The sequence below is a fragment of the Janthinobacterium sp. GMG2 genome (assembly GCF_033949445.1).
GTDB lineage: Bacteria > Pseudomonadota > Gammaproteobacteria > Burkholderiales > Burkholderiaceae_D > Janthinobacterium > Janthinobacterium aestuarii.
Genome location: NZ_JAXAWA010000008.1, coordinates 1 through 57163, shown reverse-complemented (window position 1 = coordinate 57163; position 57163 = coordinate 1). Strand labels below are relative to the sequence as shown.

Sequence of the window (57163 nt, the reverse complement as noted above, 5' to 3'; positions counted from 1 at the left end):
CGGCGTGGCCGAACTGCGCGAAATCGATGAAAAGGTCAACCGCCTGGCCGGCTCCGCCGAGTCCTACACCTTCCATGGCCGCGACGTGTACGCGTATGTCGGCGCGCGCCTGGCGTCGGGCGCCATCAGCTATGAACAGGTGGGCCCGCAATTACCGAGCGAATCCGTGGTCAAGATCGCGTATCAAAAACCGGTACGCGACGGCAATACCATCCGCGGCATCGTGCCCGTGCTCGACGTCAAGTATGGCAACGTGTGGACGAATATCCCGAAATCGCTGCTCGACGAATTGCAGGTGAAACTGCACGATCCGCTGCAAGTGCGCATCCTGCACAAGGGCAAGCAAGTGGCCAAGGTCACGGCGCCGTTCGAGCACACGTTTGGCGGCGTGGCCAAGGGCAAGCCCCTCGTCTACCTGAACAGCCTGCTCGACGTGGCCGTGGCCATCAGCCAGGGTGACTTTGCCGCAAAACACCACGTCGAGTCGGGCGTGGATTGGGAAGTGGAAGTGAGCAAGATTTCTCCGTCGAAATAAGCATGGTCCACGGCCAGGGCACACAGTCCTGGCCGTTTCAAATTTTGCTACTGCAAGTTTGCGCTACGTCAAACCAAACGCTCTCCGCGCGCCCACAACGCCGCTCATTTGTAATTGTGGTGAACCTGCGCCCACCTGCCTACTCTAAATTTTGCAAACGATGCCAGCCTTGTTCCAGATGCGCGATCTGGCAAGGCATGCTTTTCCACGACAGCATTCCACTGAAAAGGAACAATCATGACGGCTCCACTCCTGACCACCAGCAAGCTCGTTCTCGGTAGCGCCATCGTCTGTGCGCTGCTGGGCGGATGCAACAAACGTAACGACACCGACACTGGCACCGGTGCCACCACCTCGCCGAACACGACGAACCCGGCAACCGCACCCGGCACCAGCGGAACAAGCGGGACCAGCGGCACATCGGGTACCACCACGCCGGATACCACGACACCCGGCATGACGCCGGGGACGACACCAGGCACGACCAACCCCGATGGCACGACCACGCCGCCAACCACGCAACCCAACGGCACCACGCCGGGCACGGGAACCGGCACCGGAGGTACGGGCACAGGCACTGGTACGGGCACAGGTACGGGTACCACCACGCCGCCGCGCAGCAGTTAAGCGAGGCAAAAAAAGAGCCTTCCGCAGAAGGCTCTTGCAATACCACGGCGCAGCGAAAGCTGCGCCTTGGCCCGGTATTACTTTTGCAGGCTGACCGATGTCGCTTTCGGTGTCCGGCGCCCCATCAGGAACAGCACGGCCTTCTTCAGCATGCGGTAGACGAAGCGCACCATCAGCAGGGTCAGCACGCACTCGAGCAAGGTCAGGATCATGGCCACGGCCACAGGCATGCGCGCGGCGCGGCGGTGGAACTTGGCCACGGCGCCATCGCGGGCGATCTCGATGCTGTCATAGAAGGTCGGCACGACCAGCAGGGTCAGAATCGTCGAGGTGATGGTGCCGCCGATGATGGCGATCGCCAGCGGACGGTAGAATTCGCCGCCCTCGCCCAAGCCCAGCGCCACGGGGAACATGCCGGCGATCAGCGCAAACGTCGTCATCAGGATCGGGCGCAGACGCATGCGGCCCGCATACATCAGCGCGTCTTCGCGGCCATGGCCCTCTTCCTCGCGCTTGCGCGCCGCATCGAGCAACAGGATGGCGTTCTTGGCGACCAGGCCCATCAGCATGATGATGCCGATAAAGCTCATCAGGTTGAGGGTGTTGTTGGTAATCACCAGCGCCACCACCACGCCGATCAAACTGAGCGGCAAGGACATCATCACGGCCACCGGCGCCGTGAAAGAACCAAACTGCATCACCAGGATCAAATACATCAGGCCGATACCCATCACCAGCGCGATCAGCATTTCCGTGAACAGCTCTTGCTGGTCCTGGCCCGCGCCACCGAGCGCCAGGCCGTAGCCGGGCGGGAAGTCGATGGAGTTGGCCAGCTTCATGGCGTCGCTCGTCACTTCGCCATTCGAGCGGCCTTGCGCATTGGCCGACACGGTGATCGTGCGCTTGCCATTCTTGTGCTCGATGCCGGACGGACCCTTGCCCATGGTAATGGTGGCGATCTGGTCGAGCGGCACCATTTGCGACGTTCCCGTCACGCTGATCGGCAGGCGCTCGATGTTTTCCGATGCCACGCGGTCGTCGGGATGCAGGCGCACGGCCACGTCGCGCGTCTCGCCCGTCGGATCGACCCAATCGCCCACTTCCACGCCGGCAAAGGCCACGCGCAACGATTGCGCCGCGTCATTAACGGAAATACCCATCGAGTTGGCCAAACCACGGTTGAGCTCGATCTGCAGCTCGTTCTTCGGATCCTGCTCGGACAAGCCCACGTCGACGGCGCCAGGAATGGCGCGCAGCTTGTCCATGTAGGCATTCGTGATTTCCATCAGTTTACGCGAATCCGGGCCCGTGAATTCCACCTGGATCGGTTTTTGCGAACCGTTGCTCAAGTCATCCTGCACCACGTATTCGGCACCCACCAGGCGCGACATCTTCTCGCGCAGTTCGACCGCGATTTCCTTGGCCGAACGCTTGCGGGTGTTGCGCTTGCCGATGTCGACATACACTCGTCCGCCGCCCGCGGTGATAGAGCTATTGGTATCCTTGGTTTCAGGCAAGGTACGCGCCAGCACGGCCGCCGCTTCCAGTTTCAGACGCGAATATTCGATGCTGCTCGACGATGGCGTGCGCACATTGATCATCAGGTTGCCCGAATCGGATGCCGGCAGGAAACTCGTGCCGCCATGCGTTGCATGCAGAACGATGGCGCCCACCAGGCTGCCGAAGGCGATGACGGCCATCCAGCGGCGGTGATGCAGGGCCCAGGCGATCACGCGGCCATAGCGGTCGGCCTGGTGGTCGAACCAGTGGTTGAATTTATCGAGCACGCGGCCGATGCCTTTTTTCGGTGCCGAGTGTTCTTCGACCGGGTCGCCCCAGTAGGCCGACAGCATCGGGTCGAGCGTAAACGAAATGCCCAGGCTGACGAGCACCGAGCACGTCACCGTCAAGGCGAACGGACGGAACCATTCGCCGGAGATACCGGGCATGAAGGCCACGGGAATGAAGACGGCGATGATGGAAAAGGTCGTGGCGGCCACGGCCATGCCGATCTCGGCCGTGCCTTCCAGCGCGGCCGTGCGGCGGTCCTTGCCCATCTGCATGTGTCGCACGATGTTTTCACGCACAACGATGGCGTCATCGATCAGCACGCCAATGGCCAGCGACAAGCCCAGCAGGGTCATGAAGTTCAGGGTAAAGCCGCACAGCCACACGGCAATGAAGGCGGCAATCACGGACGTGGGCAGGCTCAGCGCCGTGATCAGGGTCGAGCGCCACGAGTTCAGGAAAGCGTAGACAACGAAGATCGTCAGCACGGCGCCCAGCACCAGCGATTCGATCACGTTGTTCAAGCTGTGCTGGGCGTTTTCGCCACCGTCGCGCGTCACTTGCAACAAAGTGCCCTTCGGCAAGGTCTTGTTGATTTCCGCCACCATGTCGCGGATCTTGTTGGCCACGCTGACGGTGGACGCGTCGCGCACGCGGGTGATGGAAATGCCCACGTTGGGCTTGCCGCTGCGCATGCTCAGGCTGTTGACTTCGGCAAAGCCATCCTCGATGGTGGCCACTTGCGCCAGACGCACGATTTCCTCGCCGCGGCGCTTGATCACCACTTGTTCGAAATCGGACGGCGACTCGATGCGGCCCACGAGGCGGATGCTTTTCTCGTCCAGGGTGCCGCGCACCTTGCCCACGGGAGCGTTCGTGTTCTGGTTGCGCAAGGCGGTCACGACGTCGCTGACGGACACATTGTATTCACGCAATTTTTCCGCCCGCAGCAGCACGGACAGTTCGCGCTTGAGCGAACCGCCCACGTTGACCAGCGCCACGCCATCGACGGTGCGGAAACGGTCCGACAGCACGTCTTCGGCCAGGCGCGAGATTTCCGCATGGCTTTGCGAATTCGACGACAGCGCCAGTTGCATGATCGGCTCGGCAGCCGGGTCGATGCGCTGCAAGATAGGCTCGCGCATTTCCGTCGGCAACTTGTAGCGCACGGCGGCAATCGCATTGCGGATATTGTCGGACGCTTCGATCAAATTGGTATTGAAGGAAAACTTCAGGAAGATGCTGGCCGAACCTTCATTCGAATCGCTGTTGACTTCGGTTACGCCGGAAATGCTTTGCAGCGATTTTTCCAGGCGGTTCACCACTTCGCGCTCGACCGTGTCGGGCGAGGCGCCAGGGTAAGGAATGCTGACGACGATGAAGGGCACTTCGACGTCCGGGTTCTGGTTGACGCGCAGTTTCTTGAGCGCCAGCAAGCCGACGCACATCATCGCCAGGATCAGGACGATGGTGGCGGTGGGCCGCTTGATACTGAAATCGGAAAGGAACATGGCTTAGTTTCCTTTACCGGCAACGGCGGCGCTGCTGCTAGCCACGGCGGCGGCGGGCACGGCCTTGGCTGCCGTCAATTCCACTTTCTGCCCATCCTTGAAGGTCGAGCCCGGCGTGCGCAGCACGGTGTCGCCGCTGGCCAGGCCGCTTTGCACTTCCCACTGGCCCGTGCGTACGTCGCGCGCGCCGATGCGCAAATTGACTTTATGCAAGGCCTTGTCCTTGACTTTCCACGTGTAGGTGATGTCGCCCGCCTTCACCAGGGCCGAATCGGGGATCATCAGCGCGCTGACGGTTTCCGTCTCGATGCGCCCTTCCGCATACAGGCCGGCCACGCGCGGCTGTTCCTTGTCGTTGAAATCGACCAGCACGGCCACCTGGCGCGTGACGGCATTGGCGGCAGGATCGACTCGGCGCACCTTGCCCGCGAAATCCTGGCCCGGATAACCATTGATGCGGAACAGCACGGGCTGGCCCACCTTGACGACACCGATCTTGTCGGCCGACACCAGGCCTTCGAGGCGCATGCTGGTCGGATCGATGACCCTGATCAATTCCTTGCCGATTTGCGCCGTATCGCCATTCGATACCTTGCGCTCGCTCACGATGCCGTCGAACGGCGCACGCACGAGGGTGCGCTGCAGCTGCTGGCGGGCCTGGGCGGCGCGGCTCTTCGCGGCGGACAGATCGCTCTGTGCATTGTTGCGGCGGATTTCCGCATCTTCCAGCGCCTGCGTCGACGTCATGCCCGAGGCGCGCAGGGTTTTCATGCGCTGGAACATGCGTTCGGACTGTTCCAGCACCTGGCTCGAGGCGCGGCTCGCTTCTTCGGCCGAATTGAGGCTGTCGCGGATGGCCGTTTCGTCCAGGCGCACGAGCACGTCGCCGCGTTTCACGGCTTCGCCGTTTTCCTTCAGGACCTGGATCACCACGGCCGACACTTCGGCGCGCAAGTCCGCGTTGCGCTCGGGCTGCACGGAGCCGGTGATCACAGGGCCCGACGCCAGCGCATTGCTCTGGATGGTCAGCAAGTCTTCCGGCGACACGAGCAGATTGACGCTAGCGCCCGCCTGTTCCTTGCCATCCTTGCCAGCGCCTTTGCCAGGATCTTTGGACTCTTTGCCACAAGCGGCCAAGGCAGAAGCGATTGCCAGAACAAACAGGGTTTTGCGCAACATGGGTATTTCTCCGGATAGATAGCGCCACGACCGTCCCGGCGGCCCGGATAGGGCTGCAGGCGATAGCAAGCATTTATTTTTATTAAAACCACAAGCGCCAAAGTATCCATGAGCGCATCCGGGCATGTCAATCGGCCGTTTCCTGTAACGCTTTAATCAATGGATGAAACGTAGTTTTTACGCCCTGAAACGCAAAACCCCGCCTTGAAGCGGGGTTTTGCGTTTCAGGAAAAGCGAACTTAGCGGGCAAAGACGTAATTGATCAGGAAACCGATCGCCACGCCCGTGCAGAGGCCGCCGGCGATTTCCACCAGGGTATGGCCCATGCGCTCGCGCAAGGTCTTGTGCGTGGCGCTGGCCGCTTCGCCGGCCAGGCGGTTGATGGCGGCCGCCTGCTTGCCCACGTGCTGGCGCAGGCTGTTGGCGTCGATGATGACGATGAAGGCCAACGTCACGGCCACGCCGAAGGCGGGATGACCGATGCCTTCGCGCAAGGCGATCAGCGTGGCCATGCTGGACACGACGGCGCTATGGTTGCTGGGAAAGCCGCCATTGCCGACCAGGCCGAACGCCCATTGCCGCGTGCGGGCACTGTTGATCAGAAATTTGATCGGTCCGACCAGGATCCAGGCGATCAGGGGCGTGACGAGGTAAGCGATATCCACGGGGTATTCCTTCTTATATATATGTAGAGAGTGTGTCTGGGGCTGCGGCAGCCAGACAGGCGCGCCGCAATTATCGCAGATCAACCGCGTTAGCAGAACCGTCCTTCGCCATGCCATAAAAACGCCGCCAGCGACGGCGATCATATAAAATCATGGCATATACAACAATTGACGTATATCAACACTGAGTGCGGCGCGCACAGCGGCGCGGATAATCAAACGTCTTCATACTTGCAACGGGGTCCTCATGCGGCATTTCAGAATTTCCTTTTTAGTCACTTTTATCCTGATGGCGGTGTCGGGCTGGTGGGGTTACAGCCATGGCGGCATGGCCGGCATGATCCAGGCACTGTGGATCACGGGCGTGCTGGGCATCATGGAAGTGTCGCTGTCGTTCGACAATGCCGTCGTCAACGCCTCGGTCTTGCGCCACTGGAATGAGTTCTGGCAAAAACTGTTCTTGACGGTCGGTATCCTCGTGGCCGTCTTCGGCATGCGGCTGCTGTTCCCGCTCGTCATCGTATCGGTGGCCACGGGCCTGGGCCTGGTCGACGTGTGGACCATGGCCACCACGACGCCGGACGTGTATGCCAAGCACCTGACGGACAACCATGCGCAAGTGGCGGCCTTCGGCGGCGCTTTCCTGCTGCTGGTCTTCCTGAACTTCCTGTTTGACGACGAGAAAGAATTGCACTGGCTGGGCTGGGCCGAGGAAAAAGTCAACGCGCTGGGCACCGAAAGCCTGGCCGTGCTGATCACCATGGGCGCCGTGGCTGCCTGCGTGGCGATGGGCCCCGTGGACGAAAAATACAGCGTGCTCGCTTCGGGCATCGTCGGCATCGCCGTCTACATCGGCGTGAACTGGATCAGCGGCTTGCTGGAAGAAGGCGAACCGGACTTGCAGGATGAGGCGGAAGAAGGCGCCGCGCCAGCCAGAAACGGCAATGGCGACCTGGTAAAAACGGTGGCGCGCGGCAGTATCGGCGGCTTCCTGTACCTGGAAGTGCTGGACGCCTCGTTCAGCTTTGACGGCGTGATCGGCGCCTTTGCCATCACCAACGACGTTGTCATCATCATGCTGGGCCTGGCCATTGGCGCCATGTTCGTGCGCTCGATGACGGTCTTCCTCGTTCACAAGGGTACCCTGGACGAATTCGTCTACCTCGAGCACGGCGCCCATTATGCGATCGGGATTCTCGCCTTGATCATGCTGGCGTCCGTCAAGTACCATATTCCGGAGTGGTTTACCGGCCTGTCGGGCGTGGCCTTCATCCTGGTCTCGCTGTGGTCATCGCTGCGTTATCGCAAACGGCACGCGGCAGAAGCTTGAAATCGGGGGTTGCGCCCCCAGTTGAAAGAGTAATGGCACGAGCGCCCTGGCGCTCATCCCATGCAGGTCTGTTTGAGTTATTTATTAAAAAGGAGCACCACATGGCAATCAGTTTGCAAAAAGGCGGCAACGTCAACCTGAGCAAGGAAGCACCGAACCTGAAGAAGATCATCGTCGGCCTCGGCTGGGATCCTCGTTCGACGGACGGCGCCACCTTCGACCTTGACGGTAGTGCTTTCCTCCTGAAAAGCGACGGCAAAGTCCGTGGCGACTCTGACTTCATCTTCTACAACAACCTGAAGTCGACCGACGGTTCCGTCGTCCACACGGGCGACAACACCACGGGCGAAGGCGAAGGCGACGATGAGCGCATCGAAATCGACCTGTCGCGCGTGCCGGCCGACATCGACCGCATCAGCGTCACCGTCACCATTCACGACGCCGACGCGCGCCGCCAGAACTTCGGCATGGTCTCGAAAGCCTTCATCCGCTGCCTGAACGCGGAAGGCGAAAAAGAAATCGCCCGCTACGACCTGTCCGAAGACAGCTCGACGGAAACGGCGATGATCTTTGGCGAAATCTACCGCTACAACGGCGAATGGAAGTTCAAGGCCATCGGCCAGGGCTTTAACGGCGGCCTGGGCCCCCTCGCCCGTTCGTTCGGCGTCAACGCCTAATTCACGCTCGTTAAACCTACTGCGCCGCTCACTTTCGGGCCTGCGTTGCTCGCTACCTCGGCGGTCCCGTACCTCCGTACAGCTGCGCGACTTAACCCGAAATCGAGCTTGCTCGCTACGGTTTTCCGAGGTGAATTATCTTAATGTCATATCATTGCTGCCGCCTGCACAGTTCAGGCGGCTTTTTTTTGGAGATTTATCATGCCAGTATTTAGTGTCACCGGCGACGTCGATCCCTTCCTCCACGTCAGCATGAAGCAGGGCGAAACCATCTATTGCGAATCCGATGCGATGGTGATGATGGAGACGGCGCTGGACTTGAAAGGCAAGATGACGGGCGGCTTGGGCAGCGCCATCATGCGCCGCTTCGCGAATGGCGAATCGTTCTTCCAGCAGCACATCGAAGCGGTGCGCGGCAGCGGCGACTGCCTGCTCTCGCCCACCCTGCCGGGCGCCATCGAAGTGGTCGACGTGGGCGCGCGCCAGTACCTGCTCAACGACGGCGCCTTTGTCGCCGCCACTTCGGGCACGGAAATGAAGGTGCGCACGCAAAGCATCGGCAACGCCTTGTTCGCCCAGTCGGGCGGCTTCTTCGTCATGGAGACGGCCGGCACGGGACAAGTGGTGGTGTCGGGCTTCGGCTCCATGTTCCAACTCGACGTCGAGCCGGGCAAGGATGTCGTGATCGACAATTCCCACGTCGTCTGCTGGGACAGCAGCCTGAAATACGAGATTTCCGTGACCACGGGCGGCGGCGCGAGCGGCGGCGGCATCGGCGGCTTCCTCGGCAATATCGTCAACAGCGTGACCAGCGGCGAAGGCATCGTGCTGCGTTTTTCCGGCTCAGGCAAAGTGTTCATCTGCTCGCGCAACCGCGATGCGTTCCTGAAGTGGACGGCGTCGGGCAAAGCCGGCTGATTTCCTCCCTCTAAGGCCAGGTTAAGTCTGGTCGTTTAGAATCCCCGCGCGCGCACATGCGCGCGGCTTCCCTATTTCCACTCGGTCCCCGTACATGCAAAGAGTCTGGTTCAACAAAACATTTTCCTCGGTCGGCACGGCCATGCGTCTGATCCACGAGGCCGACATGGCCGCGACAAACGGCGCCCCCCGCTATCACATCGTGTGCAGCAATACGAACGCGCACGCGGCCGCCTTCCTGTCGGCCCACGAATACGCAGTCGAACCGTCGGGCCTCACAGGCCTCAATTATGTCGAGTGGTGCCTGGAGTTTTGCCGCGAGCGGGGCATCACGATTTTCTGGCCCGGCAAGGAAGCGGGCCTGATCGGCAGCGCCAGCGCGCGCTTCGCCGCCATCGGCACGCGCGTGCTCAGCGTGGCCAGCGAAGAGACCCTGACCCTGATGCACGACAAGGCGCGCTTCTGCGACGGCCTCGATCTGCCGATGGCGCGCCCGGCCGACTACCGCGCCGTGACCACCATCGCCGAATACGACGCCGCCTACGCCGAACTGCGCCCGCTGCATCGCAAGCTGTGCATCAAGCCGTCCGAATCCGTGTATGCGCTGGGCTTTGCCATTCTCGATGAAGAGCGCACCAGCGCCCAGTTGCTGCTGGCCGGCGCCGCCTACCAGATCAATGCGCAGGAGTTGCGCACAGGCCTGGCGCAGATGGCATCGTTCAAGACCCTGCTGCTGATGGAATACCTCGATGGCCACGAATACAGCGCCGACTGCGTGGCAGACCAGGGCAAGCTCGTTTGCGCCGTGCCGCGCAAGAAGCTGCACGGGGGCGGCAGCGGCCAGCTGATCGAACTGCGCGACGACCTGCTGGCGGCTTGCGAGAAACTGGCGCGCGACTACCGCTTGAATGGCGTCTTCAACATCCAGTTCCGCGAAGGCGCGAATGGCCTGGCGCTGCTGGAGATCAACCCGCGCATGTCGGGCGGCATCGGCATGGCTTGCGCGGCCGGTCCCAACCTGCCTTACCTGGCACTGGCCGGTTTCGACCAGGGCTTTGACAAGCTCACCGTGCCCGCCGTCCAGGAAGGCATGCGCGTGGGCGAAGCCGCCTACGCCGTGGAGCTGCCATGAGCATCGTCAAGCAGCAGATGCCCACGGGCGAGCTGACCTTGACAGTGGACGAGGCGCGCTTTCCGCTGGACTGGCTGATCGGCTTTGCCGCGCGCGCCAACGCCAAGCGGGGCTTCCTGTTCCTGTCCAAAGTGCTGGGCAAGCACTGGCCCGTCACGCCGCGCGCCATGCAAACCATCCACGACGACCTGGCCGCGCAGATTCCTCCCAGCCTGCCCGGTCCCGTCGTCTTCATCGCCATGGCGGAAACGGCCGTCGGCCTGGGCCAGGGCGTGTTCGAGGCATGGCTGCGCGCCAACCCGAATGGCAAAGCCCTGTTTTTGCACAGTTCGCGCTACCGCGTGGGCACGGTGCCCTTCTTCGAATTCGAGGAATCGCATAGCCACGCGCCGCGCCAGTTCCTGCATTTGTCGGACGCTGCCAGCGCCCTGTTTTCCACGGCGCGCAGCCTGGTGCTGATCGACGATGAAGCGTCGACCGGCAACACCTTCGCCAATCTGGTGCAAGTGTGCCGCGCGCGTTATCCGCAGCTGGAAAAACTGCACCTGGGCGTCATCACCAATTTCATGGGCCAGGCCGCCAACGCGGGCTTGAGCGAGCGTTTCGGCCTGCCCACCAGCATCGGCGCGGCGCTCTCCGGCCAGTATGCGTTCCAGGCCGGCGACGCGCCGGCGCCGGTGGCGGCCAGCGCGCAGCGCTTCGAGGCGAATGCGGAACGGGGCGCCAGCCCCGCGTTCGGCCGCATCGGCGTGGGCCGCGCCCTGGCGCCGCCGCAAGGCCTGGCCGTGCAGCTGGCGCAGGAAATCGGCGCCGGCGACTCCGTGCTCGTGCTGGGCACGGGCGAATTCATGCACCCGTCGTTTTTGCTGGCGCGCGAACTCGAAGCGCTGGGCAAGAACGTCGTGGTGCAGTCGACCACGCGCTCGCCGATTTTGTCGTGGGGCTCCGTCGGCCACATCGTCAACTGCGATGACAATTACGGCGAAGGCATCGCCAACTACCTGTACAACGTGGCGCCTGGCCAGTACCAGCACGTTTTCATCTGCCATGAAACCCCGGCCAGCCCGGCCCTCATGCAACTCGCCGGCCAGTTGAACGGCCGCCTGTTCCACTTTCAGTCAGAGACCAAAATTGAAGAAATTCCTGTTTGTTGATCTGGACGACACACTGTTCCAGACCCCGAAAAAATGCCCTGGCGAGACCGACCTGCAAGCGGCCGCCTATTTGAAAAATGGCGACGCCTGCTCGTTTACGACGGCGCGCCAGCGCGCATTCTTTGAATTCGCGCAAAGCGGCATGACCCTGATTCCCGCCACGGCGAGAAATGGCGACGCCTTCCGCAGAGTCGACCTGCCGTTTACCAGCTACAGCGTGCTCGATTACGGCGGCATCGTGCTGCAGCCTGGCGGAGCACTCGACTCTGGCTGGCTGGCCCTGATGCAGGACGACATGCAGACGGCCCTGCCCGGCCTGCGGGACGCCATGCGCATCATCGACGATTTCCAGGCCAAGGCGGGCATGCCTTCGCGCGCGCGCCTGATCGAAGACTACAACACGCCGTTCTACATCGTCGTCAAGGACCATGAAGCGCGCGGCGAACGCCTGGCCGACATCGAAGAGCAGGTGCTGCAGCAGTGGATCGCGAGCGAAGGTTCCGATTACTTCATCCACCGAAACGGCAACAACCTGGCCGTGTTGCCGAAGACCTTGAACAAGGCGCGCGCCGTCGCCTACCTGCGCGCGGAACTGGAAGCCGAACACGGCCCCATCGTCAGCTTCGGCATGGGCGACAGCCGTTCGGACGCCCGCTTCATGGCCGCCTGCGACTACGCCATCATCCCCAACGGCACCCAGCTGGCGGCACTCACGGTGGCGGCGCTATGACCGAAGGCACGCAGCATTTCAGCGGCAGCTACCGCCAGGAAGACGTGGAATTTCTGCTCACGCCGATGGCGCTCGAACCGATACGCGACCTGGCCGAAAAAGAGCGCTTGATCCAGTCGGGCCAGCGCCACTACAGCGAAATGCTGTCGCCCGAGTCCCTGCCTTCGCCCGCCTACCTGGCCCTGTTCCAGAGCGCGTTCGCCGCCAACCGCCTGCAGATGGCGCGCGACTGCCTGCGCCTGGCCGCGCTGATCGCGGCGCGCCGCACGGGTTCCATCACCCTGGTGTCGCTGGCGCGCGCCGGCACGCCCGTGGGCGTCATCCTGGGTCACTTGCTGCGCCAGGTATTCCAGCGCGAATGCAGCCATTATTCCGTCTCCATCATCCGCGACCGCGGCATCGACGCAAACGCCCTGCAGCACATCCTGGCGCAGGGCCATGCGGCCGACTCCCTCGTCTTCGTCGACGGCTGGACGGGCAAGGGCGTGATTTCGCGCGAGCTGCGCCAGACGGTCAATGACTTCAATGCCGCGCATGGCACGGCGATCGACGGCGGCCTGTTCGTGCTGTCCGACCTGGCCGGCACGGCCGCCTGCGCCGCCTCGGCCAGCGACTACCTGATCCCGTCGAGCATTCTGAATGCCACCGTCTCGGGGCTGGTCAGCCGCTCCGTGCTCAACGAAGCCATAGCCCCCGGCGACTTCCACGGCTGCGTGTACTACGCGCAGTTCGAGCAGCACGACCAGTCGCGCGCTTTCGCCGACGGCCTGGTGGCCGACGCCGTGGCCATTGCCGCCAGCAGCGGCGTGCCGCTGGCCGAAGCGAGCGATGCGCCAGCCATGGCGGCCCGCTCGCAAGCCTACATGGCTGCCACGCAGCAGGAATACGGCATCAGCGACATCAATCTGATCAAGCCCGGCATCGGCGAAGCGACGCGCGTGCTGCTGCGCCGCGTGCCCGAGCGCCTGATCGTGCGCGACACGAATGCGCCGGACGTGGCACATTTGCTGCTTCTGGCGCAGGAAAAAGCCATACCCGTCACAGTAGAACCGGCGCTGCCTTACCAGGCGGTCGCCCTTATCAGGAGCGCAGTCGATGGATAACAACTCCCTACACCCACAAAGCGAGCATAAAGCGGCGCTCGGCGCCTCCATGTATGTACCGACCACGCACAAGGATTTGCTGGCGATCGCCAATGGCGACAAATTCAGCCATTTGCGCTCGGTGATCCTTTGCACCGAAGACGCCATTGCGGAACGCGACCTCAGTTACGCGCTGTTCAATCTGTCGCTGGCGCTGCAAAACATGTGCGACGAATCGGATACCTTGCGCTTCGTGCGCGTGCGTAATCTCGACGTGCTGGCGCGCGTGCTGGCCATGCCGGGCGCCGACAAATTGAGCGGCTTCGTGCTGCCGAAATCCACGCGCAGCAATTTCAACGCGTATTTCGAGCTGGTGCGCCACACGCACCATCTGCTGATGCCGACCCTGGAAACGGCGGAAGTGTTCGACGACGAGGAAATGAAGCAGTTCCGCATCATCCTGTCCGCGCCGGAAGTGCGGCGCCGCATCCTGGCGCTGCGCATCGGCGGCAACGATCTGCTGGCCCTGCTGGGACTGCGCCGCCCGACCAGCGGCACCATCTACCAGACGCCGCTGGGCCAGGTCATCGGCCGCCTGGTGACGATCTTCAAGCCACACGGCTTCCAGCTGACGGCGCCTGTCTTCGAGCACCTGTCGCAGGGCAGCTGGCTCGACGCCGAAGTGGCGCAGGACATGGCGCACGGCATGATCGCCAAGACAGCCATCCACCCGGACCAGGTGCCGCAGATCGAGCGCCACTACCAGGTGGCGCAGTCGGACATCGAACTGGCGCTGCGCATCATCGACCCGGACAGCCCGGCCGTGTTCCGCATGCAGGAATCGATGTGCGAAGTGGCGACCCATTCCAGCTGGGCGCTGCGCATCATCGAGCAGGCGCGCCTGTTCGGCATCCGCCATGCGGCCGATGGCGCCGCCGCGCACCATCCGACTACCTCATTGACTCAACTCTCAAGCGACGAAGGGATTGCACGACCATGACCAATTTCACACGCGGACAAAAAGGCAAACTGGCTGACCTGGGCTTGAACGGCCCGTTTGCCGTCACGCTCGATATCGTTTCGGGTTCGATGGAAGTGGACGTCAGCTGCTTCGGCGTCGATGCGGCCGGCAAACTGTCGGACGACCGCTACATGGTGTTCTACAACCAGAAAAGCGCGCCCGACAACGCCGTCACGGTGGAGCTGAATGGTCCCCGCTCCACGTTCCAGGTCGACCTTGCCCGCCTGCCCGCCTCGATCGACAAGCTGGTATTCACGGCGGCGACGGAACAGGGCAGCATGCGCGCGCTGGGCAACTCCAGCATGGCGCTGGGCCAGGCGGCCACGTTTGCCTTCACGGGCAATGACTTCCAGGACGAGAAAGCCGTCATCATCGGCGAACTGTATCGCCGCGACGGCAGCTGGCGCTTCGGCGCCGTGGGCCAGGGTTTCGCCGGTGGCCTGTCGGCCCTGCTGAAGCACTTCGGCGGCAGCGAGGCGGGGGCATCCTCCCCTGCGCAGGCACCGGCTTCCGTGCCTGCGCCAGCGGCTCCGCCGACGGCGAATAAAATCTCGCTGTCGAAAATCCGCCTGGAAAAACGCGGCGACAAGATCTCGCTCGACAAGCGCGACAGCGGCGGCTATGGCCGCATCAAGGTCAACCTGAACTGGAACCAGAACGCGTCGCAAGGCCAGGCGCCCGCATCGAAACTGGACACGGGCTTCCTCGGCAAGCTGTTCAACAAGCCGGCCGGCCGTTCGGGCGGCATCGACCTCGATATCGGCTGCCTGTTCGAAATGAGCAATGGCAGCAAAAGCGCCGTGCAGGCACTGGGCAACAGCTGGGGCGCCTACGACCGTCCGCCGTACATCCACCTGGAAGGCGACGACCGCACGGGCAGCATCAGCAGCGGTGAAAACATCTTCATCAACGGCACTCATTTCGACCAGATCAAGCGCGTGCTCGTCTACGCCTTCATCTACGAAGGCGTGCCGAACTGGGCCGCCACCGATGGCGTCGTGACGATCGAGATTCCCGGCCAACCGACAGTGGAAGTACGCCTCGACAGCGACAGCCAGCACGCCATGTGCGCCATCGCCATGCTGGAAAACCACGGAGGCAACCTGCAGGTGACAAAATTGGTGGAATACTTCGGCGGCCAAGGTAAAATCACGGCGCACCAGGCCATGGACGAAAGATATAACTTTGGTCTTAACTGGAAAGCCGGCCGCAAGGACTGATCCTTTTACCTAGACAACCCAACCATGACCCCTACGACCAAAAAAGTCACCTTCGCCTTTGCCATCTTCCTCGTGGCCGGCTTCCTGCTGCTGGCAGCCTACACGTGGATGGCCCTCAGCTTCTCGTACTCGGAAGGCGAACGGGCGGGCTACCTGCAAAAGTTCTCTAAGCGGGGCTGGATCTGCAAGACATGGGAGGGTGAATTGCTGCTGACGGCGCTGCCGGGCACCATCCCGGAAAAATTCCAGTTCAGCGTGCGCGATGAAGACGTGGCGAAGCAATTGACGGCCGCCGCCGGCAAGCGCATCCTCGTCACCTACAGCCAGCACAAGGGCGTGCCCACGCAATGCTTCGGCGAGACGGAATATTTTGCCGATAAAGTCGTATTGAGCCAGTAACACCGTAATTTCGCAGCATCGCGCCGGCCGGCCCTTCCAGGCTGGCGCCTCCCTCCCGCCTCATCACTGGCGCGCCTCACACATTCTCACTTTCTTATACACTTGTGATGAGTTCTGGCCAGTACAGTCCATAAATGTAGCCAATGTGCAAGATGCTTGCGCAATCGCATGATGCTCCGCCAGACGACCGTTAGCGTGTATTCACCTCTGTCACTGGAAACGTCATGCGCCTGCCATACACCGTCCTGGCCCTGCTGGCCGCCGCCCTCCCCCTGTCTGCCCGGGCACAGGATATCTCCGGCATGGCCGGCGCCCTGAAAGTGCACTCGACCAATGAACGCACCTTTGTCGGCGCCATCAGCTACACGCAGCCGGTGGGCAATTACAATGCGGTGAGCCTGTCGTATATCAACGAGGGGCATCCGGAAGACCATCACCGCGACGGCATGGCGGGCCAGGTGTGGCTGCGCACGAAAAACGTGGACCAGGGACTGATGCTGGGTGCCGGCATCGGCCGCTATTTTTTCTTCGACACGGCCAAGACGGACGAAGCGCCGCACAATTTCGACAATGACCACGGCTGGGGTTCCATCGCCAGCCTGCAGGCGCGCTGGCAATTCGACAACCGCTGGTATGCCTTGGCCCAGGTCAACCGCATCCGTCCCAGCGGCAAGGACGCCACCACGCACCTGCTGGTCGGCGCCGGCTACCGCTATGACGGCGTGCCGGGCGCCAAGCTGCACTTGCAGAACTGGGCGTATGACGACGCCTTGACCCTATCGACAGGCCACACCATCGTCAACAGCTTCCGCTCCGAATCCTCGCGCCCGTTCACCCTGGAATACCGGCGAGCAGCGGGAAAATACGTGGACTGGAGCGCCACCGTCATCGACGAAGGCAGCACGGCGCTGGCGCACCGGCGCGGCGCGGCCGCCCAGCTGTGGCTGATCCGCTCGCTCAATGAAAAGGTGGAATTCGGCATGGGCGCGGGACCGTACGTGGCCTGGGACGGCCGCGACACCCAGGGCCACGACGCGCGCCTGACTGGCTTGCTGTCAGCCGTGGCCCGCTACCACGTCAACCGCCACTGGCTGGCGCAAGTGGCGTGGAACCGGGTGGTAACGGATTACCACCGCGATGCCGATGTGCTGCTGGTGGGGGTGGGCAGGAAGTTTTAAACGTTACAGCCTAGCGCGAACGCCAGACGGCACCAGCGTCATTCGGCTGCGTCAATCGCTCGATCACTTCCCGCGTCAAACTGGCCGAGCTCACCTGTTCGGCTTTCGCGCGGGCGGCGGTCAGGGAGCTGGAAAACGCGCTTTGCGGTTGCTCCAGGCTGGCGCGCAGGGCGGCCAGTTCGCGCTCCTGCTGCTGCGCGCGCTCCATCTCCCGTTCCAGCAACTGCTGCTTGGCAGCCGCCATCGCGCGCGTCGTCTCGGCCGCCTTGCGCTGCAGGGCCGCATGGGCCTGGGCGCTGGTCAGCAAGGCTTGCTGCGCGTCGAGTTTCTCGCTGGCGGCCTGCTGTGCGGCCAGTTCCAGCTGCTCGCGCTGGCGCATGGCATCGAGCGCCTGCTGTTCCATGGCGGCGCGCGCTTCGGCGGCTGCCGTCGCCTGCTTTTCCGCTTCCAGGCGGCCGGCGATGGCTTGCGAGGCGCGCTCTTCGGCGCTGCTGGTCTGGCGCTGCTGCACCAGTTTTTGCGCGATCAGGGCCAGCGACTCGCGTTCGGCCGCGACGAAATCGCGCTCGGACGCCAGCAGCGCATCGGCCGCTTGCGCCTTGTCTTCTTCCACGCGGGCGCGCTCGCTATGCACTTGTCCCAGCTCCACGGCCAGGCGTGCCTGCGCCTGCACGGCTAGCGCTGCGGCGGCCTTTTTTTCGCCTTCGACCAAGGCCTGGTCCATCAGGATGCGAATGGCGTCCGCTTCTTTTCGCGCCGCTTCCCGCAAAGCCTGTTCGGCCGCCTGCTGGCCGCGCAGCAGTTCCGCTTGCGCGCCTTCGGTGGCGATGCGTTCCTGCGCCGCGTTGAATGCCAGCGCTTCCGCTTCCAGTTTTTCTTTCAAGGCGGCGATGGCGGCTTGTTCCGCGGCCAGGCGCTCCTGCTCCGCCTGCAGCAGCTGCTCTGCCTGACGGGCTTTTTCCTGCGCCAGTTGCGACGCTTGCTCCTGCGCGGCCAATGTCGCCTTGCCGGCATCGACTTCGGCTTGCTCGGCTTCGTTCTGGCTGGCGGCCAGTTCCGACGCCTGGCGCGCCAGTTCGGCGCGTTCCTGCGCCAGACTGGCGGCGCGCTGCTGCTCTTCCAGTTCGCGGGCGGCGGCCACCGCGGCTGCCTGCTCGGCCGCTTCGCGGGCCTTGGTTTCTTCGAGGGCCGCCGTTTCCGCTTCCAGCTTGGCGTGGCCGGCGATTTCCGCATCCTGTTCGGCGGCCACGCGGGCCAGCGCCACGGCGCGCAGCTGGCGGTCCACCTCGATGCGTGCCTCGGTGGCGGCAAGGATGCGCACGTCGGCATCGCGGCGCGCCTGCGCGCTGGCCACGGCGACCATTTCCAGGCGCTCGCGGTGGATGGCCGCGTCGCGCAATTCCTTTTCCGTCTGCAGGCGCAAACGTAGCGATTGCGCCGCATGGCGTTCCGATTCCGCCTGCGCCAAGGCGATGGCTTCGCGTTCCTGTTCCAGGTGCGCCAGCGCGCGCGCTTCTTCCAAGGCGCGCACTTCGGCGGCGGCGCGGTTGAAGGCCGATTCCAGCGCGATCTGGTCGGCGCGCTCGCGCTGCACCGTCAAGTCCAGCGCTTCGCTTTCCGCTTCGGCCAGCATCTGCGCCGTCTGGCGCGCACCGTGCGCATGGCGCTCGCGTTCGCGCGCCAGCACGGCAACTCGTGCATCGGCCGAGGCGATGCCCACCATTTCTTCCTTGGCCGCCTGCACGGCGGCGACTCGCTCGACGGCCTGCAGGCGCGCCTGCTCCGTCTGCACTTGCAATTCTTCGGCGGCGCGGGCGGCCTGCTCGGCCAGTTCCGACTGCACGGCCACCTGTTCGCTGGCGCGCAAGCGGCTTTCCTGCTCGGCGCGCGAACGCTGTTCGGCGGCCAGGCGGATTTCGTTATCGGACTCCACGCGGGCACGCAGTTCGGCCGTCTCCTGCTTGACGGCTTCCAGGCGGGCCACGCTCGCTTGCGCGGCGGCGCGCATGGTATCGAGACGTTCGCGGTTGGCGGCAATCGCTTCTTCGGCTGCCTGCGCATTTTGCTGGGCGGCGGCGGCGGCGGCCGCGTCGATGGCGGCGCGGTCCTCGGCCAGCGAGCGCACGCGCGCCTCGGCCAGGGCTCGGCTTTCGGCGGCGCAGGTAGCTTTCGCTTCCGCTTCCACGCGGGCAATCGCCTCGTGGATGGCTTTCAATTCCATTTTCTGGCGTTCGACGGCGGGCGCCTTGCTGTCGGCTTCGACTGCCGCCTCGGCCTGCGGTTCGGCTTGCAGTGCGGGCGTGATGGCGGCAGCAGGCGCTTCCGCCTTGCTTTCCAGGTCCTTGAAATCATGCAGCGAGACGATGCTGTCCTGGTCGAACTCGTCGTCGGCGGAATACGCGACGGTGAGGGAGGCGGCCTGGCGCTGATTTTGCTGTGCTTGCATGATTTCTCGCTTGTTCGGGTGAATTCCGTTGCTTCTAGGAATTTATTACCACCATTATCGAACAGGCATGCACAAATCAGCGCGGCAAGAAGAGGGGCGTTTACCGCCCTTTTCCTGCGTTTAGGTCAAACAGGCCACAATGGCGCTTCGTCCATCAAGGCCACCTGCTCCCTGAGTTCCAATATCCGGTCCTGCCAATACCGCTGCGTGTTAAACCACGGGAAGGCGACGGGGAAGGCGGGGTCGTCCCAGCGGCGCGCCAGCCAGGCCGAATAATGGATCAGGCGCAGGGTGCGCAGCGCTTCGACCAGGTACAGCTGGCGCGGGTCGAAATCGCAAAAGTCTTCGTAACCGGCCAGGATGTCGCTCATCTGGCGCACCTGGTCGCTGCTCTCGCCCGACAGCATCATCCACAGGTCCTGGATGGCCGGTCCCATGCGGCTATCGTCGAAATCGACGAAATGGGGGCCGGCGTCCGTCCACAGCACATTGCCGCCATGGCAGTCGCCGTGCGTGCGCAGCATGGCCACGTCGCCCGCACGGTCATAGCAGCGCTTGACGCCGTCGAGCGCCTGCTGCGCCACGCTGGAATAGGCGGCCAGCAGTTCGGGCGGCAGGAAATTGCCTTCCAATAGAAACTCGCGCGGTTCGACGCCGAACGTCTGGTGGTCGAGCGCCGGCCGTTCCTTGTAGGTCGACAGCGCGCCGACGGCGTGGATGCGGCCGATGAAGCGCCCTATCCATTCCAGGGTGGCCGGGTCGTCCAGCTCGGGCGCGCGGCCGCCATGGCGGGGGAAGACGGCAAAGCGGAAACCCTGGTACTGGTGCAGGGTGCTGCCGTTGATTTCCAGCGCCGGCACCACTTGGATTTCGCGCTCGACCAGCTCGGACACGAATGCATGTTCTTCCAGGATGGCCGTATCGCTCCAGCGCGCGGGGCGGTAAAACTTGGCCACCAGCGGCGCGCTGTCTTCGATGCCGACCTGGTAGACGCGGTTTTCATAGCTGTTCAGGGCCAGCAGGCGGCCATCGCCGCGCAGTCCCACGCTGTCGAGGGCGTCGAGCACGCAATCGGGGCTCAGGGCGGAAAAGGGATGGACGGGCCGGTCGTCCTCGTGCGGCTGGTTTTCATTGTGCATAAGCGACATTGTAAGGCGCGCGCGGGCCGCCGGTGCAAACACTTGGGCGGCAAGCCGCAGCAAGGCGTATACTGGCGCCTTACATTCAATCAAAGAGCAAGCCATGCAACTCGAACAGCCATTATCAGAAAAAGAATTTGACGAATTAGACCAATTCCTGTTGTCGGACCGGTGCTCCGAAGACGCGATGACCATGGATATGCTGCACGGCTATCTGACGGCCGTGGCCATCGGTCCGGAACCGATCATGCCGGCCGAGTGGTTGCCGCGCGTGTGGGGCGAAGATGTCAACGACGCGCCGAAGTTCAAGAACAGCAAGGAAGAAGAGCGCATCGTCAACCTGATCATGCGCTTCATGAACGAAGTGCTGGTGACGTTCGAAGTGGCGCCGAAAGAATTCGAAGCCCTGTTCGTCGAACACGACTACGAAGGCCAGACCCTGATCGACGCCGAAGCCTGGTGCTGGGGCTTCTGGGACGGCATGGAACTGCGTCCGGGCTCGTGGAACGAGATCTGGGATTCCGAAGTGGCCGAACTGATGCAGCCTATCTACCTGCTGGGCGCCGACGAAATCAAGGAAGAAGAGCTGAAACTGGTGGAAGACCCTGTCAAGGCGCACAAGCTGGCGCAGGAACTGGAAGCGAACCTGCCGGCCATCCACCGTTTCTGGGTCCCGCGCCGCAAGGCACCGGTGCAAACCATGAAGCGCGAAGAGCCGAAAGTGGGCCGCAACGACGACTGCCCTTGCGGCAGCGGCAAGAAGTTCAAGAAATGCTGCGGCGCCGAGCCGGCAGCCGAGTAATCGCGCAGTAGCATCCCTGTTGCGCCGGCGTCCTGCCGGCGCAGCGCCGACGCTGGCCCCCGGGCTATAATCGGCGCATGAAACTCCCCGACCTGAACCTGCTCGTCGCCCTCGACATCCTGCTCGAGGAAGGCAGCGCCGTGACCGCCGCGCGGCGCATGAACTTGAGCGCGCCGGCCATGAGCCGCACCCTGGCGCGCATCCGCGACGCCATCGGCGACCCCGTCTTCGTGCGCTCCGGGCGCGGCCTGGCGCCCACCCCGCGCGCGCTGGAATTGCGCGAGCAGGTGCGCGGCGTGGTGGAGCAGGCGCACGCCATCTTCACGTCGGGCCGCGAAGTCGACTTGCGCACCCTGGAACGCACCTTCAGCCTGTGCGCCAATGACGTGTTTGTCGGCGCCTACGGCGGCAAGCTGCGCGACCTGCTGGCCGTGCACGCGCCGCACACGGTGCTGCGCTTCGTGCCCGAAGGCGACGGCGCCACGGAAAACGACGCCCTGCACGCTGGCCGCATCGACCTGTACATCAGCGCGCGGCGCGCCTTTGCGCCCGACATCAAGCTGCAGCAGCTGTTTAGCAGCGGCTTTGTCGGCATCGCCCGCAGCGACCACCCGATCTTCGACGGCCCCATCAACCTCGACAGTTTTACCGAGTACGAGCATATCAGCGTCTCGCGGCGCGGCCTGGCGCGCGGCCCGTTCGATACGGCCCTGGAGGAGCGGGGCTACACGCGCAGGGTTTCGCTGATCAGCCCCAACTTCCAGTCCGCCATCTTCGCCGTGGCCGATTCGCGCCTGCTGCTGCCCTTGATGCCCACACCGCTGCTGGCCATCGTCGAGCGCCTGGGCCTGAAGCTGCGCACGTTCGAGCTGCCCATCCCCGTCGACAGCGTGGAAGTCTTCCAGGCCTGGCACCCGCGCCTCGACCACGACCACGCGCACCGCTGGCTGCGCCGCATGATCAAGGAGCTGTGCAGCGGCACGCCGCCAGGCACCTAAGGGCTGAGCTCAACCATCATTGCGCCAGACGCAATTCACACTTCCTTAATTATCAATTTTCACAAGATTAACGGCTATCTATACTGCGTGGACTGATCCTCATCCACGGAGTTCCCTGTGTCCGCTGTACCCCTTCCCGGCGCCGTCCCCGCGGCCGCGCCGCCTGCTCCTCCCGCCTTCGGCCTGCGCCTGGCCACGGGCCTGACCGGCGTGCTGCTGGCCGTGCTGGTGGCCGGCCTGAATGAAAACATCACCAAGGTCGCCCTGGCCGACATCCGCGGCGCCATGGGCATCGCGCGCGACGACGCCAGCTGGCTCGTGGCCCTGTATGCGGCCGCCTCGGTGTCGGCCATGGCGTTCGCGCCGTGGTGTTCCGTCACGTTCTCGCTGCGCCGCCTGACGGCCGGCGCCATCATCGTCTGCATGGCCGCGGGCCTGCTATGCCCGTTTGCGCCGAACCTGTCCGTGCTGATGATACTGCGCGTGGTGCAGGGCGTGGCCGGCGGCGCCCTGCCGCCCATGCTGATGACGGTGGCGCTGCGCTTCCTGCCGCCGAACATCAAGCTGTATGGCCTGGGCGGCTATGCGCTGAGCGCCACTTTCGGTCCCAGCCTGGGCACGCCGCTGGCCGCCTTCTGGACCGAGTACCTGGGCTGGCAATGGGCGTTCTGGCAAGTCGTCCCGGGCAGCATCGTCGCCCTGCTGATGGTGTCCTGGGGCTTGCCGCAAGACCCGCTGCGCCTCGAACGCTTCCGCCAGTTCGATTGGTGCGGCCTGCTGCTTGGCCTGCCCGCCATCAGCATGCTGGTGGTGGGCATGCTGCAGGGCGAACGCCTGGCGTGGTTCGCCTCGCCCCTGATCTGCGTGCTGCTGGGCGGCGGCGCCGTGCTGCTGGTGCTGTTCTTCATCAACGAGTGGTCGCATCCGCTGCCGTTTTTCAAGCTGCAGCTGCTGTCGCGGCGTAATCTCAGCCACGCCCTGCTGACCCTGGGCGGCGTGCTGTTCGTGCTGCTGGCCGTGATCCTGATCCCCTCGTCCTACCTGGCGCAGGTGCACGCCTACCGTCCGCTGCAAACGGCGCCCGTGATGCTGATGGTGGCGCTACCCCAATTGATCGCCTTGCCGCTGGTGGCCGCTATGTGCAATCTGCGCGCCGTCGACTGCCGCTGGGTGCTGGCCATCGGCCTGGGCATGCTGGCCGTCTCCTGCGTGCTGGGCGCGCGCATGTCGCCCGACTGGATACGCACGCATTTCTACCTGCTGCAAGCGGTGCAGATCTTTGCGCAACCGATGGCCGTGATTCCATTGCTGCTGCTGGCCACCACGGGCCTGGCGCCGCAGGATGGCCCATTCGCCTCGGCCTGGTTCAACACCATCAAGGGCATGTCGGCCGTCGTCGCCACCGGCGTGCTCGATGCGCTGATCACGCGCCGCAACCATTTTCATTCGACGGTGCTCAGCGAACGCCTGGGCAACCTGCAGGTCGGCGTGGACATGGCGGGAATGGCGCAGCGCATGCATGCGCAAGTCGTCACCCTGACCTCGTCCGACCTGTACCTCTGCGTGGCCGCCATCGCGCTGGCCATGATTGTGATCATTCCCATCCTGCCGACGCGCGTCTATCCGCCGCGCGCCGCTTGAATTTTCATTTTTACGAAAGAGCATCCCCATGCAAAAACCCATACTGCGCTCGCGCGCTTTTCTCCTCGGCCTGGCCCTGCTGGCCTGCGCCCTCGCCTTTTGCGCCTGGCAACTGCTGTTTTCCCGCAGCGATGAACAAGGCACCGACGACGCCTTCATCAGCGCCGACTACACCGTGCTCTCCCCCAAGGTGGGTGGCATCGTGCGGGAAGTGCTGGTGGAAGACAACCAGGCTGTCAAGGCGGGTCAGCTGCTGGCCCGCATCGACGACCGCGATTATCAGGCCGCCGCCGCCTCGGCCCGCGCCGAAGTCGCGGGCGCCGAGGCGCAGCTGGACTATGCCCGCGCCACGGTGCAGCGCCAGCAATCGGTGATCGAACAAGCCACCACCCTGGTCGAGGCCAACCAGGCGGAAGACAAACTGGCGCAGCAGGAACTGGCCCGTTCAACGCACCTGGCCGGCCAGGGCGCGGGCAGCGTGCAGAATGCGCAGCAGGCGCAGTCGCGCTACGACGTGAGCCGCGCGCGCCTGGCGCAAAACCGCGCCGCCCTCGTCGCCACCCGCAAGCAGACGGACATTTTGCAAGCGCAGCAAGGCGCAGCCGAAGCAGCCCTGCTGCGCGCCAGCGCCAGCCTGCAACGGGCCGAACTGGATCTGTCGCATACGCAGCTGCGCGCCCCCATCGACGGCATCGTGGGACGCCGCGCCGTGCGCGTCGGCGCCCTCGTGGCGCCCGGCGCCAGCCTGATGGCCGTGGTGCCCCTGAACCGCAGCTTCGTTGTCGCCAACCTGCAGGAAACCCAGCTCACGCACGTGCGCCAGGGCCAGCGCGCCAGTATCGCCGTCGATGCCTATCCGGGCGTGCTCCTGCACGGCACCGTGCACAGCATCGCGCCGGCCACGGGCGTAACGTTTGCCGCCATCGCGCCGGAAAACGCCACCGGCAACTTCACCAAGGTGGTGCAGCGCATCCCCGTCAGGATCGCGCTCGACCCGGCGCAGGATGGCGAACATCGCCTGCGCGTGGGCATGTCGGCCGAAGTGCGCATCGATACGGCCGCGCGCCGTCAACAGCTGCAACAGGTGAGCGCGCGATGAAAGCACTGATCTTGATCACGGCCCTGGGCCTGGCCGGCTGCGGCAGCGTCGGCACCGACTTCCAGCGCCCGCCCCATGACCTGGGTCAGCAATGGCGTCAGGCGGAAGATGTCCGATTCGCGGCGGCACAGGATGGCGCCATCGAGCAGCACTGGTGGGACAGCTTTGGCGACGCGACCTTGTCGTCCCTGCTGCGGCGCGCCGCCGGCGCCAACCTCGACGTGCTGGCGGCCGCCAGCCGGCTGGAGCAAAGCCGCGCCGCGCGTGGCGTCATCGGTGCCGCGCAAGGCCCGTCGCTGGGCGCGAATGGCGGCTACAGCCGCGCGCGCAACAGCGAACAAGGCTTGAGCGACCCGTCGCGTCTGAACGGAAAATCCGCCTACAGCCTGTGGCAAGGCAACCTCGATGCAGCCTGGGAGCTGGACCTGTGGGGCCGCGTGCGGCGCGAAGTCGAAGCGGCCGACGCGCGGGTCGACGTGGCGATGGAGACGCAGCGCGGCGTGCTGTTGGCCGTGCTGGCCGAGACGGCGCGCGACTACATCGAGCTGCGCGGCGCGCAGCAAACCCTGGCCATCACGCAGCAGCTGCTCGACATCGCCCGCCATACGCTGGAGCTGACCCGCATCCGCCTGCGCGAAGGCGCGGCGACGCAGCTCGACGAGTCCGAGGCGGCGACCCACGTGGCCACCATCGAAGCGCGTTTGCCGCCGCTGCAGCAGCGCGTAGCGCGCCTGGGCAATGCCCTCGCCCTCTTGCTGGCGCTGCCGCCGCAGTCGCTGCAGGCGGAACTGGGGGCCAGCAAGGATATCCCTATTGTGGCCATGCAGGTGCAGCGGGGCGTGCCCAGCAGACTGGCCGAGCGGCGTCCCGACATCCGCCGCGCCGAAGCGCAGCTGCACGCGGCCACGGCCGCCATCGGCGTGGCGCAAGGTGATTTTTATCCGCGCATCACGCTCTCGGGCAGCGTCGGCCTGCAAGCGATGCAGCTGTCCGATATCGGCTGGGACGCCAAACGCTTTGCCTTCGGTCCCGGCTTCAGCGTGCCCCTGTTCGATGGCGGCCGCCTGCGCGGCAACCTGCAATTGCGCGAGGCGCAGCAGCAGGAAGCGGCCATCGCCTACCGGCAGACCGTGCTGGCCGCCTGGCACGAGGTGGAAGACGCCTTGTCCGGCTACCAGGCCAACGCCCGCCGCCAGGCCAGCCTCGATGAAGCCGTCAAACAGGGACGGCGCGCGCTGGGCAGCGCGGAACTGCAGTACCGCCAGGGCGGCACGGACCTGATCAACGTGCTGCACGTGCAAAACACCTTGTTGAACAACGAAGCGGCGCTGGTCGACAGCCGCGCCACCGCGTCGCTGTCGCTGGTCCAGGTCTACAAGGCGCTGGGCGGCGGCTGGCAAGCCTTTTCAAGCACCTCGCAAGAAAGTACCCAATGAAACCGAACCCCGCACATTTTTCCATCCACGACGTCAGCGACTTTCCCATCGTGCGCTTTCGCCCTGAAACGGCCGTCGCCGGCTATGCCCCGCTGTGGGAAAACGACATGGACGCCCTGTTGCGCCATGGCGAACCGTTCGTCATGCTGTTCGAAGAGGAGCGCAGCGATGAAGCGCACGTCGACCGCAAGCGGCGCGGCCTGTGGCTCAAGCATCACAAGGTGGCGCTGGCCGCCATTTGCCGGGGTCTGGTGTCCATCGAGGCGGACGCGGAACGGCGCGCGCGCCTGCAGGCGATGGCGGCCGGCGCCATGAAAGCCTTCGGCATCGTGCAGGAAGTGGCGGCCACACGCGAACAGGCCGACGCCCTGATGGTGTGGCTGCTGGGCAGCGGCCAGATGGCGCGGCCGCGCGCGGCGGACGTGTGGTGAGTGAGTCGGTCAGGCCGCCCTGCGCACGGCGCTCCTGGCAGGGATGACGCACACGTGGCCATCGCTGCTGGTGGCCGTCGTCAGGGCGATGCCGTACAGCGCGGCCAGGGCGGGCACGGCGCCGGCATCGCTGGCGATGTCGGCGACCAGCTGGCCCGAACGCACGAGCAGCAGCCGCTCGAAGCCCAGCAAGGCGTGATTGATGTCGTGCAGGATGGCGATGACGGCGTGGCCGCGCGTGGCGCAGAACTGCTGCAGGCTGTCGAGCAGATCGAACTGCAGCCCGGGATCGAGCGCCGCCAGCGGTTCATCGACGAGTATCAAGCCATCGCGCACATCCCACATCTGCGCGAAGATGCGCGCCAGCTGCACCCTCGCCTGCTCGCCGCCGGACAGGGTATCGAGGCGGCGGCCCAGCAGATGCCCGGCGCGGGCCAGGGCGGCAGCGTCCTGCACGATCCGTTCCAGCTGCGGGTCGACTAGGCGCGCCACCCGCCCGAGGCCGATCACCAGTTCGCACTGCAAGCCGAAGGCCACGTTCGAGCCTTGCGGCAGCACGGCGCGGCGCAGGGCCAGTTCGGCCAGCGGCCACTGCGCCAGGGGACGGCCGGCAAGCACCACCTGGCCCGCCTGCGGCTGCAATTCGCACGCCATCAGTTTGAGCAGGGTCGACTTGCCCGCGCCGCTGGGACCGAGGATGGCGATGCGCTCGCCGGGCGCCACCCGCACGTTGAAGGGGCCGAAATACTGCTGGCCCAGTTGTGTTGTGGCGAAGGAGAGTTCCAGCAGGGGCGTCATGTTCACCTCTAGGCCGTGCCGTGGCGGAAGCGCCGCAACAGCATCAAGAAAAATGGCCCGCCCAGCAAGGCCGTGAAAATGCCGACGGGGACTTCCGCGGGAATGGCGACGGTGCGCGCCAGGGTGTCGGCCAATAGCAGCAGCAAGCCGCCGGCCAGCATGGACAGCGGTAGCACGCGGCGCTGGTCGGCGCCCAGCCAGGTGCGTACCAGGTGCGGCGCGATCAGGCCGATAAAACCGATGCCGCCGCACCAGGCGACGGCAAACCCCGTCAGCACGGCCACCAGCACGATCACCTGCGTGCGCAGCCGGCCCACGTCGACGCCCACGTGCAGCGCCTGCGCCTCGCCCAGCGCCAGCGCGTTCAATGAGCGCATCAGGAAGCGCGTGGCCCACAGCGCGCCGGCCAGCACCAGCAGCAAAGCCGCCACCTGGCGCCAGCTGCCGGCCGACAGCGAACCGAGGGTCCAGAAAGTCAGGGTGCGCAACTGGTCGTCGCTGGCCAGGTAGATGCACAGGCCCATGACGGCCACCGTGATGGCGTTCAGCGCTACGCCCGTCAGCAGCAGGCCGACGATGGAGCCGGGTGTGGCCCAGCGGGCAACGCGGTCGAGCAGGACGCAGATCAGCATGGCGCCCGCAAACGCGGCCCCCGGCAGCAGCCACACACGCAGCTCGGGCGCCACGTGCAGGCTGGCGGCAAAGACGATGGTGGCCGCGCCCGCGCAGGCGGCGCCGCTGCTCACGCCCAGCAGCCCCGGGTCGGCCAGCGGATTGCGGAACAGCCCTTGCGTCAGGCCGCCGGCCAGCGCCAGCGCGGCACCGATCAGGGCGGCGAACAGGGCGCGCGGCAAACGGATATGCCACAGCACATAGGCGCCGCCGGACAGCGCCTCGCCGCCCGCTTGAAATGGCGCCAGCCAGTCGGCCAGCGTCACGGGCACGGCGCCCGCCTGCACGGCGATGAGCAGACCACCAGCCAGTGCGGCCGCCAGCAGCCCGCCTGCGCCCCAGCGTGGCCAGCGCCATGGAGCGGCGGACACCACGGAGGCCACGTTCATGCAGCCATGGCTTTCGCAAAGGCGGCGTCGAGTTCCATGAGCGCCTGCGGCATGCGCGGGCCAAAGCCCAGCAGCAGCATGGCTTCCAGCGACACGATGCGGTGCTTGCGCCCGGCCGGCGTCTGCGCCAGGCCTGGCAGTTTCAAGATGCCGTCCACGCCGCCCGAGGCCTTCAAGCCCTGGTCCGTGACGAGCACGATGTCGGGCCGCGCGGCGATCACGGCTTCCGGCGTCAGCGGTTTGTAGCTGGCGAATCCACCCTGCCCGCCCATCACATTGACGGCGCCCGCATACGCGAGCATGGCGTCGGCGCCCGTCTCGCGCCCGCCCACCATCACCTGGTTCGGCGCATGCGCGAGGATGAACAGCACGCGCACGGCTGATTGTACCGGCGAGTGGCCGCGCTGGCGCACCTTGGCCAGGGCGCCGTCCCACTGCTGCTGCAAGGCTTGCGCCAGGCGCGCGGCGGGGTCGGGCCGGCCCGTGATCTGGCCCACTTGTTTCACCCGTTCGAGCAAGCCTTCGAATTGGTTATTCGCGTTCAGCACCGCCACCGGCACGCCTGCATCGCGTACCTGGCGCAGCACGGCTTGCGGCCCCGCTTCCTCGGTGGCGATCAGCTGCGTGGGCGCCAGCGACAGCACGCCCTCGGCCGACAAGGTGCGCGCATAGCCGACCTGCGGCAGTTGTTGCGCCACAGCCGGATACAGCGACGTCGTATCGACGCCCACCAGTTCGCCCTGCGCCTCGAGCGCATAGACGATTTCCGTCAGGGCGCCACCCACGCTGACGATGCGCCGCGCTTTCGCCACGGGTTTACCCGCGTCGCTGACGGCGGCCAGCACCTGCATCGGCGCGGCCAGCGCCAGGGCTCCCGCCCCCATCTTTTTCAGCGCGATGCGGCGCGCCACGCTGGCGGCGATCATGCGGCGCATAGTTCGCCCTCCCGCGCCACTCTGTCGACGATATGGCGCCATTCGCACAGCTCGTGCACGCCCGGCTTGCGCTCGCCGAAGAACATGACGATGGTGTCGCCCTTGGCGTCGAACAGTTCCACGGACGTCACCAGGCCATCGACCGTGGGCTTTTTCACCACCCAGGCGCTGGCGATATGGTCTTCGCGCAAATGCAGGTTGAAGCGCGTGTCGAGGATATTGATCCACGGCCCCATCACGGCGATCTTGTGCACGGGCCCCGAATGGATCTGGATCATGCCGGCATTGCCGACGAAGGCCATGATCGATACTTTTTCAAGCGCGGCGTCCTTGAGCAGGTCGAGCACGCAGGATTTGTCGAGCTGCTGCACGAAGCGCGCCTCGGCCAGGCGCAAGCCCTGCAGGCGCGAGACCGAGTATTTTTTCAGCATGGTGAAAAATTCATGCGTATCGCGCAAGTCGGCCCAGGCGGCGCGAAAGCCGGCCACGTCGATCTGCGCGTCGGGCAGCTCGGCCGGCGGCGGCGCTGGCGCCTTCACGGCGATGCCGGCCGCCTGGTCCGTGTCGGCAAAATGCGCGACCAGCGCGTCGTAGGCGGCAATATCGCTTTGCGGCTTGAGGAAAATCTTGTGCACGGCCTGGCCGGCCGCATCGAAAAACTGCAGGCTGCGCTGCACTTCCTTTTCTCCCATCTCGCGTACGGCAAAGCCATGCGCCCACTGGCGGTAGAACACGCGCAGGTCGATGTCGCCACCGAGCACCAGGCCCACGTGGTTGTTGTGGCTGGCTTTTCGATAGACACCCGTCTTTTCATGCACGCACGAAGCGTTGCGCGTCAGCGCCATGACTTCGCCCAGCGGTTGCAGCGCGGCAATGATGGCGGGCCAGTCGGGCTGCAGGCGCTCGGCGCCCAGCAAGGCGCCATTGGCCAGCGACAGGCCCGCATGTGCGGCGATCAGCTCGCCTTCGGAAATGCCCAGGTCTTCGGCGATGTCGCGGTGGCGGGCTTTTTTCTCGCGGCGCAGGCGGGTAAATTCGCTGGTGACCAGCTCGGTATTGCAAATAGGGGGCATGCTCGACACGGTGTCTCCTTTCAAGGCGAACACTGGCTGGCATGGGCTGGCTGGTGGTGGGGGAATCTTGAAGTCAATTATAAATGAGAATCATTCGCAATCAAGTGTTATTTATGTGAAGAAAAACCGCGCAAAAAAAAAGCGCCGCGACAGGAAACCTGTCGCGGCGCAAAGGAGACCGATCGATACAACCGATCAGTTCGGGAAAAAAAGTCAGGCGCTCGCTTGCACGGCCGGCATGGAGACCGGCTTGGCAGTGGGCCGCTGCGCCAGCAAGACGACGGCGGCCAGCACCATGGCGCCGCCCAGCAATTGCGTGCCGCTGACGGACTCCTTCAGCAAGGTCACGCCGAACGCCATCGTGATCACGGGCTCGAACGTGGAAATGATGGACGCCTTGGCCGCGCCGATCTGCGCCACGCCGGCAAAGAAGGCGGCAATGGCGATGGCCGTCGAAAACAGGGCGATGGCGCTGACGGCAAGCCAGCCCGTCGCCGTGCCTGGCAAGGACACGCCCTGCCACAAGGCGATCGCGCTGTTCGACAGGCCTGCCGTGCCCAAAATCACGACGCAGGCGGCCAATGGGTGAATATTCTCGCGGCTTTTCGACAGGCTGTTGCCAAACAGGATGTACACGGCGTACACGCCGGCCGCCATCAATGCCAGGGCGATGCCGATGGGCTGGCCCTGCAGCTTGCCGCCCAGGGTGATGGCCATGCCGGCAATGGCCAGCGCCATCAGCACCAGCATGCGGCGGTCCAGCTTTTCCCAGCCCAGCGCCAGCGCGAGGATGGTGACCAGCACGGGATACACGTACAGCAGCATGCCGCACAGGCCGCTGCTGGCATACATGAGGGCATTGAAATAGCCTTGCGACTGGGCCGTGTACATCAGGCCCATCAGCATGTAGCCGGCCAGCAGGCGGCCGCGCGGCAAGCGCCAGCCGCCGAGCCACACGAGCGGCAGCAACAGCATGGCGGCGATAACGAAACGCAAGGCCAGCATGGTCGACGGGTTGACCCCGGACGCATATGCCGCCTTGGCAAACACTGCGGAACTGCCGAAACCGGCGGCCGACAGCAACACCAGCGCAACAGCGCGGCGATCAGACATGACTAAACCTCTTTGAGTACACCTGGGCAAACCTGCTGCGTATCGCGACGGTTTTCCAGGCGTTGTAACGTTGTAAATATAAATGCCCAGCAAGGCCGGGAGATGATGCATGCGTAAATCCTATTGCGGGTCACTTCACGCAGTGACGGCATCATATTCGCTTGCGCAAAATGAAACAAACCAATATTCTTCACGGATAGGCCAAATAATACTGAGGCTCAATTCTCTTGAGAACGCCATGTCACGTCCCTTGCCCCCACTTGCCGCCCTGCACGCCTTCGAGTCGGCCGCCCGCCATGAAGGCTTCCAGCGCGCGGGCGAAGAATTGCACGTGTCGGCCGGCGCCATCGGCCACCACGTCAAGCAGTTGGAAGCGTGGCTGGGCATCGTGCTGTTCCAGCGCCTGCCGCGCGGCGTGGTGCTGACCAATGCCGGCCAGCGCTATGCGGCCTCGCTGGGACCGATCCTCAACCAGCTGGCCGACGTGTCCGAGCAGGCGCGGCGCCAGGGCGACGACAAGGTGGTGACGGTGACGGCCACCAGCTCGCTCGTCTCGCGCTGGCTGATGCCGCGCCTGGGCCGGCTGCGCGACCGCTATCCGCAGATCGAGCTGCGCGTGCTCGCGTCGATGCACCCGGTCGACCTGGCGCGCGACGGCGTGGACGTGGCCATCCGCCTGGGACCGGGCCGCTATCCGGGCCTGAAAGTCGATTTACTGATGGAAGAATGGTTTTCCGCCGTCTGCAGCCCCGATTTCCGCGCCAACGCGGCCAGCCTGCGCCAGCCCGCCGACCTGCTGCGCTATCCGCTGCTGCACGACGAGCCGGAAGTGCACCTGCCCGGCGAAATCGACTGGACGCGCTGGCTGCACAGTTGCGGCGTGCACTACAGCGGCAATAGCGGCAACAGCGGCGCGCGCTTTTCGCACACCTATCTGTGCCTGGACGCGGCCGCCAGCGGTCAAGGGGTGGCCATTGCCGCCAGCCCCCTGATCGGCGACGACCTGCGCTCGGGCCGCCTGGTGCGCGTATTCGAACACGCCGTGCGCGGCCCCCACTGCTATTATCTGCTGCGCTCGCCCCAGGCGGAAACGCGGCCCCTCGTGCATGCATTCTGCGAATGGCTGATCGCCGAGGCGCGCGCCGACCAGGAAACCGTCTGGCCCACCGTGGAGACAGCATGACGAGCAGGGAACTGGCGCGCAGCGCCGCATATAGTGTCCAGCATGAATATGAGCACGCCACGGTGATCGCTGCCGATGGCCGGCAAGCCAGCGTGGGCGAGTTCTATGGCGACCCGGCCGCAGCCTTGATCGATGACCATGAGCAATGGTGCGCCGTGGCGGGCGAGGGATTGGTGCTGCGCCGGCTGGGCCAGCCGTTCGGCCAGTGCGCGGCCTATTTCCGCCAGCCTGGCGCAGTGCGCTGGATCACGGCTTTACGGCAAACGGGACCGTTTGCGCTGGAATGGCAGGGTGAGGATGGCGCTTGGTCCACCCTCGATGTCGAGCCGGTGGATGCGTCGGCTTACGCGCCAGGGCGCTAAGCCGACCTACGCCGACCAACGCCGACCTACGCCAGCGGCGGTGGATGGCCCGTAACCCGACAACACCACCAAACCAGCCGGAGCAACAGATCAGAGCACGTAGGTCGGCTTAGCGCGCAGCGCGTAAGCCGACAACATCATTACAACTTGATGAAGTGCTCGCGGTAGTACTTCAATTCCTCGATCGATTCCAGGATATCGGCCAGCGCCGTATGCTTCTGGTGTTTCTTGAAACCGGTGGCGATTTCCGGCTTCCAGCGCTTGCACAGCTCTTTCAGTGTCGATACGTCAACATTGCGATAGTGGAAGAACGCTTCCAGCTTTGGCATGCCGCGCACCATGAAGCGGCGGTCCTGGCCGATGGTGTTGCCGCACATGGGCGACTTGCCTGCCGGTACGTATTTCTTCAGGAACGCGATCAGTTCCGCTTCCGCCTGCGCTTCCGTCACGGTCGACGCTTTCACCTTGTCGATCAGGCCCGAGCGGCCATGCGTGCCCTTGTTCCAGGCATCCATCTTGTTCAGGGTTTCATCGGATTGATGAATCACGAACACGGGGCCTTCGGCCAGCAGGTTCAAGTGCATGTCCGTCACCACGACCGCCACTTCGATGATGCGGTCGGTATCGGGCTCCAGGCCCGTCATTTCCATGTCGACCCAGACCAGGTTCATCTCGTTTGGACGTGCCGGCACGGTGGGTGCGGGGGCGGATGCAGAGGTGGCTGCAGTTAAGTCGGTCGCTTGTGACATAATTCTCTCTTGGCCTAATCAAACTAAATAATCAGCCATTTTCTCACAGGCACAGAATGTATTCACTCGCGTTTTCGATTTTGTTTGTATCCGTCCTCGTTTTGACCCTGGCCGTGCGCTTCTGGCTCGCTTCGCGGCAGATTCGCCACGTGCTGGCCCACCGCGCCGCTGTTCCGCCCGAGTTCGCGGAAAAAATCCCGCTGGCCGCGCACCAGAAGGCGGCCGACTACACGGTGGCGAAGACCAAGTTCGGCCTGCTGACCTTGCTGGTCAACTACGCCGTGCTGATCGGTTTTACCTTGCTGGGCGGCCTGCAATGGCTGGCGCTGCACCTGAATGAATGGATGGGGCCGGGCTCGCCCATGCTGTACCAGATCGGCCTGATCGCCGCCTTTGCCGCCATTTCCGGCCTGATCGACCTGCCCTTCGATTACTACCGCCAATTCGTGCTGGAGCAGCGCTTCGGCTTCAACACCATGGCGCGCAAGCTGTTCTTCACGGACATGCTCAAGGGCGTGGGCCTGGGCGCGGCCATCGGCCTGCCGCTGATCTGGGTCGTGCTGGCGCTGATGGCCAAGTCGGGCGACCTGTGGTGGCTGTACGCGTGGTTCGTCTGGAGCGGCTTCCAGCTGCTGATGATGGTGCTGTTCCCGACCGTCATCGCCCCGCTGTTCAACAAATTCACGCCGCTGGCCGACGAAGCGCTGAAAAGCCGCATCGAAGGCTTGATGCAGCGCGTCGGTTTCGCTTCGAAAGGCCTGTTCGTCATGGATGGCTCGAAGCGCAGCGCCCACGGCAATGCGTATTTCTCGGGCTTTGGCGCCAACAAGCGCATCGTCTTCTTCGACACCCTGCTGTCGCGCCTGGCACCGCAGGAAATCGAAGCCGTGCTGGCGCATGAACTGGGTCACTTCAAGCTCAAGCACATCGTCAAGCGCATCGCCATGATGTTCGTCATCTCGCTGGGCTTTCTGGCGCTGCTGGGCTTCCTGAAGACGCAGCCATGGTTTTACGCGGGCCTCGGTGTTGACCCTGTCGCCCTGGCGCTCACTGGCCAGCCGACGGACGCGCTGGCCCTGCTGCTGTTCATGCTGGCCTTGCCCGTCTTCACTTTCCTGCTGGGACCGTTGACGTCGCTCAGCTCGCGCAAGCACGAATTCGAAGCGGACGCCTTTGCCGCCACGCACACGCAGGCGGACGACCTCGTCTCGGCCCTCGTCAAAATGTATGAAGACAATGCGTCGACCTTGACGCCCGACCCGCTGCACTCGGCCTTTTACGATAGCCACCCGCCGGCCAGCGTGCGCATCCGCCACCTGAAAGGGGCTGCCACATGAATACGCCATCGACCTCGCAAGACCTGGCCCAACTGTCCTGCGCGCAGCGCCAGCAGGCGCTGGGCGACACGGACATCGCCACCCTGCACGCCCTGCTGCCCCAGTGGACGGTGCAAAACGGCAAGCTGTGCCGCGACTTCGGCTTCAAGAATTACTACCAGACCCTGGCGTTCGTAAACGCCCTGGCCTATATGACCCATACGCAAGACCACCATCCGGAGCTCATCATTACTTACAAAACCTGCGCCGTGCGCTACGATACGCACTCGGTCAACCAGGGCGCCGGCGGCCTGTCCGAAAACGACTTTATCTGCGCCGCCAAGGCAGACCTCATCTACCAGAGCAGCCAGGTGTCCGCATGAGCGAAGGCAAGTTGACGGGCGTCATCATCGCCGCCCACGGCCGCCACTACCTGGCCGACGTGGACGGCGCCAAGCTGCAATGCGTGACGCGTGGCAAGAAAACCAATGTGGCCGTGGGCGACATCGTGCACCTGACGCGCACCTCGAACGACCAGGCCGTCATCGACCGCATCGAGGAACGCAAGACCCTGCTGTACCGCTCGGACCAGTACAAGTCGAAATTGCTGGCCGCCAATTTGACGCAGCTGTTCATCGTCGTTGCGACGGAGCCGGGCTTTGCCGACGACCTGATCTCGCGCTCGCTGGTGGCGGCCGACGCGGCCGGCATCGAAGCGCGCATCATCCTCAACAAAACGGACGTGACGGCTTCGCTGGAGCGCGCCCGCGAACGCCTGCTGCCGTATTCCTCGATGGGTTACCCCGTCGATGAAGTGTCGGCCCGTGCCGAACCCGAGCACGCCGTGGCCACCCTGGCGCCGCTGCTGGCGGGCCAGTCGTCGATCCTGATCGGCCAGTCGGGCATGGGCAAGTCGTCGCTGATCAACCTGCTGGTGCCGGACGCCGACATCGCCGTGCGCGAAATCTCGGCCGCGCTCGACACGGGCAAGCACACGACGACCTTTACGCGCTTGTACAAGCTCGACGAACTGGGCTCGAACAGCTCCATCATCGATTCGCCCGGCTTCCAGGAATTCGGCCTGTACCATTTGTCCGAAGGCATGCTGGAGCGGGCCTTCCGCGAATTCCAGCCGTATCTTGGCGGCTGCAAGTTCTATAACTGCCGCCACCTGATCGAGCCGCAATGCGCCATCCTGCAAGCCTTATCGGAAGGCAAGATTGCCAAGATGCGCCATACCCTGTACGGCCAGCTGCTGCACGAATCGGCGCAGACCTTGTATTAAGAAATATTTCCCCATTCAAATATAGCGCCGCAAAACACCCGGCAGGCGAAATTTAATTTCGCCGCCGAGCACGCCTTCCGACTTTAATCCCAAAACCGTTCATCTGCCGTTTTATGCACTTCATCGCGTAAAACCTGCCTTCCATCGCCTGCCGCTGGCGATGGCAAAGGCCGTTTGCTACCTTGTCACCAGTCCCTGCCGGAAACCTGCCAGCGACCACACGATCTAACTCCCATCCATCCAGCCATCCTGATCGAAGGTGAATGTCATGCATACCAAACGTTTCCTCCCCCTTGCCGCCGCCCTGTTCGCGCTTGTCGCCGGCACCGCCCACGCGCAAACCGTTGCGACTCCACAAACCACTGGCAGTGTCAGAGTCAGCAGCAACGCGTACTACCATGTGACGGCGCAGGAAGCGTCCGAGATCGAACGGCAATACCGCCTGTCGAACGGGCAACGGCTGGAAGTGCGCCAGCAAGACAGTCACTTCTACGGCCGCCTGATCGACGACCGCGAAATGCAGCCAAAACCCAGTGTGAGAATCCTTCCCATCGGGGCTGGCAAGTTTGCCACCCAGAAAGGTGCAACATTCGCCTTCAGCAATGCGGGCGAACAGGTGACCATCGACAACGCCCAGCTGCTGTCGGGCTTGCGCCTGCCTGACGACACGCGCAGCATCAGCGGCGTCAGCGTCAACAGCGTTCGTCTGGTTTCACGCTAGGCGCACGGCAGAGCGCATGCGGCATGGGGCAAATCGCCCCGCCTGCGGCGTCATGCCGGCGACATAATTCTGACAGGCGTACTGAACAATTCCCCTGAATGCAGCTTACAATGCCATGACACATGGCCTGTGCGGACACAGGCTGGCGCCACTGTTTGCGGGGAGAATGCTTGAATGGAAATGTTCGCGCTCGAACATGACGTAGCGCAGTGGGAAAGCGCATTGCTGCCGTTGCGCGGCGCCGGGCGCGTACCGCTGCTGCTGTTGCTGTCCTGGCATTTGCGCCAGCGTGACGGCAACAGAGCAATTGCGCTGAGCGAGGAAGCGCATCTGCTGCTGCCGCTGGCCGACTTCGATGCGGCCGCATTGGAACAGGCGCGCGCGCGTCTGCAACTGGTGCAGGCGGAAGTGGCCTGGCTGCAAGGCGCGCTCGACTCCGCGGAAAGCCTGGCCATGGCCGCGTGCGCCACCTGCGGCGCACACGGCGACGGCGCCGGCTGCGCCGACGCCCACTGGCTGCTGTCCTCGATCGCCGTCGACCGCGGCGACCATGCCCGCTGCGATGCCGAACTGCTGGCCGCGGCGCAGCAAGCGCGTGGCGCCGGCGATGCGATGCGCGCCAGCCTGGCCGACGCGGCCACGGCGCGCTGGGCCGTCTTGCGCGACGCGCCGGCCGCCCAGGCCCGCTGGGGCGGCCACTTCCGGGCCGACGGCGCCAGCGGCAAGCTGCCCGCGCCGCTGGCCGCCTGGGTGCACGATTTCCGCGGCTTGTTGGCGCACACGTCGCGCGACCTGGGCGCGGCCGCCGGCCACTACATGCAAAGCTACGAAGCGGCCCTGGAAAGCGGCCAGCTGCGCGGCGCCATCACGGCCGCCATCAATATCGGCGACTGTTTCTCCAGCCTCAACGACAACGAATCGGCGCTCGAATGGATGCAGTGCGCGCTGGACCTGGCGCGCCCCACGGGCTGGCCGCGCAGCATCGGCGCCTGCCAGACGCATACGGCCGAAACCATGCGCAAGCTGGGGCGCCTGGGCGCGGCGGAAGACTTGCTGCGCGAAGCGCTGCACATCCTGACTCCCATGGCGGGCGCGCGCACCTATGCCAACGCCCTGTTCCACCTGGGCGAACTGAGCCTGGACAAAGGCGACTACGACACGGCGCTCGACGCCTTCAGCCGTCTGGCGCAGCGCGCCGAAGCGCTGGGCCAGGCCGATTTCCGCAGCATGGCGCAACGCGGCAGCGCCCACGCGCTGTCTTACCTGGACCGCCCGGACGAAGCGCTGCAGGCAGCCGAGCGGGCTTGCCAGCTGGCCACCGCGCAGGGCGACGCCATGCATCAGGTGGCGGCGCTGCGCGTGCTGTCCATGCTGCATGCGCGCCACGACCTGCCGCCGCCCGCAGGCATGCAGGAACGCAATCCCGCCCTGCATTTCCTGCACCAGGCGCTGCAGGTGGCCGCCTCCATCGACGGCTATGTGCCGCCCGGCGAACTGCTCGATGCGCTGGCGCGCGAGTACGCGCATGCGGGCGACTATGCGCGCGCCTACGATATCGCCCTCGCGGCGGGCGTGGCGCGCGAAAAAAGCCACACCCAGCAGGCAAGCAACCGCGCCACCGCCATGCAGGTCTACCACCAGACGGAACATGCGCGCTCGGAAGGCTATCACCACCGCGAACTGGCCGCCTCGGAAGCACGGCGCGCCGAAGTGCTGCAGCAAACCAGCGACACCCTGGAACGGCTGTCGGCCATCGGCCAGGAAATCACCACCCACCTCGACGCCAGCGCCGTATTCCAGGTGCTGGACCGCCACGTGCATGCCTTGCTGCCAGTCAACACCTTCGCCGTCTACATGCTCGATGCGGCGGGCACGGCGCTGCGCCGCGCGCACGGCATGGAAGCGGGCCGCCCCTTGTCCGACAACGCCATTCCACTGAGCAACCCACGCGCCTACTCCGTGCGCTGCCTGCTGGGCCGGCGCGAAGTGTATATCGACCAGGTACCGCCGAAGCGCCACGCCTACACCGTGCCCGGCACCCTGCATAACCAGAGCGTGCTGTACGTGCCCTTGACGGTGGGCGAACGCGTGCTGGGCGTGATGACGGTGCAGGCTTGCCATGCCCATGCCTACGGCGAACGCGAACGCCTGATCTTCCGCACCCTGTGCGCGTATGGCGCCATCGCGCTCGACAATGCCAGCGCCTACCGGCAACTGCAGGATGCCCAGGCGCAACTGGCGTCGCAGGAAAAGCTGGCCGCCCTCGGCTCGCTGATGGCCGGCGTGGCGCATGAACTCAATACCCCGATCGGCAACAGTTTATTAATCGCCAGCACCATGCTGCAAAAGACCGAAGACGTGGAGCGCCTGATGAACGGCCCCGGCCTGCGCCGCTCGGACCTGGCCGCCTACATCGACGATGCAAGCAAGGCGTCGGCGCTGGTGATGCGCGGGCTGCACAGCGCGGCCGACCTCGTCAACAGCTTCAAACAGGTAGCCGTCGACCGCACCACCGAACAGCGGCGCCAGTTCGACCTGCAACAGGTAAGCAATGAAATCATCGCCACCGTCATGAACCGCATCCGCAGTTCGGGCCACCGCATCGAGACGGACATTGCATTCGGCATCGCCATGGACAGCTATCCGGGCCCGTTCGGCCAGGTGATCACCAATCTGATCAACAATGCCCTGCTGCACGCCTTCGCACCCGCACCCAACGACGGTGCCGCCGGCACCGGTTGCATGCGCCTGTCCGCCACGCTCGACGGCGCGCGCGTGCAGGTCGTCTTCGCCGACAATGGCGGCGGCATCGCCGAACAGCATTTGTCGCGCATCTTCGACCCTTTCTTTACCACCAAGCTTGGCCAGGGCGGCAGCGGCCTCGGTTTGTCGATCAGCTACAACATCGTCACGGCGCTGCTGGGCGGCACCATCCAAGTGGCCAGCAGCCCCGCCGGCACGCGTTTCACGCTGGATTTACCGCTGGTGGCGCCCCAGCTGGACGGGGCCGCGCCCGCCAGCATCTATTAATCCGCCGCCCTTTGCCCGGGTGCAGGCTTGCCTATACAAGTACGCGCCCGGACGGTCTTTCCAATCTAAAAGCAAAACCCTTATAATTGAACGGCTGAAGTACTTGCCATTGCATTATTTTCAACATGGCAAACCGCATCGACCCGCGCGACAAGCGTCGCGCTGGCACCGATCAACACAGCAGCGCGCCGGGCGAGGCAGTCATCAGACGAGATGTTGTACGCTGATGCAACCCGGCGGGAAAGGCACGCCGCCGGCGGCCTGCGCATCTTCAAGTGGTCATTATGTCGACAAAAAAACCGATCAAGCACTACCTCCAGTTCTCCGATTTCACGTTGGAAGAGTATGAATATGTGATCGAACGCGCCCATCTGATCAAGCGCAAGTTCAAGAACTATGAAATCTACCATCCACTGATCGACCGCACCCTGGTGATGGTCTTTGAAAAGAACTCCACCCGCACGCGATTGTCGTTCGAAGCCGGCATGCACCAGCTGGGCGGCGCCGCCATCTACCTGAACACGCGCGATTCCCAATTGGGCCGCGGCGAGCCGGTGGAAGACGCGGGCCAGGTCATGTCGCGCATGTGCGACATCATCATGGTGCGTACCTTCGGCCAGGAGATCATCGAGCGTTTCGCCGCCAATTCGCGCGTGCCGGTAATCAATGGTCTGACCAATGAACACCACCCGTGCCAGGTCTTTGCCGACATTTTCACCTACATCGAACACCGCGGCTCGATCGCCGGCAAGGTCGTCGCCTGGATCGGCGACGCCAACAACATGCTGTACTCGTGGCTGCAGGCGGCCGAAGTGTTCGGCTTCCACGTCAACGTCTCGACGCCGAAGGGCTACGACATCGACCTGTCGCAAGTCAAGACGCAGCGCTATACCTTCTTCGCGAACCCGTCGGATGCCTGCGAAGGCGCGCACCTGGTCAACACAGACGTGTGGACCAGCATGGGCTACGAAGCGGAAAACGCGGCACGTATCGCCGCCTTCGACGGCTGGATCGTCGATGGCGCGAAGATGTCCCGCGCCGCACCCGACGCGCTGTTCATGCACTGCCTGCCCGCCCACCGCGGCGAGGAAGTGGCGGCCGAAGTGATCGACGGCCCGCAATCGGTCGTGTGGGACGAGGCGGAAAACCGCTTGCACGTGCAAAAAGCGCTGATTGAATACCTGTTACTCGGTAAAATCCAATAATTCGCCCGGCACTGCATAAAACCTGGCAGCATCGCAATACATACATCGACAACGACAACTGGAAGCAATATGAGCGACATTAAAAAAGTAGTCCTGGCCTATTCCGGCGGACTCGACACCTCCGTCATCCTGAAATGGCTGCAAGATAACTACCAGTGCGAAATCGTCACCTTCACGGCCGACCTGGGCCAGGGCGAAGAACTGGAACCGGCGCGCGCCAAGGCCATCAAATTCGGCATCAAGCCGGAAAACATCCATATCGAAGACGTGCGCGAAGAATTCGTGCGCGATTTCGTCTTCCCGATGTTCCGCGCCAACACCGTGTATGAAGGCGAATACCTGCTGGGCACCTCGATCGCCCGTCCGCTGATCGCCAAGCGCCTGATCGAAATCGCCAACGCCACGGGCGCCGACGCCATCTCGCACGGCGCGACCGGCAAGGGCAACGACCAGGTGCGTTTCGAACTGGGCGCCTACGCCCTGAAGCCTGGCGTGAAGATCATCGCCCCATGGCGCGAATGGGATCTGCTGTCGCGTGAAAAACTGCTGAAGTACGCGGAAGACGCCGGCATCGAAATCGACATGAAGCACAAGAACGGCGGCGCGCCGTACTCGATGGATGCCAACTTGCTGCACATCAGCTTTGAAGGCCGCCACCTGGAAAACCCGAGCGCCGAAGCGGAAGAGACCATGTGGCGCTGGACCGTTAGCCCGGAAAAGGCGCCGGACGAAGCGGAATACCTGGACATCGAATACGAAAAAGGCGATATCGTCGCCATCAACGGCGTGCGCATGTCGCCCGCCACCGTGCTGGCCGAACTGAACAAGGTTGGCGGCAAGCATGGCGTGGGACGCCTGGACCTGGTGGAAAACCGCTACGTCGGCATGAAATCGCGCGGCTGCTATGAAACCCCGGGCGGCACCATCATGCTGAAAGCCCACCGCGCCATCGAATCGATCACCCTGGACCGCGAAGTGGCCCACCTGAAAGATGACCTGATGCCGCGCTACGCGTCGATGATCTACAACGGCTACTGGTGGGCGCCCGAGCGCGTCGCCCTGCAGACCCTGATCGACCACACGCAGGAAACCGTGAACGGCTGGGTACGCATCAAGCTGTACAAGGGCAATGTCATCGTCGTCTCGCGCGATTCGAAAACGGATTCGCTGTTCGACATGAACATCGCCACCTTCGACGAAGACGGCGGCGCCTACAACCAGGCCGACGCCGGCGGCTTCATCAAGCTGAACGCCTTGCGCATGCGCATCGCCGCCATCGCCCGCGAAAAGCGTGGCCAAAAGTAACTAGTTGCCGGGAGGCACTACCTCCCGCGCCAAGCAAAGCCGCCCACGGGCGGCTTTTTTACATTTGAAACGCACTCGACCACGATTTACGGCCCGGCGCGCGCCCGGATCACCCCCATTTTGCTGTGCGCGTGGCAAAATGCTACAGTGCAATTGTGCTGACCTTCCCGCTTCCGGAGCCCTCCCATGTTCAAAGACCTGAGTATCAAGAATAAACTGTACCTGGGCTTCGGCTCCATCGTGGCCATCATCCTGATACTGCTCGGTGTGGCCTACAACAGCTTTTCGCGCCTGTCGGAAGCCAATGCATGGGACCGCCACACGATGGAAGTGCTGGGCGAGATCGACAGGATCCACAATTCCATCCTGCAAATCCAGGTGGAAGCACGCGGTTTCATCCTGACCGGCAGTGAAACGTCGCTGTCGCCGGAATCGAATGAAATGGACGTGCTGAGCCAGCACACGCAAAAAGCCATCGCCATGACGGCCGACAACAAGGTGCAGTCGGAACGCTTCCGCAAGATCGACGCGCTGACCACCACCTGGGTCAAGGAGTGGATCACCCCGCTGATCGAAAAACGCCGCGCGCTGGGCAATGCGCCCGGTGCCACGGAAACGGTGGCGCGCACCATGCCGGCCGGCGGCTACCCTGCCGTCAGACAGGCGAACAAGCTGCTCGACGAAGTCGCGGCCGAAGAGTCGCGCTTGCTGGCCGAACGCACGGCCACCACGACAAAATTGCAGGAAACCATGATGCTGACCCTGGCGCTGGGCGGCCTGCTGTGCGTGGCGCTGGCGCTGGGCATTTCCTACCTGCTGGGCCGCGCCATCCTCGGCCCGCTGAACAGCCTGACGGATGCCGTCGGGCGCATCGCCAGCGGCGACCAGCGCGCGCGCGCCACCATCCTTTCGCGCGACGAGCTGGGCAAGGTATCGGAAGAATTCAACCGCATGGCGCAAACCATCCAGGACAACCAGGCCAATGAGCTGGCCGCGACGAATAGCTTGCGGGCCAAGGTCGATTCGCTGCTGGAAGTGGTCTCGAAAGCCGCCTCGGGCGACCTGACGGGCAAGGTCGGCATCACGGGCAGCGACGCCATCGGCCAGCTGGGCAATGGCCTGGCGAAGATGTTTGAAAATCTGCGCAGCCTGCTCAACAACGTGCAAAAGGCCGGCATCCAGGTGACAACCTCCGCCACGGAAATCGCCGCCTCGGCGCGCCAGCAGGAAGCCACGGGCATCGAGCAGGCGCAAACGAGTGTGGAAATCCTCAGCACCACCAAGGAAATCTCGGCCAACACGAGCCAGTTGCTCAAAACCATGGAAGACGCCACCGCGGTGGCCGACTACACAACCAACGCGACGGCCGAAGCGCAGAACAACCTCAAGCGCATGGATTCGACCATGCAGCACATGGTCTCGGCCACCGATTCCATCAATGCCAAGCTGGCGGCCCTGTCGGAAAAAGCCAGCAATATCAATAGCGTGCTGATCACCATCACCAAGGTGGCCGACCAGACCAACATCCTGTCGCTGAACGCCGCCATCGAGGCGGAAAAAGCGGGCGAGGCGGGCCGCGGCTTTTCCGTGGTGGCCACGGAAATCCGCCGCCTGGCCGACCAGACGTCCGTCTCCACGTGGGATATCGAGCAAATGCTCAAGGAAATGCAGTCGGCCGTGTCCGCCAGCGTGATGGGCATGGATAAATTCTCGGAAGAAATTCGCCGCAGCGTGGGCGAAGTGCGGCAAGTGGCCGAGCAGCTGTCGTCCGTGATGGACCAGGTGCAAAAACTCACGCCGCAATTCGACGCCGTGCTGCAAGGCATGCAGTCGCAGGCGATCGGCGCTTCGCAGATTTCCGACACCATGATGCAGCTCAACGACGCCACGCAGCAGACGGTGGAGTCCTTGAAGGCCACCAGCGAAGCCGTGCACCAGCTGCAATATGCGGCGGGCGACCTGCAGTCGAGCGTGTCGACTTTCGCCGTGACCATCTGATTCCATGAAAGTGCTGCTCTTTCACATCGGACGCGACCGCTACGGCCTGCCCTTGGCCCGCATCGTGCGCGTCCTGCCGCTGCTGGAGCTGAAACAGTTGCCGCTCACGCCAGACTACGTGGCCGGCCTGATGGACTTGCATGGCACGCCCGTGCCCGTGATCGACCTGTCGCGCCTGGCCGGACTGCCGGCCGCCGCCGCGCAGTTCGACACGCGCATCGTCATCGTCGACTACCGCGCCCCTGGCGGCGAAACCACGCACGCGCTGGGCCTGCTGGCCTCGCAAGTGCGCGGCATCGCCGACATCGACACGCTCCAGCTTGAAGACAGCGGCGTGGCGACAGTGCCCTTCCTGGGCCAGGTGGCCAGCGATGCCGACGGCATCGTGCAGCTGGTGGAACTGGAACACCTGCTGCCGCCGGACGTGCGCGCGCTGCTGTTTCAAGACGCGGGCGCGGCATGACGGCGCAAACCCTGCTGCGCCGCGCGACCGGCCTGTCCGTCTCCAAATCCGTGGCCGAACGGGCCGTCGGCCAGCGCATGGAGCAAACGGGCTTTGCCGATAGCGAAGCGTACCTGCAGGCGCTCACGCCGGCCGAAATGACGCAATTGATCGAACTGGTGGTGGTGCCCGAATCGTGGCTGTTCCGCGATCCGCAAGCGTTCTACGCCACCGTCGAACTGGTGCAGGAACGCTGGGCGCGGGGGCGCGCCACGCGCATCCTGTCGATCCCGTGCGCAGGCGGCGAGGAGCCGTATTCGATGGCCATGGCGCTGCGCGACGGCGGCGTGCCGAAACAGGCGTTCAGCATCGACGCCTATGACCTGAGCCCCGGCTGCATCGAACGGGCGCAGGCGGGAATCTACGGCCGCAACGCCTTCCGCGCGCAGGACGTGGCCTTCCGCGAACGCTATTTCACGCACGTGGCCGACGACTCCTACCGCATCATCGACTCCTTGCGCGAACAGGTGACCTTCAGGCAGGGCAACCTGCTGCAGTTCGATACGGCCACCTACAGCCGCCATTACGACGTCATCTTTTGCCGCAACCTCCTGATCTACTTTGACAAGCCGACCACGCGCGCGGCCATCCATAACCTGTCGGCCCTGCTGGCCGACGACGGCATGCTGCTGGCCGGCTATGCGGAAGTGCCGTCGTTCTGCCAGAACGGCTTTACGACGCTGCAGTTCCGCCAGGCGTTCGCCCTGAAGAAGGAAACGGCGGCGCCGGCCAGTCCCGTGCCAGTGGCGCCACTACTGCCGGCCTTGCGCACCTTGCGCAGCGTGCCGCCCGCGCCAAGGCGCACAACGGTGGCCCCTCCCTCTCCGGCGGTGCCGCGCACGCGCCCCGTGTCCGTGCCGCCGCCCGCGCAAACTGCGCAGGCTGATTTGCTGGCCGAGGCGCGCCTGCTGGCCGACCGTGGCCAGTTGCGTGAGGCCGGCGAAAAATGCCACGCCCACCTGGCGAAAGTGCCCGAGGCGGCGGAAGCGTATTTCATGCTGGGCATCATCAATGAACTGGCCGGCAAGATGGACCTGGCCGACGACTACTGGCGCCGCTGCATCTACCTGCAGCCCGACCATTACGAGGCGCTGTGCCACCTGTCCCTGCTGGCCGAACGCAATGGCAACCACACGGCCGCCGCCACCCTGAAGGCACGCGCGGCACGCATCTACGAGCGCCGCCAGGCGTCCAACTAAGGGGCAAGCATGACAAATCTCATCGCCACCGAGTCCCCCGCCACCATCGACGACTGCTGGAACCATATCGGCGTGGTCGGCGACCAGAGCTGCCCCAAGCTGCCCGCCAACGTGCATTGCCGCAACTGCGACGTGTATGCGGGCGCCGCCCAGCGCAACCTGCAGCGGCCCGTGGACGAACACTACCGGCGCGACTGGGCCAGCCACTTCCGCCAGATCGATGCGGGCGGCGAAGTGCGCGACAGTTCGGCGCTGGTGTTTCGCATCGGCCGCGAATGGCTGGCGCTGCCCACGCGCGTGTTCGACTCCGTGGCGCCGCAGGCCAAGCCGCACGCGCTGCCGCACCGCGGCGGGGGCGGCCTGGCGGGCATCGTCAATATCGGCGGCAAGCTGTATCCGTGCATGTCGCTGGCCAGTTTGCTGGGCATCGATGAACAGGGCGCACCGCCAGCCAAGGGCCGCCACACGTTTGCGCGCCTGCTGCTGATGCGCTGGGAAGAGCAGGCCTACGCGCTGCCCGTGGCCGACCTGCACGGCATCGTGCGTTACGCGTCGGGCGCCGTGCAGGCACCGGCGGCCACCATCAACAAGGGGCTGTCGCGCTTCCTGTCGGGCGTGATCACCGAAGGCGACATGCGCATCGGCTGCCTCGATACGGCGCTGATCGGCTTTCAACTTGCGAGACTATTACGATGAGCCAGGACCAGCACGGCGACCTCAGTGCCTTTTCCATGCTGGACCTGTTCCGCATGGAAGCGGACAGCCAGACCCAGATCCTTACAGACGGCTTGCTGGCCATGGAGCGCCATGCGGGCGACGCGGCCGCCGTCGAAGCGATGATGCGCGCGGCCCACTCGATCAAGGGCGCGGCCGCCATCGTCGGCCTGCAAGTGGTGGTGCAGCTGGCGCACGGCATGGAAGACAGCTTTGTCGCCGCCCAGCATGGGCGCTTGAAGCTCACGCCGGAGCGGGTCGACGTGCTGTTGTCGGGCGTCGACCTGATCGTGCAGCTGTCGCGCCTGGACGACGCGGGCGCCGAAGCCTGGCTGGCCGCGAATGCGGCGCAGATCGACCAGACCCTGAACGCCATCGCCGGTATCGCCGACCTGCCCGAATTGCCGGCCCTGCCCCCGGCGCCTGCGCCCATGTCTGCACCCTTGCCGCCGGAAGCGGCAGAACCGCAAGTGCCCGTGGCCAGCGGCCTGGCGGGAGAGGAAGCGGAAGCGGCCGCGCCTGCGCCGCGTACAGCGACCAGTACAGGTGCGCCGGCCAAGGCCCAGGCGCAAAACTTCGACAAACTGCTGTCGCTGGCCAGCGAATCGCGCATCAATGCGCACCAGATGCACCCGTTCGTCGGCGCCCTGCAGCGCTTTAAGCGCAACCAGAGCAGCCTGTTTTCCGCCATCGAGCACCTGCACGAAGCCATTGCCCGTTCGGCCGACCCGGGCCTGATGGAAAAGTCCCTGCTGGCGCTGCAAAAGACGCAGCCCCTGAAGCAATTCATGCTCGAGCACATCGCCGACATCGAAACCTATGAACGGCGCCTGCTGGCCGTCTCGCAAGGCATGGTCGACGAAGTGCTGGCCCTGCGCATGCGCCCTTTCCGCGACGGCATCCACGCGTTCCCGCGCATGGTGCGCGACCTGGCGCGAAGCCTGGGCAAGGAAGTGCAGCTCGAGATCGAAGGCGAAGACACCCTGGTCGACCGCGACATCCTGGCGAAGATCGAAAGCCCGCTGAACCACATGCTGCGCAATGCCATCGACCATGGCATGGAAGGCCCGTACGAGCGCATCGACGCGGGCAAGGAAGCGCTGGGCACGATACGCATGGAGGCGCGCCACCGCGCCGGCATGCTGAGCATCGAGATCAGCGACGACGGGCGCGGCGTCGACCTGGAGAAAATCCGCCAGTCCGTCATCGAGCGCAAGATGGCCAGTCCCGCCATGGCCGCCGCGCTGTCGGCGGGCGAGCTGCTGGAATTCCTGTTCCTGCCCGCCTTCAGCCTGAAGGAAAAGGCCAATCAATTGTCCGGACGCGGCGTGGGCCTCGACATCGTGCACGAGACGATACGCCAGCAAAACGGCACGGTGCGCCTGGAATCGGAACCGGGCCGCGGTTTCCGCGCCCTCATCACATTGCCGCTGACGCAATCGATCGTGCGCGCGCTGGTGGTCGACGTGCACGGCGAAGCCTACGCCATTCCCATCGTCAAGGTGGAAAGCGTGGTGCGCGTGCCGCAAGCGGCCATCCATACGCTGGAAAACAAGCAGTTCTTTGAACTCAAGGGCGAGCATCTGGGCCTGGTATCGGCGGCGCAGGTGCTCGAACTGGGCGAAGCGGCCAACCAGGCCGAGGACTTGCCCGTGGTGGTGATCGGCCGGGGCAAGCAAAGCTATGCGCTGGTGGTCGACGCCATCCGCGGCGAGCAAAGCCTGGCCGTGCAAGCCATCGATCCGATCTTCGGCAAGATGCGCGACATTTCCGCCGCCGCCCTGCTCGACGACGGCGAGCCGGTGCTGATCCTCGACGTGCCCGATTTGCTGCTGTCGATCGATAAGCTGCTGCACGAGGGCGGCCTGCACCAGCTGGCGCAGGCGGGCCACGCCGAACGCCGCAAGGCCAAGCGCATCCTCGTCGTCGACGATTCGCTGACGGTGCGCGAGATGGAGCGCAAGCTGCTGCTGGCGCGCGGCTTCGACGTCGACGTGGCCATCGACGGCATCGACGGCTGGAACGTGGTGCGCAGCGGAGAATATGACCTGGTGATCACCGACGTGGACATGCCGCGCATGGATGGCATCGAACTCGTTTCGCTGATCAAGAAGGACCTGCACCTGCACAAGCTGCCGGTGATGATCGTGTCGTACAAGGACCGTCCGGAAGACCGCGCGCGCGGCCTGTCCGCCGGCGCCGACTATTATTTGACCAAAGGCAGCTTCCACGACGAGACCTTGCTCGACGCGGTGGCCGACCTGATAGGAGATGCCCGCTTATGAGCTGTCATTCATGAAAATTGCCATTGCCAACGATGTCGCCATGGCCGCCGAGGCGCTGCGCCGCGTGGTCGCCAGTACGCAGGAACACCAGGTGCTGTGGATCGCCCGCACGGGGCTCGAAGCCGTGCGCATGTGCGAGGGCAACCGTCCCGACCTGATCCTGATGGATCTGAACATGCCGGAGATGGATGGCGTGGAAGCGACGCGCCTGATCATGGAGCAAAGCCCGTGCGCCATCCTCGTCGTCACGGGCCGCCCGCAAGACAATGTCAACCAGGTCTTCCGCGCGCTGGGCGCGGGCGCGCTCGATGTCACGGCCACGCCCGTGCTGCAGGGGGAAGTGGGCGGCGACAGCGAGCTGCTGGCCAAGATCAAGACCATCGGCAAGCTGATACGCCACAGCGCCGAAGCGCCGCCGCCGCGCCAGGCACCGGCCAATGGCGGCGACCGGGGCGACGGCCAGGTCAGCACCCTGGTGGCCATCGGCGCCTCGACGGGCGGGCCGTCGGCCGTGGCCAAGGTGCTGTCCGGCTGGACGGCGCCGCCCGGCTGCGCCATCGTCGTGGTGCAGCATATCGATGAAACCTTCGCTTCGCACTTCGCCAAGTGGCTCGATGACCAGCTCAGCATGCCCGTGCGCGTGATCGCCGAGGGCGACGAACTGGTGGCTGGCAGCGTACTGATCGCCAAGACCAATGATCACCTGCTGCTAGATCAAAATTATCGTTTGGGTTACGATGCAGCACCACGCGACTATGTTTACCGCCCGTCCGTCGATGTCTTCTTCAACTGCGTGGCGCAGCACTGGCGTGGCGATGCCATCGGCGTATTGCTCACAGGCATGGGGCGCGACGGCGGCGATGGTTTGCTGGCCATGCGCCGCGCCGGCAAGACGACGATTGCGCAAGACCAGGCCAGCAGCGCCGTGTATGGCATGCCGCGCGCGGCTGCGGAACTCGATGCGGCGCAGCAAATCCTGCCATTGGATAGAATAGGCGCCAGCCTGCGCAGCCGCCTGGGCGCCAAGCTCAACAATGGGTGGGAGCCCTCCCCTAACATCTGAAAAGAATGCAATGCCAGAATTCTCCTCCAGCTTCACCCAGCATGAGCCCGCATTGACCGAATTCAAGGTCAGCGTGCTGCTGGTGGACGACCAGTTGATCATTGCCGAAGCAGTCCGGCGCATGCTCAGCGACCAGCAGGATGTCGAATTTCATTACGTGACCGATGCCACGCAGGCGCTGGACACGGCACTGCGTTTGCAACCGACCGTCATCCTGCAAGACCTCGTGATGCCTGGCATCGACGGCTTCGCCCTCATCCAGCTGTACCGCGAAAACGAGGCGCTCGCGCATGTGCCCGTCATCGTGATGTCGGCCAAGGATGACCCGAAACTGAAGGCCCACAGCTTTGCCGTCGGCGCCAACGATTATGTGGTGAAACTGCCCGACCGGCTGGAACTGCTGGCGCGCATACGCTACCATTCCAACGCGCACATCAGCCGCTTGCAGCGCGACCAGGCTTTTCGTTTCCTACGCGAAAGCCAAAAGAACCTGGCCGACGCGAATATTGAACTACAGAAACTAGCTGCCCTCGATGGCTTGACGGGTATCGCCAACCGGCGCCGCTTCGATGAAACCCTGCAATTCGAATGGCAGCGGGGCCAGCGCGACAAGACGCCGCTGAGCCTGCTGTTTTGCGATATCGACCATTTCAAAAGCTATAACGACCATTTTGGCCACTTGGCGGGCGACCTGGGCCTGAAAAAAGTCGCCGCCGTGCTGACGGAACATTTGAAACGCCCGGCCGACCTGGCCGCCCGCTATGGCGGCGAAGAATTCGCCCTGATCCTGCCGGAAACGGAAGCGGCCGGTGCGCTGCAGATCGCCGAAGCATGCCGGCGTCATCTGGAAGGCTTGCAGATCGAAAACCCGGCGGCAAGCAAGGGCATCGTCACCATCTCGATCGGCGTGGCCACCGTCGTGCCGTCGCCGGACTCGACGATCGAGCAACTGATCAACCGCGCCGACCAAGCCCTGTACGCGGCCAAGCGCGGCGGACGCAACAGCGTGCTGAGCGCCAATGACGTCCGCGACTGATTTTTAACAGCAAGGAAAGTGAAGCATGAGCACACAACTGGACAATGTCAGCGTCGTCAAGAAGTCGAATATCTACTTTGACGGCAAATGCGTCTCGCACAACGTCATCCTGGCCGATGGCACGAAGAAAAGCGTGGGCGTGATTTTCCCGTCATCGTTGCGCTTCAACACGGGCGCGCCGGAAATCATGGAAATCGTCGGCGGCTTGTGCAAGGTGCGCCTGGCTGACGCGACAGAATGGAACAGCTATGGCGCGGGCACGCAATTCAGTATCCCGGGCAATAGCTATTTTGATATTGAAACGGTCGAGACCGTGGATTACGTCTGCCACTTCGGTTAATCAGACGAAAACAGGCTCAGGCGACAGGCGCACGCCATATTTCGCCTCAACATCATCCTGTATCGCTTCCGCCAGCCGGGTAATGTCCGCGCCACGAGCGCCGCCATTATTCACCAGAACCAGCGCCTGCTTGGGATACACTCCCGCGGGCCCCAGGTTTTTTCCCTTCCAGCCGCATTGATCGATCAGCCAGCCGGCCGCCAGCTTTTCCGTGCCATCGGGCTGCGCATGGTGCACCAAGGCAGGGAAACGTTCCAGCAAGGCCGCACACTGTTCGCGCGATACCACGGGATTCTTGAAGAAACTGCCCGCATTGCCGATCACGGCCGGGTCCGGCAATTTTCTCCGGCGGATCGCCATCACCGTGTCGGCCACCTGTTGCGGCGTCGGCTCGGCAAGATTGCGCTCAGCCACGGCCTGCGCCAGTTCCGCATAGCGCAAGTTCGGCTGCCATTCGGCCGGCAAGGCAAACGTCACTTCCAGCACGATCAGTTCGCGCCCGTCCGCCTGCTTGAAGATGCTGTCGCGGTAGGCGAAGCGGCAAGCATCGCGGTCCATGTCGAAAACGATGCCGCTGGCGCTGTGCATGACGCTCACGCTATGCAGATAATCCTTGATTTCCACGCCATACGCGCCGATATTCTGGATAGGAGCCGCGCCCACCGTGCCCGGGATCAGTGACAGGTTTTCCAGCCCGCCCACGCCTTGCGCCAGGGTCCACTGCACGAAATCGTGCCAGTTTTCGCCGGCCGCGGCCGTGACGAGTATGGTCTCGAAGTCCGCCTGCGCCAGGCGCATGCCGCGCGTGGCCATGTGCAGCACGGCGCCGGGAAAGTCGCCGGTCAGGACGATGTTGCTGCCGCCGCCCAGTATCAGGCGCGGCATGGCGGACAAGGCGGGATCTTGCAGCGCGGCCTGCAATTGGGCCTGCGAAGTGATGCGTACGTAGGCGGCCGCATTGGCCGTGATGCCGAAGGTATTCAGGCGCTGGAGGTTGTAATTGTGTTCGATGGTGAGCTCTGCAGACATGGGATAGCGATTATTTTGCTCGATTATAGAGTGAAACCGACAAAAAACCAGCGCAAGACAAGGGCGACTTGCCCGTTGTCCGTTAAAATGTCGCATCTTTAACAGGGCCGTCCCATGGCGCAGAATCAGCCGCCAAGGCCCAGCGCACCGAGCGTGCGCTCGCTTTAACAAGAAAAGGAACAGACCATGCCGTCATTTGATGTAGTCTCCGAAGCCGATATGATCGAAGTCAAGAATGCCGTCGAGCAATCCAACAAGGAAATCACGACCCGATTCGACTTCAAGGGCAGCGACGCCCGCGTCGAACACAAGGAAAACGAATTGACCGCGTTCGCGGATTCGGAATTCCAGCTCAGCCAGGTGCGCGACGTGCTGACCAACAAATTGACCAAACGCAAGGTCGATGTGCGCTTCCTCGACGAAGGCGATATCAAGAAGATCGGCGGCGACAAGGTCAAGCAGATCATCAAGATCAAGAATGGCATCGAATCGGATGATGCCAAGAAAATCGTGCGCGTCATCAAGGACAGCAAGATGAAAGTGCAAGCGAGCATCCAGGGTGAAGCCGTGCGTGTCACGGGCGCCAAGCGCGACGACCTGCAAGCGGCCATGGCCATGCTGCGCAAGGACGTGCCCGACATGCCGCTGGAATTTAACAATTTCCGCGATTAATTTCGATGATGCGCACGCTGCGGCCTGCGCTTGCACCGGCGTGGCGGCAAGCTGCCTCGGAGCGCCTGCCCGCTTGGGGTAGAATTGAAGCTGCGCACAGCTACATGCGCCCGCCCGCCTGACCGGCGGCGGGCTTGACCGTACATCTGGCTCAGTGATAACCACGGTAGTCTAAGGATAGCAATGAAACGTGTTGATGATTTCCGCCTGCGATTTGGCAAAAAAGAATATGTGCCCATCATGATAGGCGGAATGGGTGTGGATATTTCCACGTCGGAGCTGGCGCTGGAAGCGGCCCGGCTGAACGGTATCGGGCATATCTCCGATGCCATGGTGGAAGACGTGTCGGATCGCCGTTTCGACACCACCTTCGTCAAAGACAAGACGAAACTGTACAAGTTCAACATCAATAACAGCGACAAAGCCGTGGTGCAGTTCGACCTGGGCCGTTTGGCGGAAGCGCAGCGCCTGCATATCGGCCGCACCATGGAAGCGAAAAAAGGCGATGGCCTGATTTTCGTCAATTGCATGGAAAAGCTGACCATGAACGGCCCGCGCGAAACCTTGCGTGTGCGCCTGAATGCGGCGCTCGACGCCGGCATCGACGGCATCACCCTGTCCGCCGGCTTGCACTTCGGCTCGTTCGCCCTGATGGCCGATCACCCGCGTTTCCGCGATGCCAAGCTGGGCATCATCGTTTCGTCCGTACGCGCCTTGCAGATTTTCCTGCGCAAGAACGCCAAGCTGGACCGTTTGCCTGACTTTATCATCGTCGAAGGACCATTGGCCGGCGGCCACCTGGGTTTCGGCATGGACTGGGCCAATTACGACCTGCACACGATCACGGCGGAACTGCTGGCCTACCTGAAGGCCGAACAGCTGGACATCCCGCTGATTGCCGCTGGCGGCATTTTCACGGGCAGCGATGCCGTCTCCTTCCTGGAAGCGGGCGCGGCCGGTGTGCAAGTCGCGACGCGCTTTACCGTCACGAATGAATGCGGCTTGCCAAACAAGGTCAAGCAGGAATACTACAAGGCCTCGGAAGAAGACATCATCGTCAATGGCGTCTCGCCGACCGGCTACCCGATGCGCATGCTGAAGAACACGCCCGCCATCGGCGCCGGCATCCGTCCAGGCTGTGAATCGTATGGCTATCTGCTCGACGCGACCGGCAACTGCGCGTACATCAACTCGTACAACCGCGAAGTGGCGGCTCATCCCGAGCAAAAAACCGTCGTCGTGATGGACAAGACTTGCCTGTGCACACACATGCGCAACTTCAATTGCTGGACCTGCGGCCACTACACGTATCGCCTGAAGGACACCACGCACAAGCTCGACAACGGCGAATACCAGATCCTGACGGCCGAACACGTCTTCAAGGATTACCAGTTCAGTGTCGACAACCAGATCGCCCTGCCGGAAAAAGAAATCCTGGTAGCAAGCTGAATCTTGTCAGCCTGATATAAAAATGGCGCAGCCTGCGAAGGCTGCGCCATTTTTTTATGCGGGTAGCATGTCCCGCACTGCCCGTGCGATCGCGTCGAACTTGGGCCGCTGCAATACCTCGTCTTGCAGGCAAGCATCCATCATGGCCTGCAGGGCGGGCAAGGGCGTCGCACAGTGCGCGATCAACTCGCCCAGCAGCACGCCAAAGGCGCGCGCCTCTATGCCCTGCAGCACCTCCCCTTGCGGCGAGCCGGGCGCAAACATGGACGCCGCACCAAAGTCGCCCAGCAAGCAGGCGCCAGCGTCCGCATGCAGGATATTGTGCGCATACAGGTCGCCATGCACGATGCCGTGCGCATGCAACTGGCGCACGGCCGATGCGATACCGTGGGCAATGGCCAGCGCTTGCTGTGCCTCAAAGCATTCGCCATCGGCATACACGTCGCGCGTGCACGATTCCAGGCTCGGCGGACCGGCCAGGTTGCGGTAGGCTGCATCGATGAGCGGCATGACGAGCCCCAGCGCCCCTTGCGGATGCGCATCGAGCGTGCCGAGGATGGGGATCAGGCCCGGATGGACACCGGCGCCGACGCAGGCGGCCATTTCGCTGCGCGGCAAGCCGTCGCTGGTCATCGCTCCCTTGAACACTTTGACGGCCACGTCATTGACGCCATCGAGACGGGCACGGTAAATCACGCCCGATGCGCCCTCGCCCAGCTGCTGCGCCAGTTCCAGGCGCTGCCATGCCACGCCAGCCGCTCCCGTACCGGCCAGAGCGGCCAGCTCACGCGCTTCCGTAAAGGGATTGCCCGCATACGCGAGCCAGCTCAGGCGTGGCAAGGATAGCAGGCACTCAGGCAGTGCCGTGAAACGGTTGGCGGCAATGCGCACCAGCTCCAGTCGGTGGCAAGCCGCCAGGGTAGCTGGCAAGTGGCTCAGGCAGTTCCCCGCCAGCATAAGTTTCTGCAATTGACTGCACTTGCCCAGCTCATCCGGCATGGATTCGATGGCATTGTCGGTCAGGGTCAGCCAGCGCAGCCTCGGCGGCAAGGCTGCGGCCGGTACGTGGCGTATCCGGTTCGCCTTGAAACCGATCATTTCCAGGGCTAGACATGAACCAAGCACGGCCGGCAAGGTGGTGAACAGGTTATCCGAGCAAAAAATGATGCGCAGCTTGTGCAGGCGCGGCAAATCGTCGGGCAATGTGGACAACGCGTTGCCTGACAGGTCGAGGATTTCCAGGCTGTCGGCCAGGTCGAAGATTTCGCCGGGGAATTCCGTCAAGCCGCAGGACAGTTTCAGGCGGCGCAGGCCGGCAAGTTGGCCAGCACGTAATTGTTCCAGTGTATGCACAGCAGACAAGATATCCCTTTCAAGGTAGCACGCGATCGATGCCATGCATAAAACCATTGGACGTAAATAACAACCGGGGTCAGACCCTCCATGCCGCTCACGCAAGCGTCGGCGCCAACGCGCAAGGGGATCTGACCGTAGGTCGGCTTAGCGCGCAGCGCGTAAGCCGACGCCACCAGCGGCGCCCAACAAAACCACCAAACGAAAAAAAACCCGCCAATTGCTTGACGGGTTTTTCTCTTACTGCGA

The 57163-nt window shown here is 63.9% G+C and carries 52 protein-coding genes (1 of these 52 cut by a window edge); 38 read left to right on the top strand and 14 right to left on the bottom strand.

All coding sequences use genetic code 11. The annotated features are described in order from the left end of the window. Positions 1 to 535, top strand: partial view of an S-adenosyl-l-methionine hydroxide adenosyltransferase family protein gene (locus SKZ59_RS24060; protein WP_319993172.1) — the 3' portion only. The gene continues 389 nt to the left of window position 1, outside the view; 535 of the gene's 924 nt are visible here — the last part of the coding sequence; the start codon falls outside the window, past its left edge; the stop codon is at positions 533 to 535. A 237-nt stretch (positions 536 to 772) separates the two neighbouring features. Continuing rightward, positions 773 to 1162 (top strand): hypothetical protein, encoded by a 390-nt coding sequence (locus tag SKZ59_RS24055; protein WP_200873077.1) that lies wholly within the window; start codon positions 773 to 775, stop codon positions 1160 to 1162. A 77-nt stretch (positions 1163 to 1239) separates the two neighbouring features. Here SKZ59_RS24055 and SKZ59_RS24050 read toward each other — a convergent pair whose 3' ends face one another. From SKZ59_RS24050 to SKZ59_RS24040, 3 genes are all read right to left on the bottom strand, one after another. After that, positions 1240 to 4461 (bottom strand): efflux RND transporter permease subunit, encoded by a 3222-nt coding sequence (locus SKZ59_RS24050; RefSeq protein WP_034759249.1) that lies wholly within the window; start codon positions 4459 to 4461, stop codon positions 1240 to 1242. Positions 4462 to 4464: 3 nt separating this feature from the next. After that, positions 4465 to 5640 carry an efflux RND transporter periplasmic adaptor subunit gene (locus SKZ59_RS24045; RefSeq protein WP_034759252.1) on the bottom strand — a complete coding sequence of 392 codons (1176 nt, stop codon included), beginning with the start codon at positions 5638 to 5640 and terminating at the stop codon, positions 4465 to 4467. A 239-nt stretch (positions 5641 to 5879) separates the two neighbouring features. After that, positions 5880 to 6305, bottom strand: a complete 426-nt coding sequence (locus SKZ59_RS24040; RefSeq protein ID WP_319993171.1) for a divergent PAP2 family protein — start codon at positions 6303 to 6305, stop codon at positions 5880 to 5882. Between the two features lie 247 nt (positions 6306 to 6552). Here SKZ59_RS24040 and SKZ59_RS24035 point away from each other — a divergent pair, with 247 nt between their 5' ends. The 11 genes from SKZ59_RS24035 (at position 6553) to SKZ59_RS23985 (ending at position 17146) form a co-directional block, all read left to right on the top strand. Further along, positions 6553 to 7635 carry a DUF475 domain-containing protein gene (locus SKZ59_RS24035; RefSeq protein ID WP_319993170.1) on the top strand — a complete coding sequence of 361 codons (1083 nt, stop codon included), beginning with the start codon at positions 6553 to 6555 and terminating at the stop codon, positions 7633 to 7635. A 101-nt stretch (positions 7636 to 7736) separates the two neighbouring features. Continuing rightward, positions 7737 to 8312 (top strand): TerD family protein, encoded by a 576-nt coding sequence (locus SKZ59_RS24030; RefSeq protein ID WP_034759261.1) that lies wholly within the window; start codon positions 7737 to 7739, stop codon positions 8310 to 8312. 201 nt (positions 8313 to 8513) lie between these two features. Further along, a complete protein-coding gene (locus SKZ59_RS24025; RefSeq protein ID WP_034759265.1) occupies positions 8514 to 9230 on the top strand; it encodes a TIGR00266 family protein in 717 nt (238 codons plus the stop codon). A gap of 94 nt (positions 9231 to 9324) precedes the next feature. Next, the gene (locus SKZ59_RS24020; protein WP_319993169.1) at positions 9325 to 10362 is read left to right on the top strand and encodes an ATP-grasp domain-containing protein; all 1038 of its coding nucleotides are present in this window, start codon (positions 9325 to 9327) and stop codon (positions 10360 to 10362) included. Then, the gene (locus SKZ59_RS24015) at positions 10359 to 11516 is read left to right on the top strand and encodes a phosphoribosyltransferase domain-containing protein (RefSeq protein WP_319993168.1); all 1158 of its coding nucleotides are present in this window, start codon (positions 10359 to 10361) and stop codon (positions 11514 to 11516) included. Before SKZ59_RS24020 ends, SKZ59_RS24015 begins: the two co-directional genes overlap by 4 nt. Further along, positions 11494 to 12246, top strand: a complete 753-nt coding sequence (locus SKZ59_RS24010; protein WP_319993167.1) for an HAD family hydrolase — start codon at positions 11494 to 11496, stop codon at positions 12244 to 12246. Before SKZ59_RS24015 ends, SKZ59_RS24010 begins: the two co-directional genes overlap by 23 nt. Next, positions 12243 to 13349 carry a cysteine protease StiP family protein gene (locus SKZ59_RS24005; RefSeq protein ID WP_034759277.1) on the top strand — a complete coding sequence of 369 codons (1107 nt, stop codon included), beginning with the start codon at positions 12243 to 12245 and terminating at the stop codon, positions 13347 to 13349. Before SKZ59_RS24010 ends, SKZ59_RS24005 begins: the two co-directional genes overlap by 4 nt. Further along, positions 13342 to 14328, top strand: a complete 987-nt coding sequence (locus SKZ59_RS24000) for an HpcH/HpaI aldolase/citrate lyase family protein (protein ID WP_034759282.1) — start codon at positions 13342 to 13344, stop codon at positions 14326 to 14328. The genes SKZ59_RS24005 and SKZ59_RS24000 overlap by 8 nt, the downstream gene beginning before the upstream one ends. Beyond that, on the top strand, positions 14325 to 15569 hold the full coding sequence (locus SKZ59_RS23995; RefSeq protein ID WP_319993166.1) for a TerD family protein: 1245 nt from the start codon (positions 14325 to 14327) through the stop codon (positions 15567 to 15569). The genes SKZ59_RS24000 and SKZ59_RS23995 overlap by 4 nt, the downstream gene beginning before the upstream one ends. Before the next feature lie 24 nt (positions 15570 to 15593). Next, a complete protein-coding gene (locus tag SKZ59_RS23990) occupies positions 15594 to 15968 on the top strand; it encodes a hypothetical protein (RefSeq protein WP_034759290.1) in 375 nt (124 codons plus the stop codon). 224 nt (positions 15969 to 16192) lie between these two features. After that, positions 16193 to 17146, top strand: coding sequence for a hypothetical protein (locus SKZ59_RS23985; RefSeq protein WP_319993165.1), 954 nt, complete (start codon positions 16193 to 16195; stop codon positions 17144 to 17146). Between the two features lie 10 nt (positions 17147 to 17156). Here SKZ59_RS23985 and SKZ59_RS23980 read toward each other — a convergent pair whose 3' ends face one another. Continuing rightward, entirely contained in the window at positions 17157 to 19592 is a 2436-nt protein-coding gene (locus SKZ59_RS23980; RefSeq protein ID WP_319993164.1) for a hypothetical protein, read from the bottom strand. Between the two features lie 125 nt (positions 19593 to 19717). Further along, on the bottom strand, positions 19718 to 20731 hold the full coding sequence (locus SKZ59_RS23975; RefSeq protein WP_319993163.1) for a serine/threonine protein kinase: 1014 nt from the start codon (positions 20729 to 20731) through the stop codon (positions 19718 to 19720). Positions 20732 to 20834: 103 nt separating this feature from the next. Between SKZ59_RS23975 and SKZ59_RS23970 the strand changes: the two genes are divergently transcribed. From SKZ59_RS23970 to SKZ59_RS23945, 6 genes are all read left to right on the top strand, one after another. Then, complete coding sequence (locus SKZ59_RS23970; RefSeq protein ID WP_034759318.1) at positions 20835 to 21533, top strand: UPF0149 family protein; 699 nt, start codon at positions 20835 to 20837, stop codon at positions 21531 to 21533. A gap of 77 nt (positions 21534 to 21610) precedes the next feature. Then, the gene (locus SKZ59_RS23965) at positions 21611 to 22531 is read left to right on the top strand and encodes a LysR family transcriptional regulator (RefSeq protein WP_319993162.1); all 921 of its coding nucleotides are present in this window, start codon (positions 21611 to 21613) and stop codon (positions 22529 to 22531) included. Positions 22532 to 22648: 117 nt separating this feature from the next. Next, on the top strand, positions 22649 to 24172 hold the full coding sequence (locus tag SKZ59_RS23960) for an MFS transporter (RefSeq protein ID WP_319993161.1): 1524 nt from the start codon (positions 22649 to 22651) through the stop codon (positions 24170 to 24172). A 28-nt stretch (positions 24173 to 24200) separates the two neighbouring features. Continuing rightward, positions 24201 to 25271 (top strand): HlyD family secretion protein, encoded by a 1071-nt coding sequence (locus tag SKZ59_RS23955; protein WP_319993160.1) that lies wholly within the window; start codon positions 24201 to 24203, stop codon positions 25269 to 25271. Then, positions 25268 to 26707, top strand: a complete 1440-nt coding sequence (locus tag SKZ59_RS23950) for an efflux transporter outer membrane subunit (RefSeq protein WP_319993159.1) — start codon at positions 25268 to 25270, stop codon at positions 26705 to 26707. The genes SKZ59_RS23955 and SKZ59_RS23950 overlap by 4 nt, the downstream gene beginning before the upstream one ends. Then, on the top strand, positions 26704 to 27138 hold the full coding sequence (locus tag SKZ59_RS23945; protein WP_070300842.1) for a hypothetical protein: 435 nt from the start codon (positions 26704 to 26706) through the stop codon (positions 27136 to 27138). Before SKZ59_RS23950 ends, SKZ59_RS23945 begins: the two co-directional genes overlap by 4 nt. A 9-nt stretch (positions 27139 to 27147) precedes the next feature. Here SKZ59_RS23945 and SKZ59_RS23940 read toward each other — a convergent pair whose 3' ends face one another. The 5 genes from SKZ59_RS23940 to SKZ59_RS23920 all read right to left on the bottom strand — a co-directional run bounded on the left by SKZ59_RS23940 (position 27148) and on the right by SKZ59_RS23920 (position 32118). Next, positions 27148 to 27936, bottom strand: a complete 789-nt coding sequence (locus SKZ59_RS23940; protein WP_319993158.1) for an ATP-binding cassette domain-containing protein — start codon at positions 27934 to 27936, stop codon at positions 27148 to 27150. 8 nt (positions 27937 to 27944) lie between these two features. Beyond that, on the bottom strand, positions 27945 to 28997 hold the full coding sequence (locus SKZ59_RS23935; RefSeq protein ID WP_070300838.1) for a FecCD family ABC transporter permease: 1053 nt from the start codon (positions 28995 to 28997) through the stop codon (positions 27945 to 27947). Next, entirely contained in the window at positions 28994 to 29932 is a 939-nt protein-coding gene (locus tag SKZ59_RS23930) for a heme/hemin ABC transporter substrate-binding protein (RefSeq protein ID WP_319993157.1), read from the bottom strand. Before SKZ59_RS23930 ends, SKZ59_RS23935 begins: the two co-directional genes overlap by 4 nt. Then, a complete protein-coding gene (locus tag SKZ59_RS23925; protein WP_319993327.1) occupies positions 29920 to 31005 on the bottom strand; it encodes a hemin-degrading factor in 1086 nt (361 codons plus the stop codon). The genes SKZ59_RS23930 and SKZ59_RS23925 overlap by 13 nt, the downstream gene beginning before the upstream one ends. Positions 31006 to 31218: 213 nt before the next feature. Then, positions 31219 to 32118, bottom strand: coding sequence for a DMT family transporter (locus SKZ59_RS23920; protein WP_058051029.1), 900 nt, complete (start codon positions 32116 to 32118; stop codon positions 31219 to 31221). Between the two features lie 238 nt (positions 32119 to 32356). On the opposite strand from SKZ59_RS23920, the gene gcvA reads away from it, so the two are divergent. Then, positions 32357 to 33301, top strand: a complete 945-nt coding sequence (gcvA, locus tag SKZ59_RS23915; RefSeq protein WP_319993156.1) for a transcriptional regulator GcvA — start codon at positions 32357 to 32359, stop codon at positions 33299 to 33301. Beyond that, positions 33298 to 33663, top strand: a complete 366-nt coding sequence (locus tag SKZ59_RS23910; protein WP_319993155.1) for a hypothetical protein — start codon at positions 33298 to 33300, stop codon at positions 33661 to 33663. The genes gcvA and SKZ59_RS23910 overlap by 4 nt, the downstream gene beginning before the upstream one ends. A 140-nt stretch (positions 33664 to 33803) precedes the next feature. Here SKZ59_RS23910 and orn read toward each other — a convergent pair whose 3' ends face one another. After that, on the bottom strand, positions 33804 to 34412 hold the full coding sequence (gene orn / locus SKZ59_RS23905; RefSeq protein ID WP_175444464.1) for an oligoribonuclease: 609 nt from the start codon (positions 34410 to 34412) through the stop codon (positions 33804 to 33806). A 56-nt stretch (positions 34413 to 34468) separates the two neighbouring features. Here orn and SKZ59_RS23900 point away from each other — a divergent pair, with 56 nt between their 5' ends. From SKZ59_RS23900 to SKZ59_RS23830, 15 genes are all read left to right on the top strand, one after another. Then, positions 34469 to 35749: a M48 family metallopeptidase gene (locus SKZ59_RS23900; RefSeq protein ID WP_219330198.1), complete on the top strand. Its 1281-nt coding sequence runs from the start codon at positions 34469 to 34471 to the stop codon at positions 35747 to 35749. Continuing rightward, positions 35746 to 36111, top strand: a complete 366-nt coding sequence (locus SKZ59_RS23895; RefSeq protein WP_219330197.1) for a 4a-hydroxytetrahydrobiopterin dehydratase — start codon at positions 35746 to 35748, stop codon at positions 36109 to 36111. The genes SKZ59_RS23900 and SKZ59_RS23895 overlap by 4 nt, the downstream gene beginning before the upstream one ends. Next, a complete protein-coding gene (gene rsgA, locus SKZ59_RS23890; protein ID WP_319993154.1) occupies positions 36108 to 37013 on the top strand; it encodes a ribosome small subunit-dependent GTPase A in 906 nt (301 codons plus the stop codon). The genes SKZ59_RS23895 and rsgA overlap by 4 nt, the downstream gene beginning before the upstream one ends. 268 nt (positions 37014 to 37281) lie before the next feature. Further along, a complete protein-coding gene (locus SKZ59_RS23885; RefSeq protein WP_070300827.1) occupies positions 37282 to 37734 on the top strand; it encodes a hypothetical protein in 453 nt (150 codons plus the stop codon). 180 nt (positions 37735 to 37914) lie between these two features. Next, a complete protein-coding gene (locus SKZ59_RS23880; protein WP_319993153.1) occupies positions 37915 to 40764 on the top strand; it encodes an ATP-binding protein in 2850 nt (949 codons plus the stop codon). A gap of 284 nt (positions 40765 to 41048) precedes the next feature. After that, on the top strand, positions 41049 to 41969 hold the full coding sequence (gene argF / locus SKZ59_RS23875; protein WP_034759379.1) for an ornithine carbamoyltransferase: 921 nt from the start codon (positions 41049 to 41051) through the stop codon (positions 41967 to 41969). Positions 41970 to 42038: 69 nt separating this feature from the next. Continuing rightward, a complete protein-coding gene (locus SKZ59_RS23870) occupies positions 42039 to 43274 on the top strand; it encodes an argininosuccinate synthase (protein ID WP_034759383.1) in 1236 nt (411 codons plus the stop codon). Between the two features lie 186 nt (positions 43275 to 43460). After that, a complete protein-coding gene (locus tag SKZ59_RS23865) occupies positions 43461 to 45272 on the top strand; it encodes a methyl-accepting chemotaxis protein (protein WP_034759388.1) in 1812 nt (603 codons plus the stop codon). A 4-nt stretch (positions 45273 to 45276) separates the two neighbouring features. Beyond that, entirely contained in the window at positions 45277 to 45735 is a 459-nt protein-coding gene (locus SKZ59_RS23860) for a chemotaxis protein CheW (RefSeq protein WP_072456273.1), read from the top strand. Further along, positions 45732 to 46973 (top strand): CheR family methyltransferase, encoded by a 1242-nt coding sequence (locus tag SKZ59_RS23855; protein ID WP_319993152.1) that lies wholly within the window; start codon positions 45732 to 45734, stop codon positions 46971 to 46973. Before SKZ59_RS23860 ends, SKZ59_RS23855 begins: the two co-directional genes overlap by 4 nt. 9 nt (positions 46974 to 46982) lie before the next feature. Continuing rightward, on the top strand, positions 46983 to 47669 hold the full coding sequence (locus tag SKZ59_RS23850; protein WP_034759397.1) for a chemotaxis protein CheW: 687 nt from the start codon (positions 46983 to 46985) through the stop codon (positions 47667 to 47669). Continuing rightward, complete coding sequence (locus SKZ59_RS23845) at positions 47666 to 49972, top strand: hybrid sensor histidine kinase/response regulator (RefSeq protein ID WP_319993151.1); 2307 nt, start codon at positions 47666 to 47668, stop codon at positions 49970 to 49972. The genes SKZ59_RS23850 and SKZ59_RS23845 overlap by 4 nt, the downstream gene beginning before the upstream one ends. A 10-nt stretch (positions 49973 to 49982) precedes the next feature. Then, entirely contained in the window at positions 49983 to 51035 is a 1053-nt protein-coding gene (gene cheB, locus SKZ59_RS23840) for a chemotaxis-specific protein-glutamate methyltransferase CheB (RefSeq protein ID WP_034759403.1), read from the top strand. Between the two features lie 10 nt (positions 51036 to 51045). Continuing rightward, complete coding sequence (locus tag SKZ59_RS23835) at positions 51046 to 52071, top strand: diguanylate cyclase (protein ID WP_070300817.1); 1026 nt, start codon at positions 51046 to 51048, stop codon at positions 52069 to 52071. 25 nt (positions 52072 to 52096) lie between these two features. Further along, positions 52097 to 52411 (top strand): pyrimidine/purine nucleoside phosphorylase, encoded by a 315-nt coding sequence (locus SKZ59_RS23830; RefSeq protein ID WP_072456264.1) that lies wholly within the window; start codon positions 52097 to 52099, stop codon positions 52409 to 52411. Here SKZ59_RS23830 and murB read toward each other — a convergent pair whose 3' ends face one another. Then, positions 52412 to 53440, bottom strand: coding sequence for a UDP-N-acetylmuramate dehydrogenase (gene murB / locus SKZ59_RS23825; protein ID WP_034759411.1), 1029 nt, complete (start codon positions 53438 to 53440; stop codon positions 52412 to 52414). It abuts the gene before it with no gap. A 186-nt stretch (positions 53441 to 53626) separates the two neighbouring features. Here murB and SKZ59_RS23820 point away from each other — a divergent pair, with 186 nt between their 5' ends. Both SKZ59_RS23820 and SKZ59_RS23815 read left to right on the top strand, forming a co-directional pair. Next, positions 53627 to 54112, top strand: a complete 486-nt coding sequence (locus SKZ59_RS23820; RefSeq protein WP_034759416.1) for a YajQ family cyclic di-GMP-binding protein — start codon at positions 53627 to 53629, stop codon at positions 54110 to 54112. A gap of 183 nt (positions 54113 to 54295) precedes the next feature. Beyond that, positions 54296 to 55561: a nitronate monooxygenase gene (locus tag SKZ59_RS23815; RefSeq protein ID WP_034759421.1), complete on the top strand. Its 1266-nt coding sequence runs from the start codon at positions 54296 to 54298 to the stop codon at positions 55559 to 55561. Positions 55562 to 55615: 54 nt separating this feature from the next. Here SKZ59_RS23815 and SKZ59_RS23810 read toward each other — a convergent pair whose 3' ends face one another. Together SKZ59_RS23810 and SKZ59_RS23805 are read right to left on the bottom strand one after the other, a co-directional pair. Beyond that, entirely contained in the window at positions 55616 to 56914 is a 1299-nt protein-coding gene (locus SKZ59_RS23810; RefSeq protein ID WP_319993326.1) for a leucine-rich repeat-containing protein kinase family protein, read from the bottom strand. Then, positions 56860 to 57163, bottom strand: a 304-nt coding sequence (locus SKZ59_RS23805; protein WP_319993150.1) for a hypothetical protein, incomplete at its 5' end; no start/stop codon positions are given. The genes SKZ59_RS23805 and SKZ59_RS23810, both read right to left, overlap by 55 nt.

Bases quoted from the DNA above. Each gene is read 5' to 3' on its own strand.
- SKZ59_RS23980 (WP_319993164.1), bottom strand. From the start codon at position 19,592: ATGCAAGCACAGCAAAATCAGCGCCAGGCCGCCTCCCTCACCGTCGCG.
- SKZ59_RS24050 (WP_034759249.1), bottom strand. From the start codon at position 4,461: ATGTTCCTTTCCGATTTCAGTATCAAGCGGCCCACCGCCACCATCGTC.
- SKZ59_RS23895 (WP_219330197.1), top strand. From the start codon at position 35,746: ATGAATACGCCATCGACCTCGCAAGACCTGGCCCAACTGTCCTGCGCG.
- SKZ59_RS23815 (WP_034759421.1), top strand. From the start codon at position 54,296: ATGAAACGTGTTGATGATTTCCGCCTGCGATTTGGCAAAAAAGAATAT.
- SKZ59_RS23885 (WP_070300827.1), top strand. From the start codon at position 37,282: ATGCATACCAAACGTTTCCTCCCCCTTGCCGCCGCCCTGTTCGCGCTT.
- SKZ59_RS24025 (WP_034759265.1), top strand. From the start codon at position 8,514: ATGCCAGTATTTAGTGTCACCGGCGACGTCGATCCCTTCCTCCACGTC.
- SKZ59_RS24030 (WP_034759261.1), top strand. From the start codon at position 7,737: ATGGCAATCAGTTTGCAAAAAGGCGGCAACGTCAACCTGAGCAAGGAA.
- SKZ59_RS23820 (WP_034759416.1), top strand. From the start codon at position 53,627: ATGCCGTCATTTGATGTAGTCTCCGAAGCCGATATGATCGAAGTCAAG.
- SKZ59_RS24045 (WP_034759252.1), bottom strand. From the start codon at position 5,640: ATGTTGCGCAAAACCCTGTTTGTTCTGGCAATCGCTTCTGCCTTGGCC.
- SKZ59_RS23830 (WP_072456264.1), top strand. From the start codon at position 52,097: ATGAGCACACAACTGGACAATGTCAGCGTCGTCAAGAAGTCGAATATC.
- gcvA (WP_319993156.1), top strand. From the start codon at position 32,357: ATGTCACGTCCCTTGCCCCCACTTGCCGCCCTGCACGCCTTCGAGTCG.
- SKZ59_RS23930 (WP_319993157.1), bottom strand. From the start codon at position 29,932: ATGCGCCGCATGATCGCCGCCAGCGTGGCGCGCCGCATCGCGCTGAAA.
- SKZ59_RS24055 (WP_200873077.1), top strand. From the start codon at position 773: ATGACGGCTCCACTCCTGACCACCAGCAAGCTCGTTCTCGGTAGCGCC.
- SKZ59_RS23965 (WP_319993162.1), top strand. From the start codon at position 21,611: ATGAAACTCCCCGACCTGAACCTGCTCGTCGCCCTCGACATCCTGCTC.
- SKZ59_RS23990 (WP_034759290.1), top strand. From the start codon at position 15,594: ATGACCCCTACGACCAAAAAAGTCACCTTCGCCTTTGCCATCTTCCTC.
- SKZ59_RS24035 (WP_319993170.1), top strand. From the start codon at position 6,553: ATGCGGCATTTCAGAATTTCCTTTTTAGTCACTTTTATCCTGATGGCG.
- SKZ59_RS24005 (WP_034759277.1), top strand. From the start codon at position 12,243: ATGACCGAAGGCACGCAGCATTTCAGCGGCAGCTACCGCCAGGAAGAC.
- SKZ59_RS24015 (WP_319993168.1), top strand. From the start codon at position 10,359: ATGAGCATCGTCAAGCAGCAGATGCCCACGGGCGAGCTGACCTTGACA.
- SKZ59_RS23985 (WP_319993165.1), top strand. From the start codon at position 16,193: ATGCGCCTGCCATACACCGTCCTGGCCCTGCTGGCCGCCGCCCTCCCC.
- SKZ59_RS23910 (WP_319993155.1), top strand. From the start codon at position 33,298: ATGACGAGCAGGGAACTGGCGCGCAGCGCCGCATATAGTGTCCAGCAT.
- SKZ59_RS23865 (WP_034759388.1), top strand. From the start codon at position 43,461: ATGTTCAAAGACCTGAGTATCAAGAATAAACTGTACCTGGGCTTCGGC.
- SKZ59_RS23955 (WP_319993160.1), top strand. From the start codon at position 24,201: ATGCAAAAACCCATACTGCGCTCGCGCGCTTTTCTCCTCGGCCTGGCC.
- SKZ59_RS23950 (WP_319993159.1), top strand. From the start codon at position 25,268: ATGAAAGCACTGATCTTGATCACGGCCCTGGGCCTGGCCGGCTGCGGC.
- SKZ59_RS23880 (WP_319993153.1), top strand. From the start codon at position 37,915: ATGTTCGCGCTCGAACATGACGTAGCGCAGTGGGAAAGCGCATTGCTG.
- argF (WP_034759379.1), top strand. From the start codon at position 41,049: ATGTCGACAAAAAAACCGATCAAGCACTACCTCCAGTTCTCCGATTTC.
- SKZ59_RS23935 (WP_070300838.1), bottom strand. From the start codon at position 28,997: ATGAACGTGGCCTCCGTGGTGTCCGCCGCTCCATGGCGCTGGCCACGC.
- SKZ59_RS23870 (WP_034759383.1), top strand. From the start codon at position 42,039: ATGAGCGACATTAAAAAAGTAGTCCTGGCCTATTCCGGCGGACTCGAC.
- SKZ59_RS23900 (WP_219330198.1), top strand. From the start codon at position 34,469: ATGTATTCACTCGCGTTTTCGATTTTGTTTGTATCCGTCCTCGTTTTG.
- SKZ59_RS23845 (WP_319993151.1), top strand. From the start codon at position 47,666: ATGAGCCAGGACCAGCACGGCGACCTCAGTGCCTTTTCCATGCTGGAC.
- SKZ59_RS23945 (WP_070300842.1), top strand. From the start codon at position 26,704: ATGAAACCGAACCCCGCACATTTTTCCATCCACGACGTCAGCGACTTT.
- orn (WP_175444464.1), bottom strand. From the start codon at position 34,412: ATGTCACAAGCGACCGACTTAACTGCAGCCACCTCTGCATCCGCCCCC.
- SKZ59_RS23850 (WP_034759397.1), top strand. From the start codon at position 46,983: ATGACAAATCTCATCGCCACCGAGTCCCCCGCCACCATCGACGACTGC.
- SKZ59_RS23970 (WP_034759318.1), top strand. From the start codon at position 20,835: ATGCAACTCGAACAGCCATTATCAGAAAAAGAATTTGACGAATTAGAC.
- SKZ59_RS23860 (WP_072456273.1), top strand. From the start codon at position 45,277: ATGAAAGTGCTGCTCTTTCACATCGGACGCGACCGCTACGGCCTGCCC.
- SKZ59_RS23855 (WP_319993152.1), top strand. From the start codon at position 45,732: ATGACGGCGCAAACCCTGCTGCGCCGCGCGACCGGCCTGTCCGTCTCC.
- SKZ59_RS23835 (WP_070300817.1), top strand. From the start codon at position 51,046: ATGCCAGAATTCTCCTCCAGCTTCACCCAGCATGAGCCCGCATTGACC.
- cheB (WP_034759403.1), top strand. From the start codon at position 49,983: ATGAAAATTGCCATTGCCAACGATGTCGCCATGGCCGCCGAGGCGCTG.
- SKZ59_RS23940 (WP_319993158.1), bottom strand. From the start codon at position 27,936: ATGACGCCCCTGCTGGAACTCTCCTTCGCCACAACACAACTGGGCCAG.
- SKZ59_RS24020 (WP_319993169.1), top strand. From the start codon at position 9,325: ATGCAAAGAGTCTGGTTCAACAAAACATTTTCCTCGGTCGGCACGGCC.
- SKZ59_RS23925 (WP_319993327.1), bottom strand. From the start codon at position 31,005: ATGCCCCCTATTTGCAATACCGAGCTGGTCACCAGCGAATTTACCCGC.
- rsgA (WP_319993154.1), top strand. From the start codon at position 36,108: ATGAGCGAAGGCAAGTTGACGGGCGTCATCATCGCCGCCCACGGCCGC.
- SKZ59_RS23920 (WP_058051029.1), bottom strand. From the start codon at position 32,118: ATGTCTGATCGCCGCGCTGTTGCGCTGGTGTTGCTGTCGGCCGCCGGT.
- SKZ59_RS23975 (WP_319993163.1), bottom strand. From the start codon at position 20,731: ATGCACAATGAAAACCAGCCGCACGAGGACGACCGGCCCGTCCATCCC.
- SKZ59_RS24000 (WP_034759282.1), top strand. From the start codon at position 13,342: ATGGATAACAACTCCCTACACCCACAAAGCGAGCATAAAGCGGCGCTC.
- murB (WP_034759411.1), bottom strand. From the start codon at position 53,440: ATGTCTGCAGAGCTCACCATCGAACACAATTACAACCTCCAGCGCCTG.
- SKZ59_RS23995 (WP_319993166.1), top strand. From the start codon at position 14,325: ATGACCAATTTCACACGCGGACAAAAAGGCAAACTGGCTGACCTGGGC.